The sequence below is a fragment of the Streptomyces sp. NPDC048718 genome, from assembly GCF_043198875.1.
Classification (GTDB): domain Bacteria; phylum Actinomycetota; class Actinomycetes; order Streptomycetales; family Streptomycetaceae; genus Streptomyces.
The window spans coordinates 485,150-539,779 of the sequence record NZ_JBICVG010000001.1 but is presented as its reverse complement, the minus strand read 5'-3'; the positions used below and the strand labels follow the sequence as shown (position 1 = coordinate 539,779).

The window sequence follows — 54,630 nt, the reverse complement described above, 5'->3', positions numbered from 1 at the left end:
CGCCGCCCGGGTCGCGGCCCGGGAGCAGGATCTTGGCGATGAGGCCGGCCAGCAGGCCGAGGACGATCCATCCGATGATGCTCATGCCTGGGAAGACGCCCTCAAGTGCTGGGACGGTTGCCCCGGGAATAGTGTTCGGCACATGACACAGGAGTTGCGCCGCACCCTCGGGGTGTTCGACGCCGTCGTCATCGGGCTCGGCTCGATGCTCGGCGCTGGGATCTTCGTGGCGCTCGCCCCCGCCGCCGGCGCGGCCGGCCCGGGGCTGCTCCCGGCGCTCGGGGTCGCCGCCGTGGTGGCGTACTGCAACGCGACGGCCTCGGCCCGGCTCGCGGCCCGCTATCCATCCTCGGGCGGCACCTATGTCTACGGGCGCGAACGGCTCGGCCCCTTCTGGGGCTATCTGGCGGGCTGGGCCTTCGTCGTCGGGAAGACGGCGTCCTGCGCGGCGATGGCCCTGACCGTCGGGGCATATGCCTGGCCGGCGCACTCGCGCGAGGTGGCCGTGGCGGCAGTCGTGGCACTGACCGCCGCCAACTACCGCGGGGTGCGGAAGTCGGCGTGGCTGACGCGGGTGATCGTGGCGGTGGTGCTCGCCGTCCTGGCCGCCGTCGTGGTGGCCGCCGCCGGGGCGGGGCGGGTGGAACGGCTCGCGCTCGCCGACGACCTTCCGGCGGGCGGGGTGCTCCAGGCGGCCGGGCTGTTGTTCTTCGCGTTCGCCGGGTACGCGCGGATCGCGACGCTCGGCGAGGAGGTCCGCGACCCGGAGCGAACCATTCCGCTCGCGGTGCCGATCGCGCTCGGCCTCACCCTTCTCGTGTACGCGGCCGTCGCCGTGACCGTGCTCGCCGTCCTCGGGCCGGACGCCCTGGCCGGCTCCGGCGCTCCGCTCGCGGACGCGGCGCGCGCGGCGGGAGCGTCCTGGCTGGTCCCGTTCGTCACCCTCGGCGCGGCGGCCGGGGCCCTCGGGTCGCTGCTGTCGCTGCTCCTCGGGGTCTCGCGGACGACGCTCGCCATGGCCCGGGACGGGCATATGCCGGCTCGGCTGGCCGCCGTCCACCCCCGTTTCCGGGTCCCGCACCAGGCGGAACTCGCCGTCGGCGCGGTCGTGGCCGTGCTCGCGGCGACGGTGGACGTACGGGGCGCGATCGGCTTCTCGTCGTTCGGCGTCCTCGTCTACTACGGCATCGCCAACGCCTCCGTCTGGACCCTGGACCGCCGCGACCGGCCGCTCGCCGCCCTCGGCCTCGTCGGCTGCGCGGCCCTCGCCTTCGCTCTGCCGCCGGGCTCGGTCCTCGCGGGCATCGGGGTGCTGGCGGTCGGCGTGGTGGCGTACGCGGTCAGGCGGGGACGCGCGGCGTCCCCCCGGCTCTGAGGGCCGTTAGGCCGTGTGGCTGTAGCCGCCGAAGAACTGGTCGGTGGGAACGATCTCCTTGCCCAGCGGCAGCAGCGAGACCGGGATCATCTTGAAGTTCGCGAGGCCCAGCGGGATGCCGATGATCGTCAGGCACAGCGCGATGCCGGTGGTGATGTGACCGAGGGCCAGCCACCAGCCGGCGAGGATCACCCACAGCACGTTGCCGACGAGGGACGGCGCGCCCGCGTCACGGCGGTCGACGACCATGCGGCCGAAGGGCCACAGGGCGTAAACGCCGATGCGGAAGGAGGCAAGGCCGAAGGGGATGCCGATGATCGTGACGCAGAGCAGGAGCCCGGCCAGTACGTAGCCGAGGAACATCCAGAATCCGCACAGAATCAGCCAGATAACGTTCAGAATCGTTTTCACGGGCGTCGACCTGCCATCTGTTCGAGCCGGGCGATGCGCTCGGCCATCGGCGGGTGGGTGGAGAACATCTTCGACAGTCCCTGTCCCGGGCGGAAGGGATTGGCGATCATCATGTGGCTCGCCGTCTCGATCCTCGGCTCGGGCGGCAGCGGCAGTTGCCTGGTGCCCGCGTCGAGCTTGCGCAGGGCGCTGGCGAGGGCGAGCGGGTCGCCGGTGAGATGGGCGCCGGAGGCGTCCGCCTCGTACTCCCGGGAGCGGGAGATGGCGAGCTGGATGACGGACGCGGCGATCGGGCCGAGGAGCATGATCATCAGCATGCCGAGCAGCCCGGGGCCCTCGTCGTCACTGGAGCGGCCGATCGGGATCAGCCAGGCGAAGTTGACCAGGAACATGATCACGGAGGCGAGCGCGCCCGCGACCGAGGAGATGAGGATGTCCCGGTTGTAGACATGGCTCAGCTCGTGGCCGATGACGCCGCGCAGCTCGCGCTCGTCGAGGATGGCGAGGATGCCCTCGGTGCAGCACACGGCCGCGTTGCGCGGGTTGCGGCCGGTGGCGAAGGCGTTGGGTGCCTGGGTGGGCGAGATGTAGAGCCGGGGCATGGGCTGGCGTGCCTGGGTGGAGAGCTCGCGGACCATCCGGTAGAGCGCGGGGGCCTCGAACTCGCTCACGGGGCGGGCGCGCATCGCGCGCAGGGCCAGCTTGTCGCTGTTCCAGTACGCGTAGGCGTTGGTCCCGAGGGCGACGACAAGGGCGACGATCAGTCCCGTACGCCCGAAGAAGCTGCCGATGAGGATGATGAGGGCGGAGAGCCCTCCGAGGAGGACCGCGGTCCTCAGCCCGTTGTGCCGGCGGTGCACGGTACGCCCTCCAAATGGTGCGGCAGGGGAACCCTTGTTCTGCGGATCCACCCTCCAGTGGACCCTTCTCTCCTGGTCAACGCCAGGCGGAGACCCCGGGTTCCCCGGCGCGCGCGGGGCGCCGTGCGGTCCGTACGGGTGAGAGGGGGCGGGGGCGTACGAAAAGCGGCGCCCCCTGCGGGCAGGGGACGCCGGGTCCCGTACGGATACGGGCGGGGGTACGGGTACGGGCCGGGGTCAGCGGGCCGCCGGGACCGGGGTCTTCTCCAGGCCCGCCTTCCGCAGGGCGGCCGCGACCGGTTCGACCTCGCTCGTGCAGTGGGCGCAGCGGGAGGCGATGGCCGGGATCTCGGCGAAGCAGCGCGGGCAGTCGCGCTTCTCCGCCTTCGGGTCGGCCGCCTCCTCCCTGGCGAACTTCTCCTGGATCTTCGCCATGGGCACGACGAAGAGGAAGTAGAGGACGGCGGCGGTCACGACGAAGGCGATGGTGGCGGCGATGGCCAGGCCGTAGGGGAAGACGGTCTTGCCGAGGGTGAAGCTGGCCTCGCTGAAGTCGCCGACGGAGCCGGTGGCGAGACCGATGAGCGGGGTGATGAACGCCTTGCTGAAGCCGGTGACGACGGCGGTGAACGCCGATCCGACGGCCAGACCGATCGCCATCGAGACGACGTTGCCGCGGAGGATGAAGTCCTTGAAGCCGGTCAGCACGGTGGTCCGCTCCTAGAGATGAAGTGCGTGGGGGGACAGAGGGGGGGAGGGTCAGAACAGGCTGTTCGCCGCGTAGCGGAGGGCGAGCTGCGGGTATCCCGACAGCGCGACGCCCGCGACGGCGGTCAGCGCGAGGGCCAGGGTGACCGGGGTGGGGACCCGGCGCGGCGCCACCACCGGGGTCGGCCGCGGGGCGCCTTCCGGGGTGCGGAAGAGCAGCGCGGTCCACCGAAGGTAGTAAGCGAGGGCGATCACGACGTTGACGCCCATGATCACGGCCAGCCAGCCGAGGCCGGCGTCGACGGCCGCCGAGAAGACGGTCACCTTGGCGAAGAGACCGATGATACCCGGGGGCAGCCCGGCCAGGTTGAGAAGAAAGAAACCGAGCGCGAGGGCGGCGGCGGGGCGGGTGGCGAAGAGGCCCCGGTAGTCGGTGATCCGGTTCTTCGGGTGGGTCCGGCCGACCAGGACGGCGACGGCGAAGGCGCCGAGGTTCACGGCGGCGTACATCAAGGCATATGCCACGGTCGCGCCGATCTGGTCGTCGCCGGAGTACGCGGCGGCGGCGATCGGCACCAGGAGGTAGCCGGCCTGCCCGACGGAGGACCAGGCGAGCAGCCGGACCGCGCTCCACGCGCGCGTGGGGTTCTGGCGCAGGGCGGCGACGTTGCCGACGGTCATGGTGAGCGCGGCGAGGACCGCGAGCGCGGGACCCCAGACGTGCGCGTATGTGGGGAACGCCACGACGGTCACCAGGATGAGGCCGGTGAAGCCGACGGCCTTGCCGACGACGGAGAGGTACCCGGCCACGGGCAGCGGGGCGCCGACGTAGGTGTCGGGGACCCAGAAGTGGAAGGGGACGGCGGCCGTCTTGAAGGCGAAGCCGACGAGGGTGAGGACGACTCCGGCCTGGGCGAGGGTGTGCAGCTGGCCGGGGACGTCGTCGAGGCGCTGGGCGATCTCGGTGAGGTGGAGGGTGCCGGTGGCCGCGTAGACGAAGCTCGCGCCGAGCAGGGTGACGGCGGTGGCGGTGACGGACGACAGGAAGAACTTCAGCGCGGACTCGCTGGACATCCGGTCGCCGCGGCGCATGCCGACGAGCGCGAAGGCGGGCAGCGAGGCCACTTCCAGGGCGACGACCAGGGTGGCCAGGTCGCGGGCGGCGGGCAGCAGGGCCGCACCGGCGGCGGACGAGAGCAGCAGGAACCAGTACTCGCCGGCCGGCAGCTTCCGGCGGGTGTCGGCATGCGAGAGCAGCGCGGTGACGAGGGCTCCGGCGAGCACCAGGAACTGGATGACCAGGGTGAAGGTGTCGGCGGTGTAGCTGCACGCGGGCGCGTGCGTGCCAGCGGCCCGCGCGGCGGCGTCGGTGAGACAGAAGGTCTGGTGGTCGCCGGCGCGCAGCGGCAGCAGCAGCGCGAGCGCGGCGGCGAGACCGGCGGTCGCGGTCCAGCCGAGGAGGTGCTTGCGGGCCGCCGGGAGGAAGAGGTCGGCGACCAGGATCGCGACGGCGACGACGGCGGTGAGCAGGGGCGGTGCGATGGCCGCCCAGTCCACGCTCTGGACGAGGCTGGGGACGGCCGGGGCGGCGGCGGTGCCGCCGGCGGCACCGCCGCCGGGCCCCGACGCCAGGACGGTGGTCGCATCGGTGATCACGGCGGTGGCCGTCGTCACGTCGGGGATCACTGCTTTCCTCCCGCGAGGAGCTGCTGGACGGCCGGGTCGGTGAGGCCGAGGAGGACGGCGGGCCACAGCCCGGCGAGGACGGTGAGGGCGGCGAGGGGGGTCCAGGCCGCGAACTCGTACCCCTGGACGTCGGCGAGCGCCCGCTCCCCGGCGGGACGCGGGCCGCCCATGCAGACGCGGCGCACGACGACGAGGAGATAGGCCGCGGTGAGCAGGGTGCCGAAGGCGCCGACCGCCATGCAGGTGAGGAAGGCGGGGCGGCTGAGTCCGGCGGCCGGGTCGAAGGCACCGAACAGGGCGAGCATCTCGCCCCAGAACCCGGCGAGACCGGGCAGGCCGAGGGAGGCGACGGCGGCGAACGCGAGGAGCGCGCCGAGGCGCGGGGCGCGGCCGTAGAGGGCGGCGCCGGTGGCCCCGGCGAGGGTGTCGAGGTCAGCGGTGCCGTAGCGGTCCTTGACGGCCCCGGCGAGGAAGAACAGCAGGCCGGTGATGAGGCCGTGGGCGATGTTCGCGAACAGCGCGCCGTTGACGCCGGTGGGGGTCAGGGTGGCGATGCCGAGCAGGACGAAGCCCATGTGGCCGACGGAGCTGTACGCGATGAGGCGCTTCAGGTCGCCCTTGTTGCCGGGCCGCGCGAGGGCGAGGCAGGCGAGGGACCCGTAGACGATGCCCGCGACCGCGAAGGCGGCGAGGTACGGGGCGAAGGTGTGCATGCCCTCGGGGGCGATCGGCAGCGCGATGCGGACGAACCCGTACGTGCCCATCTTCAGGAGCACGCCGGCGAGGAGGACGGAGCCGACGGTCGGGGCGGCGGTGTGCGCGTCCGGGAGCCAGCTGTGCAGCGGCCACATCGGGGTCTTCACGGCGAGCCCGAGACCGATCGCGAGAACGGCGATGACCTGCACGGACGTGGTCAGTGACCGGCCGTTGTCAGTGGCGAGTGCCACCATGTCGAACGTGCCCGCCTTCAGACCGACGAGGAGCAGGCCGAGCAGCATGATCACGGAGCCGAGCACCGTGTAGAGGATGAATTTCAGGGCGGCGGCCTGGCGGCCCGCGCCGCCCCAGCGGGCGATGAGGAAGTACATCGGGACGAGGACCGTCTCGAAGGCCAGGAAGAACAGCACGAGATCGAGGACGGCGAAGGTCGCCAGGGTGCCGGTCTCCAGCAGCAGGAGCAGGGCGACGAAGGCCCGGGGGGACGGGCCGGCCGGGGGCTTGAAGTAGGAGTAGAGCGCGCAGAGGAAGGTCAGCAGCGCGGTCAGGAGCAGGAGGGGGAGGGAAATGCCGTCGACACCGAGGTGGATCCGCACGTCGAGTGCCTTGATCCAGGTGATGTCGGTGGTGGCCTGCATCGCCTGGGGGTGGGCGTGGTCGAAGCCGAGGGCGAGGACGATCGCGGCCAGCAGGATCACGCCGGTGACGGTGACGCCGTGGCGGAGCACGGCCTGCTCGGGTGAGCTGCCCTTCAGTCCGGGCGGGGCCGGCAGGAGCGCGGCGACGGCGCCGAGGAGCGGGCCGGCGACGATCAACGCCAGAAGGAACTGCATCACGGATTCGCTGATATCGATCACGGGTCACGCTCCGGCGGCGGCGTTGGCGAGGGCGACGGCGACGACCGCCAGGACGACGGAGCCGGCGAGCAGGGCGCCGAGGTAGGTCTGCACGTTGCCGGTCTGGGCACGGCGGACGAGCCGGCCGAGGCCCCCCGCTCCGCTGCCCGCGCCGCGTACGTACGTGTCGACGACCTCCCGGTCCAGGAAGCGGACCAGCGAGGCGGCGGCGAGGACGGGGCGGACGAACAGCGTCCGGTAGGCCGCGTCCAGGCGGAAGCCCTCGGCGGCGGGCCGGTGCAGCGGGCCGAGCAGGGCGCGGCCGGGGTCCGGATCGTGGTCGGGGGCCGGGTGCGGCAGGTCCAGCGCCTCCGCCTCGACCTGGCCGGCGTCGGCACTGGGGTGGGCGACGTGCGGGACGATCCGGACGGGGCGGGCCACCGCCTTGGCGACGAGCGTGTGCCAGACCGCGTAGGTGACGGCTCCGCCGACGACGGCGAGGCCGGTACCGAGCACGGCCGTGGTGACGGTCGGGGTCAGCGCGTGGCCGCCGAACCAGTCGCCGAGGGCGGGCGCGGCGAGCCCGAGCGCGAGGGAGGGGACGGCGAGCACCCACAGCACGGTGGTCATGGCGACCGGCTGGCGTCCGTGGTCGGGCGCCTCGGCGCCCCGGCCGCGGAAGGCGAGGAGCCACAGCCGGGTCGCGTACGCGGCGGTGAGCAGGGCCGTCAGGAGTCCGGCGACGAGCACGATCCAGCCGGCCGCGGCGGGGGCGGCGGTCGCCTCCCCGGCCTGGGCGGTTGCGGTGTGTTCTGCGGCGACGAGGACGGCTTCCTTGGAGAAGAAGCCGGCGAACGGCGGGATCGCGGCGAGCGCGAGCAGGCCGATGCTCATCGTCCAGTACGCGTCCGGGACCCGCCGGGTCAGTCCGCTCATCCGGGACATGGCCGTGAGCGAGTTGGTGCCGGCGGCGTGGATGACCGTACCGGCGGCGAGGAACAGCAGCGCCTTGAAGGCGCCGTGCGTGAGGAGGTGGAAGACGGCGGAGGCGCGGTCGCCGACGGCGAGGGCGCCGGCCATGTAGCCGAGCTGCCCGATCGTCGAGTAGGCGAGGACCCGCTTGATGTCGTCCTGCGCGAGCGCGGCGAGCGCCGAGCCCGTCATGGTGAGCGCGGCCATCACGGCGAGCACGGTCAGCGCGGCGGCGGAGGCGGCGAAGACGGGCAGCAGCCGGGCGGTGAAGTAGATGCCGGCGGCCACCATGGTGGCCGCGTGGATGAGCGCGGAGACGGGGGTGGGGCCGGCCATCGCGTCGGGCAGCCAGGTGTGCAGCGGGAACTGCGCGGACTTGCCCGCCACGCCCGCGAGGAGCAGCAGCGCCACGAGGGTGGGGTGGTCGAGACCGCCGCTCGCGACGGCGCCAAGCACCCCGGTGATCCGGAAGGTGCCCGCGTCGGCGGCGAGCGCGAACAGGCCGATCAGGAACGGCACGTCGCCGAGCTTGGTGACCAGGAAAGCCTTGAGGGAGGCCGCGCGGGCCTCGGGGGTCTCCCAGTAGTGCCCGACGAGGAAGTACGAGCAGATGCCCATGATCTCCCAGCCGACCAGGAGCACCATCAGGTCGCCGGAGTAGACGACGAGCAGCATCGCGGAGGTGAAGAGGGAGACGAGCGCGGCGTACGAGGGGTAGCGCGGGTCGTGCCGGAGGTAGCCGGTCGAGTAGATCTGCACGCAGGTGGCGACCACGCCGACCAGGATGGCGACGAGCGCGGCGAAGGCGTCGATGTGCAGGGCCAGGTCGATGGGGACCGAGCCGGTCGGGGTGAGCCGGGTCGCGGCGTCGATCGCCGTACCGCCGCCCTGCCGTACGGCGACCAGGACGGCGAGCACGGCGGCGGCGAGGGCCGGCAGGACGGCGAGCGGGCGGACGAATCCGGGCGCGGTGCGACCGAGGAGCAGACCGGCGACGGCGCCGAGGAAGGGCAGGAGGGGGACGAGGACGGCGAGGGTCGTGGTGGTCACGCGGTGGCCTCGGCCTTCTCGCCGGTGGACGGCTTGGTGGTGTCGGTGGACGGCTTGCCGTCGGGTCCCTGGTCGTCGGACCACGGGTCGTCGGGGCCGGAGCCGGGGCCGGGGTCGTCGGGGCCGGGGCGCTCGGCGGTGTCGCGGAGCCGGTCCACGTCCGCGGTGCCCCGGTTGCGGTAGACCATCAGGACGATCGCGAGGCCGATGCCGATCTCGGCGGCGGCGATGGCGATGACGAAGAGGGTGAGTGCCTGACCGGCGTGCAGGGTGTCGCGGAGCCAGACGTCGAAGGCGACCAGGTTGAGGTTGACGGCGTTGAGCATCAGCTCGACGGACATCAGGACGAGGATCGCGTTGCGGCGGGCGAGGACGCCGTACAGCCCGACGCAGAAGAGGAGGGCGGCGAGGACGGCCGGGTAGACGAGATGCATCAGTGGGTCTCCTCGGCCGGGTGCGCAGCCGTGTCCACGGGGGCTTCGCGGCCGGCGCCGTCGGCTGGGTCGTCACCGTCGTCGCCGTCGTCACCGTCCTCCGGGGACTTCTTCCGGGACAGGACGATCGCCCCGACGAGGGCGGCGAGCAGCAGGACGGACAGGGCCTCGAAGGGCAGCACCCAGTTCCGGAAGAGGAACCGGCCCGTCACCTCGGTGGAGCCCTGCGCGGGTCCGCCGAGGCCGATCCACGTCGTACGGAACGCGTCCACGACCACCCACACGAGCGCCGCCGCAGCGGCGACCGCCACGGCGAGGGCCACGGGCCGGTTGCCCGAGTCGGCGTCCAGGGAGCGGCCGATGGGGGCCCGGGTGAGCATGAGCCCGAAGAGGAGGAGGACGACGACCGAGCCCACGTAGATCAGCACCTGCACCCAGGCGATGAACTCGGCGGTCAGCAGCAGGTACTCGACGGCGAGCCCGCCGAGCGCCACGACCAGCCAGAGCGCGGCGTGCACGAGCTGCTTGGTGGTGACGGTGACCAGGGCCGCGCCGAGGGTGGCGAGGCCGACGAGGAGGAAGACGACCTCGACGCCAGTGGGCGAGAGGAAGCCGCGGGTGGCCGGGGCGGCCTCGGCCGCCGTCTGGGCGGCGTGGGCGGCCTGGGCGAGAGGGGTGAGGATCACTGTCCGTCCTCCCCGCGCTGCTCGGGCCCGGTCTGCCCAGTCTGCTCGGTCTGCTCGGTCTCGGCTGCCGCCTGAGCCGCCGCCTGGGCCTGAGCCTGGGCTTGGGCGGCCTTCTCGGCGGCCTTGCGCGCGGCGGCGATCTCCTTCGGCTCCTCCGCGCACGGGTCGAGCGCGGGCGGTTCCGGAACCGTCCACATCCACTCGCGCAGCTTGTCGCGCTCGTGCGTCAGCTCCTGGATGTCGGTCTCCGCGTACTCGAACTCGGGCGACCAGAACAGCGCGTCGAACGGGCACACCTCGACGCAGATACCGCAGTACATGCAGAGCGAGAAGTCGATCGCGAAGCGGTCGAGGACGTTGCGGCTGCGCTCGCGCCCGCCGGGGGCGGCGGCCGGCACGGTCTCCTTGTGGGAGTCGATGTAGATGCACCAGTCGGGGCACTCGCGGGCGCACAGCATGCAGACCGTGCAGTTCTCCTCGAACAGCGCGATCACCCCGCGCGTGCGGGGCGGCAGCTCGGGCTGCGCGTCCGGGTACCGCAGGGTGATGTTCCGGCGCGTCATCGTGCGCAGGGTGACGGCGAGGCCCTTGGCCAGGCCGGATCCGAACGGGGGTGCCATCAGCTGATCGCCACCTTCACGATGCCGGTGAGCGCGATCTGCGCGAGCGCGAGCGGGACGAGAGTCGTCCAGGCGAACTTCTGGAGCTGGTCCTCGCGCAGCCGGGGGTAGGAGACCCGCAGCCAGATCACGACGAACGCCAGGACGGCGGTCTTGAGCAGGGTCCAGAGCCAGCCGAGACCGTCGGCGCCGAACGGGCCGTGCCAGCCGCCGAGGAAGAGGACGGTGGTCAGCCCGCACAGGACCACGATGCCGGCGTACTCGGCGAGCAGGAACAGCGCGAAGCGCAGACCGGTGTACTCGGTGTACGCGCCGAAAATGATCTCCGAGTCGGCGACGGGCATGTCGAACGGCGGGCGCTGGAGCTCCGCGAGCCCGGCGACGAAGAAGACCAGCGCGCCCACGATCTGCCAGGGCACCCACCACCACGCGAACGCGTCGAGGATGCCGGGCAGCGAGACGGTGCCGGCCGCCATCGCGACGGAGGCGGCGGCGAGCAGCATGGGCAGCTCGTACGCGAGGAGCTGGGCGGCGCTGCGGACGGCGCCGAGCAGCGAGTACTTGTTCGCCGAGGCCCAGCCGGCCATCAGACTGCCGAGCACGCCGACGCCCATGACGGCGAGCACGAAGAAGATCCCCGCGTCGACCACCTGCCCGACCGCGCCCTCGCCGGGGCCGATCGGGATCGCGACGAGGACGAGGAGGTACGGGAGGAGGGCGACGGCCGGCGCGATCCGGAACACCCGCCGGTCGGCGTCGGCCGGGACGATGTCCTCCTTCTGCGCGAACTTCACCCCGTCCGCGACGAGCTGCGCCCAGCCGTGGAACCCGCCCGCGTACATGGGGCCGAGCCGGCCCTGCATATGGGCCATCACCTTGTGTTCCGTCTGTCCGACGACGAGCGGCAGGACGAGGAACGCGACGAAGACGGCGAGCAGGCGGAGGGCGACGTCGAGTACGTCGGTCACGCGCAATCGCCTCCTTCGGCGTGGGGGTCGGGGTTGGGTTCGGTGGTGGTTTCGGATTCGGGGGTGCTGTCGGGGTCCGGGGCGGACGGCTCTTCCCGGGCCCGGTCGGCGTCGCTGCCGGATGCTTCGGGTGTCCGGCCCGTGGCCTTCTCGCCGGGCTGGTCGGCGGGCCGCTCGGCGGGCTTGTCGCCGGGCCGCTCGGCGGACTTCTCGGGCGCCTTGGGCGCCTCGGGCGCCTTGGCCGCCTCGGTGCCGTCGTCGAACGCCGGCCGTGCGTGGTGCCACGGGGCGTCCGAGCTGCGGGTACGAGGTGCGGGCTCCGGTCGTGTCGCCGCCGCGTCCGTATCGGCCGCGCGCTGGCTGGCGGATCCGCCGCCGGCGCTCCGGTTGCGGCGCGGTCCCGCCGGAGGTGCAGGGGGCGCCGAGGGCTCGGTGCCGGTCGCCGCCTCGGAAGGCTCCGTCCGCCGGCTCGCCGAACCACCGCTCGCGCTGCGGTTACGGCGCGGACCGGCGGGCGGCGCGGGGGCGGGTTCGGGGGCGGGCTGCTCCGACGGCTGGGCCGCGTCGGCGGCCTCCGTCCGCTGGCTCGCCGACCCGCCGCTCACGCTGCGCGCGCGGCGCGGACCGGCCGCGGGAGCGGGAGCAGGCGCGACCTCAGGGGCCGCAGGAGCTGCGGGAGTCCCGGTGGCCCCAGGCGTCCCGGTAGCCCCAGGCGCCTCGGTGGCCCCGGGCGCCTCAGGAGTCTCGAGGGTCCCTGCGACCTCCGTCCGCTGACTCGTCGAACCCTGGCTCGCGCTGCGCGCGCGGCGCGGTGCCGCCGGAGCGGTGGCCTCCGCGGCCTCCGCCCCCGCGCCCTGCTGACTCGCCGATCCGGCGCTCGCGGTACGGGTACGACGGACCGGCCGTTCCCCGGCGACACCGGCGGCCCCGGCACCGGCAGCACCGGCAGCGGCCCGCGCACCACGCGCCGCGCGGGCCGGGGCGGGCGGGAGCTGGCCCTTCAGCGGGCCCCACTCGTTGGGGTCGGGGACGCCCGGCGGAAGCATCTGGCGGCGCTTCGGGGCGTTCGGGTCGTGGGCCTCGCCGGGCTCCTTCGCACCGGGCCAGGCCTTGGCGACGCGTGCGGCCAGGACGAAGTCCTTGCGCAGCGGATGGCCCTCGAAGGTGTCGGGGAGAAGCAGGTGGACGAGGTGCGGGTGGTCGATGAAGGTCACGCCGAACATCTCGTGCGTCTCGCGCTCGTGCCAGGCCGCACCCGCGTAGACCTCGACCGCCGACGGCAGCGACGCCGCCCCGTGCGGCACGGTCGTCCGCAGCAGCAGCCGCCGGACGCCACCCGGCCCCACCGAGGCGACGTGCGCGCAGACGCGGAAGCCGGTGCCCGGTTCGTCGACGGCGCTCAGCCAGTCGAAGAAGGTGAGGCCGAGCTTGTCACGGGCGATTTCGAGGGCCGCGATCCACGAGGCGGTCGGCACGTCGACGGTCAGCAGGTCGTACCCGCGCTCGGCGGTCGCCTCTTCCCCGAAGAGCTCGGTGACCGAGTCGGGGAGGGCGTCGAAGGCGTTCTCGTCGTAGCCGTTCACGCGCTGCCTCCCGGCGTCGGCGGGGTGCCACCCGGCACCGGCGGGTCCACCCGGGGGCTGGTCAGCTGGGCGACGGACGCGGCGCCCGCGCCCTCGCCGTACCGCGCGGCGAGGCTCTCCCGCGCGATCTTCTCCTGGAGTTTGAGGATGCCCTGGAGCAGCGCTTCGGGGCGCGGCGGGCAGCCCGGCACGTACACGTCGACCGGGATGATCTGGTCGACGCCCTTCGTGACGGAGTACGAGTCCCAGTACGGGCCGCCGCAGTTCGAGCAGGCGCCGAAGGAGATGACGTACTTGGGCTCCGGCATCTGCTCGTACAGCCGCTTCACCGCCGGGGCCATCTTGTCCGTCACCGTGCCGGAGACGATCATCAGGTCGGCCTGGCGCGGGCCCGGCGCGAAGGGGATCACGCCGAGGCGGATGAAGTCGTGACGGGCCATCGAGGCGGCGATGAACTCGATCGCGCAGCAGGCGAGGCCGAAGTTGAAGACCCAGAGGCTGTAGCGGCGGCCCCAGTTCAGGACCACCTTCATCGGCTCGGGGGCGAGGCGGGCGAGCGGCCCGAGCTTCGACACCACCGGCAGGACGGAGGTGTGTTCCGGACCCATGTTGTCCCGCCCCATGTCGCCCAGAGCCATGTCGCCCTGCCCCATGTTGTCCGAAGCCGTGTTGTCCGGCGTCACGTCCATGTCAGGACGCCCTTCTTGTACGCGTAGAGCAGTCCGACGGCGAGGAAGCCGAGGAACACGAACATCTCCACCAGGGTCGTCGCCCCGTATCCGGGCGCGGCGAAGACCGTCGCCCAGGGGAAGAGGAAGATCGAGTCGACGGCGAAGATCACGTAGAGGAAGGCGTACACGTAGTAGCGGACCTGCGTGTGGGCCCACCCCTCCCCCACCGGGTCGACGCCGCACTCGTAGGTGAGGAGCTTCTCGGGGGTCGGTACGACGGGCCGCAGAAGGCGGTTGGCGCCGAACGCGATCGCGACGAACAGCACGCCGACCACGGCCAGCAGTCCGACGACGGAGTACGTCTGAAAGTAGCCCGCCGCGGCGACGGTCGGTCCTGACACGTCCGCGTCCACCCCTCGATCTCGGTGTCTCGCCCTGTTTTCTACCCACGCGAGTCTAGGGCCTTTCGTTGGGGCCAGGCCGGATCAGGGAGCGGGCTCCGGTGCACTGCACTCGCTTCGCTCACTCCGTCTCGGCTCTTGATTTCCCCTTCGGATGCCGAGCAGCGATCGCAAGGCGGAGGAGGGAGACAACGCGGTGGGGGCACCTCCCGTGCCCGGAGGGCTACGGGGGAGTTGGCGACCGACGACAACGCGGCGTGGGGGCACCTCCCGTGCCCGAAGGGCCACGGGGGAGTGCGTGCCGGAGCCCGCGAGCCCGGCATGGCCCCAACGAAAGGCCCCAGGGGCTTTTGGGGGGGGGATAGCCCCCCGTCACGCCCGGCTACCTCCCCCATGGTGGGACGGGCGGGGCACCAGGCAGGCTTGGGTCTTATGACCGAGCAGATCGACACCGCCCCGCCCCCTGTGCGTCTCGCGTACGGCCGGCACACCTGGAAGGAGGTCGTGTACCTCCTTGGCAATCTCCCGTACGCGCTGGTCGGGTTCGTGTACGCCGTCACGACGATCTCGGTCGGCGCCGGCATGGCGGTGACCATCGTCGGCGTGCCGCTGATCACGTTCAGCCTCGCCGGGGCGCGGCTGCTGGGCCGCGCGGAGCGGGCGCGGGCGCGGGGGCTGCTCGGCGTGCAAGTGGCCGAACCGAGTCCGCTGCCGCGCGGGAAGGGTGTGTACGGGCGGGTGTGGGCGCAGCTGGCGGATCCGGTGGCGTGGCGCAGTCAGCTGTTCCTGTTCATCAGGCTGCCGTGGGGCGTCCTGACCTTCGCGGTGACGCTGGTGTCGCTGCTGGTGTTGTGGCCGCTGCTGCCGTTCCTGGCGCGCGGGATGGCGAACGTCGACCGTTCGATGGTGCGGGGGCTGCTGTCGCCGTCCGACGAGCTGGAGCGGCGGATCGCCGAGCTGGAGTCGGACCGGGGTGTGGTCGTGGACACGGCCGCCGCCGATCTGCGGCGCATCGAGCGCGACCTGCACGACGGCGCGCAGGCCCGGCTCGTGGCGCTCGCCATGGGGCTCGGGCTCGCGAAGGAGAAGCTGCTCGACGATCCGCAGGCCGCGGCCGTGATGGTGGACGAGGCGCACGGCGAGGTGAAGCTGGCGCTTCAGGAGCTGCGGGACCTGGCCCGCGGCATTCACCCTGCGGTCCTGACCGACCGCGGACTCGACGCGGCCCTGTCGGCGGTGGCCGCACGGTGCGTCGTCCCGGTGACGGTGGACGTGGAGCTGCCGGGCCGGCCGGCCGACGCGATCGAGGGCATCGCCTATTTCACGGTCTCGGAGCTGCTCCAGAACGTCTCGAAGCACGCGCGCGCCCGGCACGCCTGGGTGGACGTGTGGCGGACGGACGACCGGCTGATGCTCCAGGTCCGGGACGACGGGGTCGGCGGCGCGCGGCTCGACGGCGGTACGGGCATGGCGGGGCTGGCGGAGCGGCTGGGCGCGGTCGACGGGGTGTTCACCGTGAACTCGGCGGTGGGCGAGGGAACGACGGTGACCGCCGAACTTCCCTGGCGCGACCGCCCGCGCGCCTGACGTACGGGCACCCCGGCACCCGACGTACGAGGACCCTGACGTACGAGGGCGCCATGGCGTCCTGGCGTACGGACGCCCTCTCGTCCCCACCCTGTCGCTGCGGCCCCGCCCGGTCTTCCGGGCGGGGCCTCGCCGTTCCCCGAGCGAGCCCCCTGCGCGAACCCGCACACGGGCCGGCGGGCACGTGCATCACGGGTCCGAGCTGTGTAGCGCTTGAGCTCTCCCCCCGCCCCCGTCCCGCCCCAGGTGGGGATAACCCCCCACCCAAGACGCCCACCCGCCTCATGGTCCCGGCCCCCTCCTTCCCGGGATGGTGGAGTCACCATCCCGCAGCGAGAGAAACGGATCCCCGATGGCCGCCTCCCCCACCGTCCCCGCCGGCCTCAGCGCCCCGTTCGAGAGGCGTACGTGGCGCGCGGTCGGCTATGTCCTGACCGGCTTCCCGCTGAGCGTCGCCGCCTTCTGTCTGGCCATCACCTTCCTGTCGACCGGCGCCGGGCTGCTCGTCACCTTCCTCGGCATACCGGTGCTCGCCGCCGGGCTGGCCTTGTGCCGGGGCATCGGCGCGGTGGAGCGCGCGCGGGCGCGGGCGCTGCTCGGGGTGGACGTACGGGCGCCGGAGCCGGCCCGGGGCCGGACCGGTTCGCCGCTGGGGTGGATGATCGCCACGCTGAAGAGCGGGGCGTCGTGGCGGCACATGCTCTACTGCCTGCTGCACTTCCCGTGGGCGGTGGTCACCTTCGTGGTGACGGTGACGCTGTGGTCGGTCTCGTGGGCCCTGGCCACATATCCGCTGTGGCAGTGGGTGTTCCCGGCCTATGTGGGGCAGGACGGGATCCAGCTGTACGGGGACGGAACGCACGGCTTGTACGTCGACACGCCGTTCGAGGTCGGAGTGGCGTCGGGTCTGGGCTTCTGCCTCGTGTTCCTCTCGCCGTGGGTGCTGCGGGGCCTGGTCTCGGTCGACCGGGCGATGGTGTCGGTGCTGCTCGGCCCGTCGCCGCTGGCCTCACGGGTGACGGAGCTGGAGTCGGACCGGGGTGTGGTCGTGGACACCGCCGCCGCCGATCTGCGGCGGATCGAGCGCGACCTGCACGACGGCGCGCAGGCTCGGCTCACCGCTCTCGCCATGGATCTGGGTCTGGCGAAGGACCGGATCGCGGACGACCCGCTGACCGCCGCCGCGATGGTGGACGAGGCGCACGGCGAGGTGAAGCTGGCGCTTCAGGAACTGCGGGACCTGGCCCGCGGCATCCACCCGGCGGTCCTGACCGACCGCGGACTCGACGCGGCCCTGTCGTCGGTCGCCGCGCGGTGCGCCGTCCCCGTACAGGTGGACGTGGATCTGCCGGCCCGGCCGGCGCCCGCGATCGAGGGCATCGCGTACTTCGCGGTCTCGGAGCTGCTCCAGAACGTCTCGAAGCACGCGCGCGCCCGGCACGCCTGGGTGGACGTGTGGCGGACTGACGACCGGCTGATGCTCCAGGTCCGGGACGACGGGGTCGGCGGCGCGGCCCCGGTGGCCGGTCACGAGCTGGCGCGGCTGATGGCCCGGCTCGACGCGGTCGACGGCGTCCTCGCCGTCGACTCGCCGGCGGGCGGCCCGACCACGATCACCGCCGAGCTCCCCTGGCGCGACTGACCGACCGCCCCCCGCGCGGGCCCCGCCCCGGCCTGACCCCGGCCCGGCCCCCGACACACGACCCCTCAGGTGAAAGCCCTCCATGGGGCGCCCCCCTATGGCGGGTCGCCCCATGGAGGGAGCCCCTATATAGGGAGTCCCTATAGGCGGAGCCGACACCATCACCGAAGAACCGCCCCCGTCCCCGCCGCGTCCCTCCCCCTGCGATGCTGGACCCGCTCAGCACGCAGTGGTACAGACCGGAGGGGACGGACGACATGGGGCCGATGGGACCGGATCGGGCGCGAGGAACGAGCGGCGGCACGGGCGGGGACAGCGTGCGCGTCGTCATCGCCGAGGACTCGGTGCTGCTCCGGGAGGGCCTGACCCGCCTGCTCACCGACCTGGGCCACGAGGTGGTCGCGGGGGTCGGCGACGCCGAGGAGCTGCTGAAGACGGTGGCCGCGCTCGCGGAGCGGGGCGAGCTGCCGGATGTCGTCGTGGCCGACGTACGGATGCCGCCGACCCACACCGACGAGGGGGTGCGGGCCGCGGTGCGGCTGCGCCAGGACCACCCGGGGATCGGGGTGCTCGTCCTGTCGCAGTACGTGGAGGAGCGGTACGCGACCGAGCTGCTGGCCGGGTCCAGCACGGGCGTCGGTTATCTGCTGAAGGACCGGGTCGCCGAGGTCCGCGAGTTCGTGGACGCCGTGGTGCGGGTGGCGCGGGGCGGGACGGCGCTCGACCCGGAGGTCGTGGCGCAGTTGCTCGGCCGCAGCCGCCGGCAGGACGTCCTGGCCGTGCTGACCCCGCGCGAGCGCGAGGTGCTGGGGCTGATGGCGGAGGGCCGCACGAACTCGGCCATCGCGAAGCAGCTGGTGGTGAGCGATGGCGCGGTGGAGAAGCACATCGGCAACATCTTCCTGAAGCTGGGACTGTCGCCGAGTGACGGGGATCACCGTCGGGTCCTCGCCGTGTTGACGTACTTGAACTCCTGACGAGATCCGCCGAGATCCCTCGATCCCGCCCAGACGCGACACTTCCGGCTGTTCCCGCGCGTTCCCGGCCCGCGGGCTCCTGGCTCCCGGAGCTTTCCGGCCACCGCACCACTCCCGCTCACCCCGCCCCGCCCCTGACGTCCCGTCATCCACACCCCGTCGGACCTGGGGTGGGGCGGGATTCCCGCCCCACCGCCGACGCCCGGCACGGCACGGGCAGGGCTACGGGGCCGGGCCGGCCCCCGGATCCGGCGGGACGCGCCGCACACCACACCGATCGAACAAAAGACGCAAGACGGACGTCTCAAAACAAGGTCCATGATGCGGGAAGTCCCCGGCAGGACGCCCTCCCGGACGTACGCTGACCTCCGGGACGCCCGGCAGGCCGGTCGTCTCCCGAGCCTTCTCCGCGGGTGCGTCGAGGCGTGCCCGCGGAGACAACCCTTGCCGCCAGGGAGGTCCAGTCCAGTGACCAGCCAGGTCAGCAGCGAGGCCGGCGAGGCCCTGGTCGGGGAGCAACGCAGCGCCCCGGCGACGGCCGACCCCGGTTCCGCGAAGGAAGTACGCCGGCTCGACCGGGTGATCATCCGTTTCGCGGGTGACTCCGGCGACGGCATGCAGCTCACGGGTGACCGGTTCACCTCGGAGACGGCGTCCTTCGGGAACGACCTGTCCACGCTGCCGAACTTCCCTGCCGAGATCCGCGCGCCCGCCGGCACCCTGCCGGGTGTCTCGTCGTTCCAGCTGCACTTCGCCGACCACGACATCCTGACCCCGGGTGACGCGCCGGACGTGCTGGTCGCGATGAACCCGGCCGCCTTGAAGGCGAACATCGCCGATGTGCCGCACGGCGGCGAAATCATCGTCAACACCGACGAGTTCGCCAAGCGCGCGATGCAGAAGGTGGGCTACGCGGCCTCGCCACTGGAGGACGGCTCGCTCGACGCCTACCGGGTCCACCCGGTGCCGCTGACGACGTTGACGGTGGAGGCGCTGAAGGACTTCGACCTGTCACGAAAGGAGGCCGAGCGCAGCAAGAACATGTTCGCGCTCGGGCTGCTGTCCTGGATGTACCACCGACCGACACAGGGCACGGAGAGCTTCCTGCGGACGAAGTTCGCGAAGAAGCCCGAGATCGCCGAGGCCAACGTGGCCGCGTTCAGGGCCGGTTGGAACTTCGGTGAGACGACGGAGGACTTCGCCGTCTCGTACGAGGTGGCTCCGGCGACGTCGGCGTTCCCGACCGGCACATACCGCAACATCTCCGGGAACCTGGCCCTCGCCTACGGCCTGATCGCGGCCTCGCGCCAGGCCGATCTGCCGCTCTACCTCGGCTCGTACCCGATCACCCCGGCGTCCGACATCCTGCACGAGCTGAGCCGGCACAAGAACTTCGGCGTGCGCACGTTCCAGGCGGAGGACGAGATCGCGGGGATCGGGGCCGCGCTCGGCGCGGCCTTCGGCGGCTCGCTCGCGGTCACCACCACCTCCGGGCCCGGCGTGGCGCTGAAGTCCGAGACCATCGGACTCGCCGTCTCGCTCGAACTCCCTTTGCTGATCGTGGACATCCAGCGCGGCGGCCCCTCCACCGGCCTGCCGACCAAAACCGAGCAGGCCGACCTGCTCCAGGCCATGTTCGGGCGCAACGGTGAGGCGCCGGTGCCGATCGTGGCACCGAGGACGCCCGCCGACTGCTTCGACGCGGCACTGGACGCGGCGCGCATCGCACTCACGTACCGCACCCCCGTGATGCTCCTGTCGGACGGCTATCTCGCCAACGGCTCCGAGCCCTGGCGCATCCCGGAGACCACCGAACTCCCGGACCTCACCACGCGGTTCGCACAGGGCCCGAACCACGAACTGGCCGACGGAACCGAGGTGTTCTGGCCGTACAAGCGCGATCCGGAGACCCTCGCCCGGCCGTGGGCGATCCCCGGCACACCGGGCCTGGAGCACCGGATCGGCGGGATCGAGAAGCAGGACGGCACGGGCAACATCTCCTACGACCCGGCCAACCACGACTTCATGGTCCGCACCCGCCAGGCGAAGATCGACGGCATCACCGTCCCCGATCTCGACGTGGACGACCCGGACGGCGCGAACGTCCTTGTCCTGGGCTGGGGTTCGACGTACGGACCGATCACCGCGGCCGTACGCCGCCTGCGCACCGCCGGCACACCCATCGCCCAGGCCCATCTGCGCCACCTCAACCCCTTCCCGGCCAACCTCGGGGAGGCGCTGCGGCGTTACGACAAGGTCGTGATCCCCGAGATGAACCTCGGCCAGCTCGCCACCCTCGTCCGGGCGCGGTACCTCGTCGACGCCCACAGCCACAACCAGGTCAACGGCATGCCGTTCAAGGCCGAGCAGCTCGCCGCCGCCCTCCAGGAGGTCATCGATGCCTGAGCCGCTCCTCGACCTCGTGCCCAAGGCCGAGGCCGTGCAGTCGATGAAGGACTTCAAGTCCGACCAGGAGGTGCGGTGGTGCCCGGGGTGCGGCGACTACGCCGTCCTGGCCGCCGTCCAGGGCTTCATGCCCTCGCTGGGGCTGGCGAAGGAGAACATCGTCTTCGTCTCCGGCATCGGCTGCTCCTCCCGCTTCCCGTACTACATGAACACCTACGGGATGCACTCCATCCACGGCCGCGCCCCGGCCATCGCCACCGGCCTGGCGACCTCGCGGCGCGATCTGTCGGTATGGGTGGTCACGGGAGACGGCGACGCGCTGTCCATCGGCGGCAACCATCTGATCCACGCGCTGCGGCGGAACGTCAACCTCAAGATCCTGCTGTTCAACAACCGGATCTACGGCCTCACCAAGGGCCAGTACTCCCCCACCTCCGAGGTCGGCAAGATCACCAAGTCGACCCCGATGGGCTCGCTCGACGCGCCCTTCAACCCGGTGTCGCTGGCGCTCGGCGCGGAGGCGTCGTTCGTCGCCCGGACCGTGGACTCCGACCGCAAGCACCTCACGGAGGTGCTGCGGCAGGCCGCCGAGCACAACGGCACGGCGCTGGTGGAGATCTACCAGAACTGCAACATCTTCAACGACGGCGCCTTCGAGGTCCTCAAGGACCGCGAGCAGGCCCAGGAGGCGGTCATCCGCCTGGAGCACGGGCAGCCGATCCGCTTCGGCGCCGAGAACGACAAGGGCGTGGTCCGCGACCCGGCCACCGGCGACCTGGAGGTCGTCACGGTGACCCCGGAGAACGAGCACCGCATCCTCGTGCACGACGCCCACGCGGCCTCGCCGACGACCGCGTTCGCGCTGTCGCGCCTCGCCGACCCCGACACGCTGCACCGCACGCCCATCGGAGTCCTCCGGTCGGTCGAACGGCCGGTCTACGACACGCTGATGGCCGAGCAGTTGGACAAGGCGGTCGAGCGGCAGGGGAAGGGCGATCTGGGGCAGTTGCTCGCGGGGAAGGACACGTGGACGGTGGCGGGCTGAGCGGGTGAGGGGGGTTCGGTCGGACTTTCTTGGTACGTACGGGGTGACCGGACGTACCACCACCCCGATCGCCATGAGCCGAGGCGATCGGGGTGGACGATCAGGGTGGGTGCGGTCGGGGTAGTGGTGGACGCGGCCCAGTAGGCAGACCCCGCCCCCGCTCTCAGACCCGCGCGGTCGGTTCGGGCGCGTCCACCGCGGGTGGCGGCGCGTCCGGTGCCGGCTGGGCCGTACGGGCCGGGCGGCGGGCCCGTACCGCGCCCCACACCACGGCCGCCGACCCGACGACCCCGGCACCCGCCCAGGTCAGCGGGCTGGCCCAGACGCCGTGCGGAAGCTGCTGGCTGAGCACGAACACGCCCATGACGACCACGAACCAGCCGAACGCCTTCCTCAGCGTCTCCTGCGGGATCCGGCCCGCGAACCGGCTGCCGATCAGGCTGCCGACGATCGCGGCGCCCGTGACGGCCAGCGCGAGGTTCCAGTCGATCTGTACGCCCGCGAGGTGACCGGCCAGGCCGGAGAACGACTTCATCGAGATGACCAGCAGCGACGTACCGACCGCCACGCTCATCGGCAGTCCGCCGAGCAGCGCGAGCGCCGGGACGACGAGGAATCCGCCGCCCGAGCCCACCAGACCGGTGACCGCGCCGACGAGCAGGCCCTCGACGACCATGTGGGCCACGGGGAGTTCGGCGTGGGCCGGCTTGGCCGGGCGTTCCTTGCGCGACTTCCGGAGCATCGCCACGGCCGTCGCGAGCATCATCAGCGCGAACGCGATCAGCAGGACCGTGCCCGGGATGTACTCGGCGAGCCGGCCGCCGCCGTACGCGCCGACCATGCTGACGCTGCCGAAGATCAGACCGGTGCGCCAGCGCACCCGGCCCGCCTTCGCGTGGGTGACGAGCCCGACGAGGCTGGTGACGCCGACCACGAACAGCGAGGTCGCGATGGCTTCCTTGCTGTCCTGTCCGGCCAGGTAGACCAGGATCGGGACGGTCAGGATGGATCCGCCGCCGCCGAGGATGCCGAGGCTGACGCCGATGAGGACGGACGCGGCGAGTACGAACGTGATCATGAGAGGCCCGCCGAGGGGATGGGGCGGGCGTGGGGTGCGTGGAGGACGTGGGGGGTTGCGGTCGTCGGCATGGGGGGCTCCGTGGGGGGAGAGGCCGAGGGGCGTGGCGAGGGGGGCTATGAGGGGTGGCGGAGGCGGCGCGGGGAGGCGGGGCCGGAGCCGGAGCCGGGCGGGAGCGAAGGGGGATGACGCTCCCGCCGGGCGGAAGGTGGGGGTGCTCCCGCTGGTGGGGGATGCGGAGTGGGGTCCGCTCCCTCGCCCTACGCAGGGGGAGGGGGCGGCGTTCCCGCGAGAGGCCCCTGTCAGGGCCGGCGGGGCGCTCTCACGGGAACGCCGGGTTGGTGCGCCGGGTAAGGTCCGGCGGTGCCGGGTGGGGTCCGACGGTGCCGGGTGGGGTCCGACGGTGCCGGGTGGGGTCCGACGGTGCCGGGTGGGGTCCGGCGGCGGCTCAGACCTGAGCGGTCTCGGACGCTTCGAGCAGGGCCCAGGCCGCGTACCCGCCCAGAACATCGGACACATCCGTGAAGCCCTGATGGCGCAGGTAGCTGGCCGCGATGGAGGAACGGTGGCCTCCCGCGCAGTGCAGGACCAGCGGCCGGTCACGCGGGATCTCCTCCAGACGCGTCGGCAGCTCACCCAGCGAGATGTGCAGAGCCGAGTCGATGAACCCGACACTGCCCCGCTCACCACAGTTACGCACGTCCACAACCAGCGGCGGAGTGTCCCCGGCCAGCTCCTCACGCAGCTGGGCGGCGGTCAGCCGGCTCGCCGGGGTGACCTCGCCGGCCAGGGCGACCAGCGCGTCCTCGGGCGAACGCAGATAACCCGTCACCCGGTCGAACCCGATCCGCGCCAGACGCGTGACGATCTCCTCCTCACGATTCTGCGGCGCCAGGACCAGCAGCTCGTCCTTCGGCGCGAGGACCGTGCCCGCCTGCTCGGCGAAACGGCCGTCGGCCGGCACATTGACCGCACCCCGCAGATGCCCCGCCGCGAACTCGTGCGGATCACGCGCGTCGACCACCACCGCACCCGCCGCACGCCGCGCGGTGAACTCCTCCACCGTCAACGGCTTCGGCGCCGCCGCCGGATCGAACAGCTCACGCTCACGACGGTTCAGATCCGCGTCGTAGGCGAAGTAACCCGGCGCCGCCGGCTGACCGGCCGCCACGATCGCGACGAACTCTTCCTCGCTCATCGGCGCGCACGCGTAGTTCGTGGCCCGCTGCTGCCCGATCGTCGACTGCTTCTCCGTCGACAGGTTCTTCCCGCAGGCAGAGCCGGCGCCGTGCGCGGGGAACACGCGGACCTCGTCCGCCAGGCCCATCAGCTTGTTCTGGACACTGTCGTAGAGCATCCCGCCCAGCTCCTGGGCCGTCACTCCGGCCGAGGCCAGCAGGTCGGGGCGGCCGACGTCGCCGATGAACAGCGCGTCACCCGTCATCACCCCGTACGGGACCGCGTCCGTGGCGTGCTCGTACACCAGCACACTCACCGACTCCGGCGTGTGGCCCGGGGTCTCCATGATCTCCAGGACCACATCGCCCAGCACGATCCGCTCACCATCGGCGAGCTTGCGGATCGCGTACTCCGTCTCCGCGCGCTGCCCGTAACCGATCCAGGCACCCGTACGGGCCGCCATCTCCAGGTGACCGGCCACGAAGTCCGCGTGGAAGTGCGTGTTGATCACACCCACCACCGTGAAACCACGCGCCTCGGCGTCCGCGAGGTACTCCGACACATCACGACGAGGATCGACCACCACGGCCTGACCCGTCGACTCATCGGCGATCATGTACGACGCCTGCGAAAGGCAGTCGAGGTAGTACTGGGCGAAGAACACGGGAACAACCTCCACGATCAGGGGTGCCTATACCCAGAGGGGTATAGAGGGGGTAGGGGTCCGGAGCACCGGGGGCGGTCTCGGACCCGAGGGGTCGGCCGGGCGGGCCGGATGGGCCGGGCGGCTCAGGCGGCTCAGGCGGAGCCGGGTTCGGCACCGGTCACGACGGGGCGGCCCATGCGAATCCAGCCCCTGGTGCCGCCGGCGACGGAGTAGATCTCCGCGCCGCCGCCACCGCCGCCACCGTCGCCACCGCGGGCATGGACCGCGGCCAACAGGTCGGCGGCCGCCTTGCTGCGGTTGCCGCTGGCGCAGATCACGTACACCGGCTGCCCGGCGGGCAGCTTCGGCGGCGTGACGCCCAGGCTCGGGAGCGGGGCGAGGAGCGCGCCGGGGACGTGTCCGTCCCGGTACTCGTCGGGCTGGCGTACGTCGAGCACGAAGGCTCCGTCCGTCCACGCCGCGGCGAAAGCTTCCAGGTCCACTTCACGAGCCATGACGACCACCTTCCGGGATACCCCCCTGGGTATGAATACGACGTTAAACGGTCACCCCCGCACGCGTCAAATACCCCTAGGGGTATCCCGCGCCACATGCCTCACCCTGCCTCACCCCAGCCCGCTCCCGTCCCGCGAGCCCCTCCCGTGGTCATGACCGTATGGCGATACGGACATGACATCCGGCCCGGCGCGGCGCTACCTTCATCGGACAAACGACATGTGCGGCACAGGGCCGTCAGGGGCGGGAGGTCCGGTGAAGGAAACCAGCGAGACACGGTCAGGACTGCTCTACGGGATCGGCGCCTACAGCATGTGGGGACTGGTCCCGCTCTTCTGGCCGCTGGTCAAGCCGACCGGCGCGGTCGAGATCCTGGCCCACCGGATGGTCTGGTCCCTCGCCGTCGTCACGATCGCCCTGCTCGCGCTGCGCCGCTGGGGCTGGATACGGGAGCTGGTGAGCAGCCCGCGCAAGCTGGCGCTGATCACCGTCGCCGCGGCCGTCATCAGCGTGAACTGGGGTCTGTACATCTGGGCCGTCAACAACGGCCGGGTCGTCGAGGCGTCCCTCGGCTACTTCATCAACCCGCTCGTCACCATCGCCCTCGGCGTCCTCGTTCTCAAGGAGCGGCTGCGCCCGGCGCAGTGGGCGGCGGTCGGCGTCGGCTTCGCGGCCGTGGTCGTGCTCGCCGTGGGCGCGGGACGCCCGCCGTGGGTGTCGCTGACCCTGGCGTTCTCCTTCGCGGTCTACGGCCTGGTGAAGAAGAAGCTCAACCTCGGCGGCCTCGAATCGCTCGCCGCCGAGACCGCCGTCCTGTTCCTGCCCGCGCTCGCGTATCTGATCTGGCTGGCCACCCAGGGCACGATGTCCTTCGGCGCGCACGGCGTGGGCCACGCGTCGCTGCTCGCGTCGAGCGGGCTGATCACGGCGGTGCCGCTGATCTGCTTCGGCGCGGCCGCGATCCGCGTACCGCTGTCGACGCTCGGCCTGCTCCAGTACCTGGCGCCGGTCTTCCAGTTCCTGCTGGGCATCCTCTACTTCCACGAGGCGATGCCGGCGGAGCGGTGGGCGGGCTTCGCCCTGGTGTGGCTCGCGCTGTCGGCCCTCACCTGGGACGCGCTGCGTACGGCGCGGCGCAGCCGGACCCAGGTCGCCAAGGCCGAGGCCCAGGTGGCCACGGCCGAGGTCCAGGCCGCGGCGGCACGGGTGGTGGCGCGGGCGGCCGAGGCGGCGGCCCCGGCCGGCCCCGCCACACCCGCGGGCCCCACCGCCCCGACCGCCCCCTCGTCGGCGGGCTGACCTTCCGGCGAGCGGGGTTTCCGGCGGGCCGGACTTCCGACCTTCCGACGAGCCGGGTTTCCGGCCTTCCGGCCTTCTGACCTTCCGGCGAGCCGGATTTCCGGTCTTCCGGCCTTCTGACCTTCCGACCCGGCAGGCCGATGCCCCGGCAGGCCGACGCTCCGGTGGAGCGGCGGATTCGCCGCCGCTTTCCACCCCTTCGGCCGAGCCGGGCGGCCGTCCGCGCGCGGGGGTGGCGGGAGCGGTGCTACTCAGGGATTCCGGGGGCTCGCTCCCCGTGCGGGCCCGAAGCCTCTCCTGAGGAGAGTGAACGCGCCATGCCGCAGCCCCTCCCCCTCGCCTCCCTCTCCCCACTCGCCCTCTCGGTCGACTTCGGTCAGGGATTCACGAACGCCTGGTCGGCCATCGCCGCCTTCGTCCCGAAGTTCATCGGCTTCCTCGCCATCTTGCTCATCGGCTGGTTCATAGCGAAGATCCTCGCGCGGATCGCCGACCGCATCCTGCGGAAGGTGGGCTTCGAGCGGATGTCGGAACGCAGCGGCATCGCGAACGCGCTGAAGGGCTCGAAGTACGACGCCACCGGCATCATCGTCAAGATCTTCTACTACGCGATCCTGCTGATCGTCCTCCAGCTGGCCTTCGGGGTCTTCGGCCCGAACCCGATCAGCGTGATGATCCACGGCATCGTCGCCTGGCTGCCGCGCGCGCTGGTGGCCTGCGTCATCGTGGTCGTGGCCACGGCCATCGCCCGCGCCGTCCGGGACATCGTGACGGGTGCGCTCGGCGGTCTGTCGTACGGCAGGGTGCTCGGAACGGCGGCCTGGGCCTTCATCGTCGCGCTCGGCGTGATCGCGGCGCTCGGCCAGGCGGGGATCGCCACCGCGATCACCGGGCCGGTTCTCACGGCGGCCCTCGCGACGATCGCCGGTATCGCGATCGTCGGCGTCGGCGGCGGTCTGATCACCCCGATGCGGTCGCGCTGGGAGCGCTGGTTGTCGGTCGCCGAGTCGGAGTCGGGCAAGGCGAGGCAGCAGATCTCCGCGTACCAGAAGGGCCGAGGGGACGCGCAGCGCGCGATGCCGTCGGCGCAGGAGCGGACGACGCGGTACGGGGACCGGGGCGAGGGCGGCACCGGGGACGCGGGCGGGGAGCGGGGCGGCGGCGACGCTCCGAGGGTCTGACGTCCGTCGCTCGCGCGGTTCGCGCAGCAGCTCGTGCGCCTCGGGGCGCGAGCGGGTGATCCCGTCGAAGGACCGGTGGCCGGTGGCCGGCGGTCCCTTCGGCGGGATCGCCGCATATGCCGACCCGCACACAGGGCGGTTGGGCATATGCCGATCCCGCACGCCGAAGGAATGGCATATGCCGACCCGGCCCTGACCCCGACCCCGCCCCGACCCGACCCGACCCGACCCGCCGGAGACGCACTGACCGACTCCTAGACCAGCAGGTCGTGTTCCCTGATCAGCCAGCAGACGGCGGTCAGCCGCAGCGTGGCGAAGTCGTGCCCGACCGGCTCCACCCAGTCCACCTCGGAGAGGTAGTCGGTGAAGCCGAGCACGTAGTCGGAGAGTTCCTCGCGCCGCACGGTCCGGCCGGCGGGCGGGGCGGGCAACCGGTCCCCCGGGCCGCGCTGGGCGGGCACGAGGGCGTCGCACACGGCCGCCGCGTGCTGGTCGACGGCGGCCACGAGCCCCGGTTCGAAGGAGAACTCCGAGAGCCGGGGCATGTAGGTGGCGACGACCCCGACCAGGGGACAGTCGGGCGAATCGTTCATCCCTCCACATTAGGTGCGGTACGGGCCAGTTCGGCCGTGAGCTTCCTCGCACGCCCGCCGACCGCCGACCGCCGACCGCCGGCCGACCCGTACGCCCTGCCCCGTCGCCCGCCCCACCCCGTACGCCTGCCCGTACGCCTACCCCCGGCCGTCGATCTCGGCGATCAGCCCCTCGACGCGCGCCCGGATCGCGTCCCGGATCGGGCGGACCGCCTCGACGCCCTGGCCCGCCGGGTCGTCGAGCGCCCAGTCCAGGTAGTGCTTGCCGGGGAAGACGGGGCAGGCGTCGCCGCAGCCCATCGTGATGACGTAGTCCGACGCCTGGACGGCCTCGGTGGTGAGGACCTTGGGCCGCTGACCGGCGATGTCGATGCCGGTCTCGGCCATGGCCGCGACGGCGGCCGGGTTGACCCGGTCACCGGGGAGCGATCCGGCGGAACGGACCTCCACCCGGTCGCCGGCCAGGTGCCGCAGGAAACCGGCGGCCATCTGCGAGCGGCCCGCGTTGTGGACGCAGACGAAGAGGACGGAGGCGAGCGGAGGAGTCACGGCAGTCCCTAGAAGGAGAGGCCCGGAAGTCGGAGGGCGGAGGTTCTTTCCTGACGGACCGGGACCGGGACCGGGGCTGGAGCCGGGGCTGAGCCCGGGGCTGGAGCCGGCGTCAGGCGGTGTGAAAATATCAGTCCATGATGATGTCAGTCGACGCTGATCTCTTGCGGGTCCTGTCCGACCCCCTCAGGCTCCGGATCGTGACCCTGCTCGCCCGCGAGACGCTGTGCACCACGCACCTCGTGGAGGAGACGGGCGCCCGGCAGACCAATCTCTCCAACCATCTGCGCGTCCTGCGCGAGGCGGGGGTCGTGGACACCGAGCCCTGCGGCCGGTTCACGTACTACCGGCTGAAGCCCGACGTCCTCGACGCCCTGGCCGGCCAGTTCACCGCCCTCGCCGCGACCGCCCGTACCCACGCCGATTCCAAGAGGTCCTGTTGACTCCCGCCGCTCCCCCGGCCACCGCCGAGAACTCCTCGGTGGTGGCGAAGCTGTCGACGCTCGACCGTTTCCTCGCCGTCTGGATCCTGCTCGCCATGGCCCTCGGCCTGGGTCTCGGGCGACTGATCCCGGGCCTGAACGACGCGCTCGCCAAGGTCGAGATCGGCGGGATCTCGCTGCCGATCGCCGTCGGCCTGCTGATCATGATGTATCCGGTGCTCGCGAAGGTCCGCTACGACCGGCTCGACGCCGTCACCGGCGACCGCAAGCTCATGGTGTCCTCGCTGGTGATCAACTGGATCGTCGGTCCGGCGGTCATGTTCGCGCTGGCGTGGACCTTCCTGCCGGACCTGCCCGAGTACCGCACCGGCCTGATCATCGTCGGTCTCGCCCGCTGCATCGCCATGGTGATCATCTGGAACGATCTGGCCTGCGGCGACCGCGAGGCCGCCGCCGTCCTCGTCGCCCTCAACAGCGTCTTCCAGGTCCTCGCGTTCGGCCTGCTCGGCTGGTTCTACCTCGATCTGCTGCCCGGCTGGCTCGGCCTCGGCGAGGGCGAGTCGCTCGACATCTCGATGGGGAAGATCGCGCTGAACGTGGTCATCTTCCTCGGCGTCCCGCTCCTCGCGGGCTTCCTCACCCGTCGCCTCGGCGAGAAGAAGCTGGGCCGCGAGACGTACGAGTCGACCGTCCTGCCGAGGATCGGTCCCTGGGCGCTCTACGGGCTGCTGTTCACGATCGTCGTGCTCTTCGCCCTCCAGGGGAAGACGATCACCTCGCAGCCGCTCGACGTCGCGCGGATCGCGCTGCCGCTGCTGGCGTACTTCGCGGTGATGTGGTTCGGGACGTTCGCGCTCGGCAAGGCGATCGGTCTGGCATATGACCGCACCGCGACCCTCGCCTTCACCGCCGCCGGCAACAACTTCGAGCTGGCCATCGCCGTCGCCATCGCCACCTTCGGCGTCACCAGCGGCCAGGCGCTGTCCGGGGTCGTCGGCCCGCTGATCGAGGTGCCCGTCCTCATCGCGCTGGTCTACGTATCGCTGGCCTGGCGCAAGAGGTTCGGACCGGCCACCGCCGGCGGGCGACGGTGACCGCCGACCGCCGATACCCCTCCTCATGAACACCGAGGGCCCGACCGCGGGAGCGGTCGGGCCCTCGGTGTTCGCGCGGGGCCGGGGGTCCGGGTCAGGCGGTCGCGGCCCGGGTGAGCACCAGGCTCATGGCGGCGAGCACCGCGGGCTCGACGCGGTAGTAGACCCAGGTGCCGCGCCGCTCGGAGGACAGGAGCCCGGCTTCCTTCAGCTTCTTCAGGTGGTGGGAGACGGTCGGCTGGGAGACGCCGACATCGGAGATGTCGCACACGCACGCCTCGCCGCCCTCGTGCGAGGCGACCGCCGAGAACAGCCTCAGCCGGACCGGGTCACCGAGGGCCTTGAACATCTTCGCGGTCCGCTCGGCCTCCTCGGCCGTCAGCGGGCGTTCGTTCAGCGGAGGGCAGCACGGCTCCACCGCTTCGGCTTCCTCGGCCTGGATCAGCGGCAGCAGCGGATACGGAGCAGTCGACATCGCCATGCCTTCAATATTGACACATGTCTATGTTGACGTCCATCGAATCAGGTGTCACGCTGGCAAGCGAGAGATAGACGGATATCGAAGCAACAAGGGAGCCGAGCCGTCATGCCCCACCCCACCACCGCCACCGCCACCGCCTCTGCTGAGCACCTGCCCGTCGTGGTCGTCGGCGCCGGGCCCGTCGGCCTGGCCGCCGCCGTCCGCCTCGCCGAGCGGGACCTGGCGCCCCTGGTCCTGGAGGCCGGCGAGCGCGCGGGCACGGCGGTACGCGGGTGGGCGCACGTCCGCCTCTTCTCCACCTGGAACGAGATCACCGACCCGGCCGCCGAGAAGCTCCTGGCGCCGACCGGCTGGGTGAAGCCCGACGTCACGACGTACCCGACGGGCGGCGAATGGGCGCAGCGGTACCTCCAGCCGCTCGCGAACACCCTCGGCGACCGCGTCCGCTACGGCGCGACCGTCACCGGGATCTCCCGGGCCGGCCGGGACCGGGTCGTGGACGCCGACCGTGCGGAGCAGCCGTTCACCGTGCACGTCGCGTACGCCGACGGGCGCGAGGAGCGGATCCTCGCCCGTGCCGTCGTCGACGCCTCCGGGACCTGGACCCTGCCGAGCCCGGCGGGCGCCGACGGCCTGCCCGCCCTCGGCGAGCGCGGTGCGGCCGACCGGATCGCGTACCGCGTACCGGACCTCGCCGACCCGGCCGTACGGGCCCGCTACGCGGGCCGCCGCACCGCCGTCATCGGCTCCGGCGCCTCCGCCTTCACGGCGCTCGCCGCCCTGGCCTCCCTCGCGAAGGCACCGGACGGTGCCGGCACCCACGCGACCTGGATCCTGCGGCGTGGCCTGTCCGGCTCGACCTTCGGCGGCGGCTCCGCCGACCAGCTCCCCGCGCGCGGGGCGCTCGGCCTCGCCGCCAAGGCCGCCGTCGACGAGGGGCACGCGGACGCCGTCACCGGCTTCCGCATCCAGGCGATCGAACGCGACGGCGACGGCCGGCCGATCCTGGTGGCCGAGGACGGCCGCCGGCTGGACCCGGTCGACGAGGTCGTCGTCCTCACCGGTCTGCGCCCCGACCTGTCGTTCCTCGGCGAGCTGCGCCTCGGCCTCGACGAGCGCCTCCAGGCCCCCACCGGCCTCGCCCCGCTCATCGACCCCAACCAGCACTCCTGCGGCACGGTCTACCCGCACGGCGCCCAGGAGCTCGCCCACCCGGAGCCGGGGGTCTACCTGGTCGGCATGAAGTCGTACGGCCGCGCGCCGACCTTCCTCGCCCTGACCGGCTACGAGCAGGTCCGCTCGGTCGCCGCCGCCCTCGCGGGCGACCACGAGGCCGCCGCCCGTGTCGAACTCACCCTGCCCGAGACGGGAGTCTGCGGCGGCGCGGGCCTCTTCGACCAGCCGAACGCCGACCAGCAGGCGGAGGGCGGCGGCTGCTGCGCCCCGGCGCCGGCGGAGGCGGAGGCGGAGACCGAGCCTGCCGCAGAGCAGGAGCCGGAGGAGGGCGGTTGCTGCGCGCCGACGCCGGTGACGATCGAACCCGCCACCGACACCGTCACCACCGAGGGCGGCTGCTGCACGCAGGCGCCCGCGGTGGCAGAGCCCACCGTCGACCAGGAGGCGGGGGACGGCGGCTGCTGCACCCCGACCCCCTCGTCCGCCCCTCGGACGATCCAGCTCGGCGCGGCGCCGACTCCTCCGGCGTCCTCCTGCTGCTGACGGAATCCGAGCCGGGGAGCCGGAGCGAACCACCGCCCCCGTCCCGCCCGTTGGCAGTGCCGGCGCCCCCGCTCCACCTCCGAGGCCGGCCCCAACAGACGGCCCCCGCCCGGCACTTCGCCGAGCGGGGGCCTTCCGCTTCCAGGGCGCGCGTCGACGCGGCACGCGGCATCGGCCGCCACACCCGCCCAAGCTCGCCCGGTCAGATCGGCAGGCCCCACCCAGGGCCGTCCTCGTCATCGAGCCACACCCGCTGCCCGGCGGCCGAGACCGTGATGCCGAACCGCTCCTGGTGCGGTTCGCCGGCGGCCTGCCAGTCCCGCACGGCCTGCTCGACCCGGTCCCACAGGCGGACGGGCCCGCGCTGCACGACGGTCCACCCGCCCTTTCCATCGGGGGCCGTCCGGGCCTGCGAACCGGTGGACACGTCCCAGAGGATCTGTTCCGCCCCCGCCCCCATGCGTTCGGCCGAGGGCGCCGCGAGCTGCGCGATCCAGCGGCCGGTCCAGTCGTCGAGCTTCGTGGGGTCGATCAGGCTCGGACGCTCGTCCCCGGGCAGCAGGGCGAGCGCGGGGCGGGGCGGGCGGTCGTGCGGCCGGGCGATCATGAAGCTGGTGTAGCCGGGCAGGAAGCGGCCGGTGGCCTCCCCGGGGCCGGTCACCTCCAGCAAGGCGAGGGCGTGGGCGTAGCTCCAGCCGGAGAGGGTGACCAGGATCTTTCCGCCCGGCTTCTACCTGATGCAGCCAGGGCAGGGGGAGGTAACGGACCGAACAGGTGGCGATCAGCCGGTCGTACGGGCCCCCGTCCGGGTCGCCGCGCAGCCCGTCGCCGATGATCAGCCGGGGTGCGAGGCCGACCGCCTTGAGCGCCACGGCGGCGGCCCCGCCCACCACGGGGTCGTACTCGACGCTGGTCAGGTTCGCGTCCCCGAGGCGGTGCGCGCCGAGGGCGGTCGAGTACCCGGTTCCAGTGCCGATCTCCAGCACCCGGTGCCCGGTCTCGGCGCCGAGCTGCTGCCACATGCGCAACACCAGCGACGGCAGGGTGGACGACGACGAAAATGAGCCGGTCACGGTCCCCTCGGCCACGTCGTCGGGCCTTACCCGGCCGTCCAGTTGGGTGATCAGCGTCTCATCGGAGTAGACCCCCTCCAACCATCCGGGCTCGCCCTCCCGGACGACTCGGTAGGCGGTCGGAATGCTGCCCTCCACCGCCCTGAAATAGGCCCCCGTGAACAGCTCCCGGGGGACCGCCCTGGCGGCGGCCCGCCACGCGGGGTCCGCCAAGGTGCCGTCCTCGGTGAGCCTGTCTGTCAGGGCGTCGCGGAGCTGAGCCGATGTGCTCATGCGTCGGGGCCTTTCTCCAGCTGGTCGGTCAGAGCATGGGCGATGGCAGCCGTGGTCTCCTCGGGCTGCCACGCCCATTGACCGTTCGGGTTGCACTCAAGGAAGTACCAGTCACCGGCGACGGTGACAGCGAAGTCGAAGGCACCGGACCGGAATTCGCCTGCCGCTCCCACCCCGGGCGCGGGCCGGACAGGTCCGGGGCGAGGAGGGGGATCAGGGGGCCGGATCAGGGGCGGGGCAGGGTCGGATCAGGGGAAGGCCAGGGGGAGGTCAGGGTCAATGACCAGCCCATCCCTGCCTGTTCGTGGATATAAAGAGGCATGACCGCACTGCACTGGAAGCTCGTCATCGACGCCGCCGACCCGCACGCGCAGGCCGCGTTCTGGGCCGCCGCTCTCGACTATCACCGTGAGGACCACAGCGCCCTCGTCACCCGCCTCCTGGAGGCGGGTGCCGCTCCCGCCTCCGCCACGATCACGGTCGACGGGCGGCCCGCGTGGCGGGACCTGGCCGCCGTCCGGCACCCGGACGAGCCCTTCGATCCGGCCTCGGACACGGGGCTCGGCCGCCGCATTCTCTTCCAGCGCGTGCCGGAGCCGAAGCAGGACGGCAAGAACCGTCTCCACCTCGACCTCCATCCGGCCCCCGGCACCCGCAAGGCGGAGATCGCGCGCCTGGAGGCGCTGGGCGCCACCCTGCTCCAGGAGGTCACCCAGGCGGGCGGCTCGTGGGGGATCATGACGGATCCCGAAAACAACGAATTCTGTGTGCACTGACCCCGCCGGCTCCACCCTGACCAGTACGGGAAACCTCTGAGGATGATGGCGGGATGCCGGGACAGCGGAAGAGGAAACAGCGGCAGCGGGCCGGGGCGCGGCGGGCCGCCGAGCGGTACGACGCGCGGTTCGGGCCCGAGGCGGGCCGCTGGGAGGTGCGCTTCGGGACCTCCGACGAGGGGGAGTGGCGCTCCCATCTCGCCCAATTCCTGGCCACCGAACCGCAGTTGAACGCCGAGGACATACGTATCGACCGATACTGCGGGCGCCTGGTCACGCCGGACTACCACCAGTTGAGCGTGTTCGTACGTCACGACCGCCCCGCGGCGGCACCCTCCGCCGATGAGCACGAGGCAGGGGCCCCGGGTCGCGAGGTCCAGGAGTAGCGGGCGGCGCGCCGGGGCCCGTTGCCGGGCCACCCCCACCCCGCCATGTGACGTGCGTCACCTCACCCACCCGCGAACGGTCGAGGCGACGCGCCCCGATCACCCGCCTCTCGCCACCCCCACTCCCATTTCCCCAGGTGGGAGAACCCAGCCCTTGGCGCTCAAGCGGTCACAGCCCACAAGGGTCTACACCTTTGCGTAACCACATGATCACTATCGGTCGAAAGAAATGCGTTTCTCGATACGCGTTTGCCCATGCCGATTCGAAAAGCTGCGGTTGAGGGCACGAGCCCTCCGGTTCCCCTGGAAGGGGAGGGGTGCCGCGTCATGTGATCCCAAGGGAAAAGGACCTGTGACCGTTCACGATCTCCCACTCGCGCTGGTCGTCCTGACCGCCCTGCGCGTCTTCGCTCCCGACGCGCGCGCCCTGACACGGCGTCTGCTGCGCGCCGGAGTACGGATCGGCGCCACCGAGCTCTTCTCGGAGGCGCAAGAACCCCCCGTTCCCGCCACGGCGGTCCTGCCGCCCGCGTCCCCGCCGCGAGGAGGGGTGAATCCATGAACAGTGCGCCGCGACCCGAGGAGCCGGACCGGCGGAGCGACGACGCTCCGCCCGGGACCGGGCTCAGGGAAGAGGGTCATTTCCTGGAGAGGATCCAGCACATCGAGGGCATCGAGTACCGGATGACACCGGACCAGGAGGCGTTCTACGACCTCTACGCCCGCGCCCACCTGCGCTACGCCCACACCATGCTGGGCGACAAGGAGGCCGCCAAGGCGGTCGTACGCCGCTGCTACTCCCACCTCGCCCTGAACTGGGTGATGGTGCTCAAGGAGGAGAGCCCCGAGGCGTACGCGTGGAAGCTGCTCAAGCAGCGTGTGGAGACGCATCTGCGGCTGGCGAACCAGTCCCCGCAGATGGTGCAGACGGCCGCCTTCGAGCAGGCCGCCCGCGTCACCCTGGAGATGATGCGCAGCCAGTTCGCGGTGATGGAGTCGGCGCTCGGCCTCTACACCGTCATAGCGGGGCTGCCCGAACGGCAGTACGACGTCATCGTCATGCACTACGTCCTCGGCTACCCCTCGGCCAAGGTCGCCCGCATCATGGGCATCAAGCCCGACACCGTCCGCGCGCACCGGCGTCTGGCCCGCGAGCGCATCGCCATCAAGCTCGGTCTGTCCCTGGAACCGGCCGCCGCCGGCATCGACCTCGACATCGAGAACGAGAACGACATCGGCATCGAGAACGGGCCCGCGCCCGAGCCCGAGCACACGACCGAGAAAGAGAAGGAGTAACACCGTGCGCAGCATCCACGACGTCCTGGGCGGTGCCGGGTACCCCGACCCGTTCACCGACGAGGACCTCGCCGGCCTCAGACAGGAGATCGTCCGCGACGTGACGTCGACCCTGATGTTCGGCTCCTCGCCGGCCCCGGTCGGTCACTTCCCCACCCTCCACGACGAGGCCGCCCGGCAGCTCACCACCCTCTCCGGCCACCTCCTGCGCCACCGCGACGCCGCCGAGCACGTCGCCCAGCTCGCCCACGAGGGCATCGACGACGACGGCGCGCTGCGCTTCGGCTGCCTGCTCTTCCTCGTCGCCGAGGGCGAAGGGGCCCGGTTCTGGTGGGGGTTCGCGGCCGGGGCGGGCAACGCCACCGCCGCCCAGTGCCTGTACCTCTACCACCAGGCGCGCGGCGAGCTGCGCGACGCCGACCACTGGGCGCTGCAGGCGGTCACCGGCGACGACCCCGTCGGCTCGCGCACCTCCGCCTTCCGCGCACCCGCCCGCCCGGAGAACGGACCGGACAGCGGGGCGGACAGCGGGCCGGACCCCCGGCCGGGCGCCTCGCCGGCCCGGCACGAGGCCCTGCGTGCGGCGGTACGGAGCCTCAAGGTCGACGCCGTCGAGGAGTCGGGCTACAGCCGCGTCCTGCACCCCGAACAGCACCTGGCCGACCGGATCGGGGAACTCGCCCACGCCCTGTAGAGGGCGGAGAAGGGCGCGGGGAGAGGGAGGCCGGTCGCCCAGCCGGCGGCGGCCGGCCCCCCTCAGCCCAGCCCGTCAGCCCGTCGATCCAACCCGTCAGCCCAGCCCGTCAGTCCAACCCGTCGGTCCAACCCGTCAGCCCAGCCCGTCAGCCCAGCCCGTCGGTCCAACCCGTCAGCCCAGCCCGTCAGCCCAGCCCGTCGGTCCAGCCCGTCAGTCCAACCCGAGGAAGGCCAGCGGGTCTTCCTCGTCCTCGCCCGTCTCCGTGAGCGTCGTGAAGGTCAGGGGTACGTCGAGGTCGGCGAGGCCCGCGAGGGCGTCCGGCGGCAGGACGAGCGCGGTCCGGGACGCGGCGACGCCCGCGATGTCGATCTTCACCGACTCCCCCGCCTGCCGCAGCGCGTCGACCGCCGCCGTGTGCGGGCGGAGGAATCCGATGAGCGTCGCGGCCTGCTCGGCCGGGTCCGGGGAGTGCCGCTCGTCGATGGTGAGGGTGGCCCAGCCGGGTCCGGAGTAGACATCGATGCCGTCGGCCGAGACGAACTCCTCCAGGTCGGCGAGGCCCAGCCCGGCGAGGAGGGACGCGGGTTCCCCCTGCCGGCCCGACACGACGACCAAGGACGTGATCAGTCCGCCCCACGGCTTCGTCTTCACCACCGGGCCCCCCGCACTCTTCCGCCCCATCCCTTTTCTTCCCGTCCTGTTTCCCTCATACCGAAACCGAATCCCTCAGTGCTCACGGAATGCCTCAGCGCTCGTTCATATTGGCCGCGACCCTGAGCGGAAATCCCAGGTCCGCGATCCGTCGGACTTCCTGGGGTCGCAGAGCCAGCGTGCAGTCGTTCCCGGCGAATCCATAGATTTCCACGGAAACCCGCTGTCCCCGCTTCGCCAATCCCGCGAGTTCACCCCGCCGGCTTTCCGCGAGTTCGAGAACGCGGCCGAGCTGGTCGTGGAAGTCCTGGCCGGGGGCGGTGTCGCAGTCGATCCCCCAGTAGCCGTCGACGTCGTCCGGCTCCCGCCACGCGCCCGGTCCCGGCTCGCGGGTACTGGTGGGGACGACGCCGAGGAGGTCCGTGACCTCCTCGGGGCGGAGATCGGGCGCCGTGACGACGAGCGACACCGTCGTCTGGACCCAGTGGCGCTTTTCGTTCTCATCCACGCTGTTCATCCCGCGCTCCACCCACGCTCGCCATTTCCCTGGCTATCCGGATCCGGCCGGCCGCCCGGGCGCCCGGCCGACGGACCGGGCTAGAGGATCTCACGGCAGGCCGCCCAGTGGACATTGCCCATGCCGGGCTCCAGCAACTCCCCCAACCGGGTCTTCTGCCCCACGGTCGTCGAATTCTCGAACACGCTGAATCCGCCCCCGCCCGAGGAAGCGGGCGGCCCCAGCGTGTAGTCGGGAATGACCTCGCCGGGTTTGAACGTCTGCGAATAGCCGCCGGGATACACACCCCGTTCGACGGTCAGACCGTTGAGTCCGGGCAGCTTGTCGCCGTGCTCCACGTAGAAGGTGATGTTGGTGCCCTCCGGGACGGTGATCTCCCCGGCGCCGCGCTCGACGTACCCATGCCCGGCGAGCACCTTCTCCCCGTCGGGGCGGCCGCCCTCCAACACGCGGTCCGCGTAGTAGTGGCCGTCCGTGTCCGCGTACTTCTTGTTCACGATCTGCGGGTTGGACTCGCGCAGCGCCTGCATGACGTCGGCGCGCTCCGGCATGGGGTCGCCGACGCCGCGCGCGGCCTCGCGTTCGATGCCCTGCCGGGCGCCGCGGCGCGCCGCCACCTCCAGGCCCTCCATCCCCTCCCGCGTGGCGAGGCGCAGCCCGCCGCGCGCGAGGCCGGCGCCCTTGGTGCCGACGAGTTCGGGGATGAGCCGGCCGATGAACTCGGAGGGGTCCTTGGTGAAGCCGTCGACGGCGGCCTGGACGATCCGTTCGGGGTGGGCGGCGGTGGAGACCAGGCCGGCCAGCACCGTGTTGACGTTCTGGACGTAGGCGGCGGGGTGGGTGAGGTTGTACGGGTCGGTGGGGTTGAGGCCCCGGACGAAGTTGAGCAGTCCGCCGGTGCCCTTGAGCACGCCGCCGACGACGTGGGTCAGTTCGGTGTCGACGGCCTTGAAGCCGTCTTCGAGGTCGTGGCCGAGGCGGTCGAGCGGCGGCGGTTCGGCGGGGGCGTGCGCGAGGGCGGCCTTCACCTTGCCCTGCGCTTCGGCGGCGGCGGTGTTGCGCTGCCGCCGGGCCTCGGCGAGTTTCTCGACGGCGGCTTTGACGTCGGCCTTGCCGGGGTCCTTGAAGGGTTCGGGCCGGGGGCCCGGGTCCTCGTTCGCCTTGATCTTCGCGTTGTAGGCGTCGACCTTCTTGTTGTACGCGTCGGTCGCGTCCTTGGACGCCCGCACGCCCTTCTTGTAGAGCTCGACGGCTTCCTTGGCCTGCCCCTGGGCCCACTTCACGGTGCTCGCGTACGCCGTGAGCGCGCCGGCGGCCGTATCGCACGCCTCGGCGGCGTGGACCCACTTGGCGGGGTGGACACCGAAGGCCTTCCGGAAGGCGTCGCCGCCCTCGCCCTGCCAGCCCGTGGAGTCGATCTTCTTCAGACCGGCGCTCACCTTGTCGAATGCGCCGTGGAAGTCCTTCAGGTGCTTCGCGCTCTCGCGGATCTTGTCCGGGTTGCCGTGGACGAGTTCGTCGGCTTCCTCGGTCTGGCCGAGCTGCTGTTCGCCGGGGGTGGCGCCGAGATCGGAGGCGACCTCGTCGCCCCAGTCCTCGACGGCGTCGGCCCAGTCGTGCGCGCCGACCTTGTCGAGTCCCTCGCCGATCCGGTCCGTGGTCCAGTCGACGCCTTCGCCGAGCTTCTTCTTGCCCGCGTCGTAGACGTCCTCGACGCCGCCCAGGAACGAGTTGGCGAGGCTCCCGAGTCCCATCAGTCCTCGGCCCCCTGCGGCCGGGCTCCCTGCGACTCGGCCGCCTGCGGCCCGGCCGCCACCTGCTGCTGCTCGGCCGCCTTGGCCCGGGCCTCGGGCGAGGGGCCGAAGGTGTCGTCGAGGTACTGGTCGTACGCCTCGTCCGAGACGCCCAACGCCCCATGCAGATTGGCGGGGTTGAAGCCGGGCGGGCCGAGGCCGATCGTGCGGGAGGTCATCACGTCACGGCCGGCGTCCTTCCACGCCTGTCCGCTGTTGTCCAGCGCCTTCTCGAAGGACTCCCTGCTGTAGTCGACGTCCCCGCCGTACACGCCGGAGGTGGCGATGTCGCCCCAGCCCATCTTCTCCACCTCCTCCTCGGAGGCGTACGGGTTGCCGATGGCGGAGTTGACGACGACCTTAAAACTGCCCTTCACGTACTGGTCGGTCTCGTAGAGCGTGCCCGCCGCGAGGCCCGTCTTCCGCGCGAAGCCGTTGCCCTCGTTGATCAGCGACCGGACGCCCCATTCCCAGCGTTCACAGAACTCGTTGAAGCCGTCGGTCAGCCCCTCGTGGCCGAGTTCGAGGCCGGAGAGCGCGATGTCACCGAAGCCGCGCCCGGCGCCGGCCGTACCCGCCATGCCGAGTTCCTTCAACTCGCCCAGGGCTTCGGTAAGTCCCTTGGCGATCAGGGCGAGCCCTTCCGTCTTCAGGTCCTTGCCCGTGCCGTCGGTCATGCTCCGCCCCTCGCCGAGAAGTCCGTACCCGCGGCCACGTCCGCACCGGCCCCGAGCGCCGCGCCCACGCTCGCGCCCGCGCCGGGCTCGGCGTCCACCGCCGCCTCGTCGGGGACGATGCCCCGTACCGGCGGGAACACCATGCCGTCCGGCCCGTCCGCGCAGTCGAGAGCGACCCCGCAGGGCACTCCGGTGGCCGGGACCGCCACATCGAGGAGCCGCGCGCCGAGGATCCGCTGGTAGCGCCATTCCCTGCGGAACTCGCCGCGCGCCTGGGCGTATCGGGCCAGCGCGGGCGGGTCGGAGAAGGCGAGGATGAACCGCAGCCCGTTGAAGTCGGAGGTGAGCAACCCGCGTTCACTGTCCGGACCGTCGCCCTCGCCCAGCGGGACGAGGACGGGCGTCTGCCGGAACTCCTCCAGCAACTCCGCGAACCGCAGTCTGGCCGCAGCAACTTGATGATCCTCGCCCTCAGGCTCGGGCTCGGGCTCGGGCTCGGGCACCGACCCCGGCACGACCTCAGGCCCTGCCCCCGACTCCGGCCCCGGCCCCGGCCCCGCATCCCGTACCGCATCCTGCGCGGCGGGCCGAGCGCCGGGCTGCGGCGGGGCGATCGTGCCCACGAAGTCGGACAGGCGAGATCTCGGCTTGTTCGCGTCTTCCGTACGGTCTTCCCCGGCGTCGGTCACGATCGCCATCGTCACACCGCCGTGACGGACGGGACAAGAGGGTTTGGGCGATTCCGTCCCTCCCCACTACCCGGCACACGACATACAGCCCATGTGTTCGAAGTGGACTTTCAGGAAGAGCTCTTGACGACCGCCGTGTTCTGGCACGCGGTGAGCAGCCAGCGGCCGTCATCCTGCTTGCTCATCACGTACAGCGGAGCGCCTTCGCTCTCCTTACCCGGGGAGAGATAGCGCTGCCGCACCTTGACCGCCGCCCTCGCCCTCACCACCACCGGTAGGCCCGGTACCGGCAGCGCTCGGGCCGGCGCGTGCGCCGCCCGCAGCGTCGTCCTTCTCGCCGGTCCGGCCGCCACAGCGCGCGACGGCCGGAACTACAACTGAATCGGCACATACGTCGGAACCCGCGGAATTCGTGGAGCCCGCCGGATCAGCCGATGAGGAAACGCTGATTGAAGCCGCCCGTGCAGCTGTACTGAATGATCGGCGCGTTGTTCGCCGTGCTGCCGTCGCGCACGTCCAGGCACTTGTCCGCGAAGGTGTCGATCTCGTACGCGCCGTTGCTCAGGGACGTGAGGCGGAAGCGCTGGTTGTACGAGTTGGTGCAGGCGTACTGGATGATCTGGACGTTGTCGGCGGAGCTGCCGCCCCGGACGTCGAGACACTTGTTGGCGAAGGTGCGGATGCGCACCTCGCCGCCGCTGAGCTGCTCGACGCTGAACTTCTGGTTGACCTGGCTGCCGCAGGCGTACTGAACGATGCGGACGTCGTTCCCCGTGCTGCCGTTCTCGACGTCGAGGCACTTGTCCGCGAACGTCTTGATGCTGACGGACCCCTGCGCCGCCGCCTGGGTCCGTCCCCCGGCCTGCCCCTCGGCCTGCCCCTGGTTCTGCCCGTCGGCCTGCGCCTGGGCGGTGACGGCGCTCGCGCCCAGGGCGAGACCGACGACGGCCAGGACGCTGGTGGCCACGCGTACCGAACGGCCGGAAAGGCGAGTCTTCATGGATTGCTCCTCGACTGCGAAAGGAAGGTACGCGGGTCCACAGGCACCGCGCGGCGGCAGACAGCCGACACACGCGTATGACGATCCTGCGCCCCCGCTTGATCACCCGAAGAGATACCGCACCCCGAACGCGCCCCGCCCGGGCTCGCCGCCCGATTCACCCGGCCGTGGTCAGCGCGTTCGCAGGATGACGATCGGAACGGCATATGCGTACAGGGGACACATTTTCGCCCCGCCTGCCGGCGGGGGCACGATGACGAGTTCCGGGTGGATGGCCCAAGCCCTGGCCAGGCGTGGACGTTCGCCCCGGCCCCCATCCTGGCCTTCCGACTGCTCTTGCCTCAGGCCGGGCGCCTGACCTCGAAGAGGAAGCAGCCGTACTCGACGGCCCGTACGTGCACGAGCTTGACCTCCGGGTCCGCGAACGCCTCCGTGAACGCCTGGTCGAAGCCGTCCGCCACGTCCTCGGGGACCTCAAGGAGCCGCCCGCCGGCGATCCGCCCCCGCGCGTCGTAGCGGCGCACCGTCCGCAGGACGCCCGGCCGGCCGAAGGGGTACGCGTCGGGGCCGTCGCCCGGCCCGTCGCAGGGCTCGGTGTGGATGAAGACGGGCCCCTGCTCGTCGTACGCACCGGGGTCGACCCCCGCCGCCGCGGCCCACCGCCGCAGCGGGGCGTACGAGACGAGCGCGATCCGCTCCCCCGCCTCGGTCCGGCGCAGGCAGCAGCGCAGCGGATTCCCGGCCTCGCTCTCGGTCTCGGCGTACGGAACACAGGGGCGCCCGGCGTCGTCGACGTTCCGCAGCTCGTCGAGGACGGCGGGCGGGATGGGCCGGGCGGTGTAGATCTGGGTCTGCGTGCTCATGTGTCCAGCGTGGCGAGGCCGTGCCCCTGACGCTGGCAGCATTCGGACACGGTGCTGAGAGTGGAGATACGCGCCTGCGGCGAACGCGCCGCCCTCGTTCCGGCACCTGACACATCGGCGGCGCTCATCGCCGGGTGTCCGACCGGCGGGGATGGATACGCGAGGCCCCGCCCATTCCCCGGAGAGGCAAGGAACAGACGGGGGCGGTTCAGGCAGCCGCCGTTTACGCGGTCAAGCCGGGATCGAAGTACCCCGGGGTGCGAAACAGGCCCGCGAAGGTCCCCGGGCCGTGCCGCTCATCCAGCCACGACCCAAGCGTGCTCATGTCACCGCTGATCATGGCTCCGAGGAACAGGCTGTGGCATTCGTTCTCTTCCCCAGGGGCGAACTCTCCCAGGAAGTGCTCGTACCGGCGGTTCACGCCCCTCTCATAGCCCCTGAGGGCCGCCGCGTAGCTCGCCTGCTCCTCACCCTCCGGATCCTCCGGATCGCCCGCTTCGCGCGTATCACCGTCCGACAGCGCGCCCGTCACATCCCGGAACGCAAGCCCCCCGAGAACGTCCGAGGGCTCCGTCACGCCGAAGCGCTCCGCTGTCCGCAGGGCGATGAGGCGTGCCTCCCTGTCACATGCGCCCTCCATGACGATCCCGAGATTTCGCGTGTACCGACTTCCCCGCTTGTCGGCAGTCGAGTACGACCGCCCGTTGGTACGGCGGAAGTTGACCCCGTACTGCGTGCGAACCGGCAGGCCCGCCACGTCCACGTACCTCCGACGCGATCCGTAGTGAAGGCAGTCGTGCGCATAGGCGCGCAGCAGGTCGAGAAGGGCCAGCGACGGAGTCTCGGGGACGCGGCCCCCCATGGGCCCGTACATCGTGATCACAGCCACCATCTGGAAGTGCCTGTAGCCCTGATCCGGATGATGGAAGCCACCGAAGGCGCCTGCACGCGAGGAGCCACAGCCCACCAGCACGCGGTCGAGCGGCAGCATGCGCGTCAGTCCGTACCCCGCGTACCGACGGCCGGCGAGCTCGACACCGGCACGGAAGGGGGAGGCATCGACACCCAACCCATCCCAGACGGCAAGGAGTTCGCTCAGGCGGAAGAACACGTGATCCGGATGCCTATCGATGAGCGGAGAGGCGTCGGCGCGCATGGCTTCCAGCGCCGCCAGGGCCCGGGCTCCGGTCACCGTCTCGTTCGGGGCCAGCGCCGCTAACTCGGCGCGCCCGCCTTGATGAGCTGAATGTGGGACTCCTGAATCCCCTCCGGGAGCGCATCCGGGCTGAACCATTTCGCCTCCAGAATCTCGAAGCCGTCGAGCTTGAGAGTTCCCCCCACGTGAGACGCCTCGTAGGCGATCTCCACACGGAGTTTGTAGCCGCTGGTCACCTGAACCAGGCGCCCCGGATCAACGTCGAGGCCGGTTTCCTCCCGGACCTCCCGAACGATGGTCTTCGGGAATTCCTCGCCCTTGATCGCATAGCCGGTGGGAAGGCCCCAGGGCCGATCGGCAGGCCACATGCGATGTTTGAGCAGGAGCACGTCCCCCGCCTCGTTGCGCACCACGCCTGTCACACCGACCATGAATTTGGCATGCGCGAACCACAGCACACGCCATTGCAGGGGACCGCGGATGAGTTTCCATACGCGGGCGACAATTCGCTTCATACGCACCCTTTCGACAGGGCAAGCACGTCCGGTGCTTGCGACGATGACTCAACCTGCACCGCGAGGTACTGGTTACGCCGCAGGCTTCAGGGCCGCCCATGCCGGGATTCCGAATCAAGGACGGGGAGTCACGAATTCGAGCTACGCGCGGGAGGGTCGGGAGCTCAGGAGCCGGTCCCGGTCGTCGTTCTCGCCGTCGCCTCCGCCCCCTCGCATGGTCCGACACGACCAAGCTAGGGACAGCGGGGCACCAACGCACAGTCGATTGCACCGGATTGCACGCGAACTAGGCGAGGGCGTCCAGCGCCGATGTGATCAGCGTGCGAGCGGTGGCCCCGTAGAGGGCCAGCGCCGCCAGCTCGGCGAACGTCTCGGCGTACATGCCGACCTCACTGGGTTGCGTCAGCGTGAGATACCCCGAGACCAACTCGACGTTGACTTGCGCCGTGTCGTAGATCCAGAACCCCTCGGTCGGCCAGCGCTCCCGATCCGGCTTCATCGGCACGACTCCCAAGCTGACGTTGGGAAGTGAGGCGACCGAGATCAGATGCCCGAGCTGGCCGGACATGACCTCGGCGCCGCCGATTCCGGCCCGCAGCACGGACTCTTCGACGAGGAAGGCGAACCGGCGGTCGCCTTCGTACAGCACTCGCCGACGTTCCATGCGTGCGGCGACCGCCTCGGCCACGTCGTCCACCAGGCCGCGCCGTCGCTGGATCGATTGGAGTGCCGCCGTGGTGTAGGGCCGGGTCTGGATCAGGCCGGGCACGAGCCACGACGAGTAAGACCGGAAGCGGCGGGTCCGCTGGTACAGCGGTAGCCGTGCCTCCTGCGCCTGTTTGAGCCCGGCCCGCTCCATGCGCCGCCAGTCGACCCACATGCCTTCGGCGGTCCGCAGCGAGGCGATCAGATCCTCGGCCTGGTCCTCGACCCCGCACGCCCGGCACCACGCTCGAATGTCCTCGGCGGACGGCGGCGTCTTGGCGTTCATGATCCGGGACGACTTCGACCGGCTCCACCCGCAGCGCTCGGCCAGGTCGAGCCCGGACAGGCCGGCATCCCGGCAGAGTTCCGCGAGACGTTCCGCGAGGGCCTGCCGGGCCCGCTGGGCGCTGGAAGACGCGGAGACGGCCATGGGTGCGTGATCAGGCGGGCCGGTACTCCGCGTGCGGAATCGCCCGCTCCCACGCCGCTTCATACGCGCTCGCGTACTGCGCGGCCAAGGCCGGCTCGTGGACGACCTCCATGCGCGGACCGGTCCACTGACCCTCACCACTGAAGTGGTGGAGGATCACGGTGTCCTCGTCCATGACCCAGCCGTCCAGCGCGGGGAGGAGCAGGTCACGCGCCCGCGAACGGGGCAGCCAACGCACTTCCTCGCCCGCCGCGACGTTCGTGAAGGTGCCGTCGTACTCGTACCGCACGTAGTCGCTCAGCGGTTCGGAGACGACGCGCAGCCGCCGCATGTGGACCCCTCGGCTGGTCGTCTCGGCCACCACGTCCAGCCACGACCGCCACCACGACGCACGGTCGGCCGGGTCGTACCGGTGGCCTTCCTGCCAGCGGATGAACTCCGGGTCGTCCCGCATGTAGCTGTCCCGCATCTCCAGGTGCATCGCCGAGCGCTGCGCCTTGGCGAGACATTCACGTACCGCTGTTGCCACCGTGGTCCTCACTGTCCGGACGGGGGATGAACTGGAGCATGTTCGCGGGGAGCCGGATCATGGTCTCGTGCTCCGGAACGTCCGTCGAGTGGCCCGGCACCGAGCCGACCTCCTGGGCCTGCCGGATCGTCCCCTCGTCCGCCTTCCACGACTGGATGATCAGATCGCCGGTCGTATCGTCCAGCCAGATCGTGGGCGAGCCATCGTCTGGAGTGTGAGGCCAAATCCCCAGGAACTGTAAAGCCATTGGGCATTCTCCCAGCGAGTAGGTTGCGGACGTACACGAGCCTTACCCCCAGGAGTGACCAGCACAAGAGGGATTCCCGGCCGAGCCCCCGCGTCGGGGGCGCGAACACGACGAGACGACGGCCCGCGAAGGTGCGGACCGTCGTCCCGGTCTCGGGGTGGGTCGGCGACCCGGTGGGGGGTCAGCCCAGGTAGCGGGCGACGGCGAAGTTGAGCTGGCCGCTCACGGTCGCCCCGCCGGCCGCGAGGATCCTTCCGTTGCTCTGCAGGGCCACGGCGCGGGCTCCGTCGCCGCCGGAGGCGAAGGTGGTGCGGACCCAGCCGACGCCGGCGGCCCCGAAGGTGGTGTCGGGCGCGCCGCTGGAGGTGAGGCGGTAGACCCCGAAGCTGCCCGCGATGGGGTCGGCGAAGCTGGTCACGGCATTGGTCTCGCCGATGAACCCGGCCGAGACGATCCGGTCGCTGGTGTCGACGACGACACCCCGGACGCCGTCGGCGAACAGGGTGGGGCTGATCTGGGTCTTGCCGCTGGTACCGAAGGTGGTGTCGAGGACACCGCCGGTGGTGAGGCGGATCCAGCCGGCCTTGACGTCACCGCTGATCCCGATAGGGTCCGCCGAGTCGACGTCGCCACCGGCGACCAGCTTGCCGGTGCTCTGCAGGCCGAGGCCGAACGCGAGGTCGTTGAGGTTGTTGAAGTCGACGTCGGTGAAGCCGCCGCTGACACCGAAGGTCGTGTCCAGGGCGCCGGTGGAGGTGAACTGGGCGACAAGGAAGTCGTCCAGGGTCGGGACGGTCGCGTCGAATCCGGCGATGACGAACTTCCCCGAGGACAGCTGCGCGAGCGCGAACACGTGGCCCGCCGCGCCGATGGTGACGGCTTCCTTGCCCGCACCTCCGGCGAACGTGGTGTCGAGGGAGCCGTTGGAGGTCAGACGGATCAGTCCCGCGTCGGCTCCGGCGACGCCGACGCCGAGGATCTTGCCGGAGGAGTCGATGACCAGGGCCCGTACCGCGTTGCCGAGGAGGGGGTCGATGCGGTAGGTGACGGTGCCACCGGAGCCGAACGTCGTGTCGAGGGCGCCGCTGGGGAGCAGGCGGGCGAAGGCGATAGTGCCGGCCTGCTCCGAGCCCGCGAAGCCGCCGACGACGATGTTTCCGCTGGAGTCGATGGCCACCGCGCGAGCGGCGTCGTCAAGGGCGGTGAAGTTGATGGTGACCAGGCCGCTGCTGCCGAAGGCCGTGTCGAGGGTGCCATTGGGCTTGAGGCGGGCGATCGCCCAGTCGCCGGTGGCGGTGCTGCCGACGCGGCCGGCGAGGACGATCTTGCCATCGGTCGGCTGGATGGCCATGGCGTCCGCGATGGACGTCTGGCCGAAGTTGACGGTGGCCTTGCCGGACGTCCCGAAGGTGGTGTCGAGATCACCTGCGGTCATGTTTCACCTCACGTGGGGGAGTGTCCGAGCCGCACGACGAGCCATGTGGACCAACTAGCCTTTGCCTGGCGGCTGTTGCGGGTGAATATGCCCGTCGATTATCGGCTGAACCGCACGTTCGAAGACATATGGGCGCATTCGAACATTCCGCGCGCCCCCAACTCCCTGACGATTCCCCGGCCCTGCCGACCCTCTCGCGCGCGGCCACCGGCGAGACCGGTCAAGTCGTCAACCAGGGGCACGCGAGCACCTGTTCAGCCGGTCGACCGGTGCTGCGCCAAGGCCGACGCCGCGCCCCGCCGGCCGTCAGATCACCGGCGGCCGGCCCAGCGTCGTCATGCGCCGGGGTCGGCCCCCGTCTCGGCGGCCCACCGCCGCCGCGCCACACCCTGCCCCCTTTCTCCCTTCCTCCTGGAGCACCGCCGTGAGCACCCGTACCGTCGGCCGGACCACCGTCACCCTGCCCGAGATCGACCCCGCGTACCTGGCGCCCGTGGACTCCCTCGTCAGCTCGGACACCGTGCGCGACTTCATGGCCGACGGCCACGACCTGCGCGCGCTCGACCTGGTCGACGGGCATCTCCAGAGCGGCCGGATCAGCCGGCTCTCCACCCGCGGCTGGACCATGGAGGGGACCACGGTGTCCAACGTGGAAATCCTCGACTGCGACACCGCCTCGCTCGCCTGGACCGGGGCGAAGACCCGCCAGACGGTCTTCCGCAATTGCGCCCTCATGGGCGCCCGGATCAGCGAAGTCGCCTTTGACGACAGCCTGTTCGAGGACTGCCGTCTGACCTACGCGACGTTCGACCGGGTGCGTGCTCTGGGGCCCGTGGCCTTCGTCCGCTGCCAGCCGCAGGAGGCGACTCTTCCCCCACACCACCCACATACGGGAGTACGCGGAGAAGACCGGCCTCCGGCTCATCCGCATCCTGCTGCGGCCGGGCGAGGGGTACGTGGCTCCCACCGAACTGCTGCCGCACGACGGCTCCACCGAAGGCCTCGCGGAGCCGTCGGCCGGCGCTTTCTGGCTCGGCGACTGGCCGATCGGCGCCTTTCCCTGGGCGGGCTGACGGGGCCGGCGTCCGGGCGGGCCCCGGGCGGGAGAGGCTTTCGGGTCACTTGAGGCCCGGGAGCGCGCAAGGAGCGCAGGAGTCTCAGCCCTCCGCTACGGCTCGCGGAAGTCCACTTTCCCCCCGGTATACGCCTCTTGCGCGTTCGATTTGGGTGGGTGTGTCGTGGTGGGGCACTGCCTCTCTCCTGGAAGGTGAACGTCGATGAGAGGTGTTCTTCGCCGTACCCCCACCCCCGACCCCGCCGCCCCGCCGCCACCCGGAAGGGCGGGCGGCCAGAAGCGCGTCCTGGCCGCGCTGACCGCCCTCGTCCTGCTCGTCTCCGGATGGTGGACGTACGCGGTGGACCACGCACCACCCGCCCACGCGGCGACCGCCGCCGCCCCCGTCCCCGCCCCCCGCGCCACCGTCGCCGCGGCCACCACCGCCACCGCCGACATGGACGTCAGCGTCAACCCCAACAGCGTGACCCCGACCCTCGGCGGCATCTCCGCCGTCGCCACCTACACGTGCACCAAGTCGAACGAGCCCGACGGACGCGCCCAACTGCGCCTGGAGTTCAGGCAGGGCCTCACCGAAGCCAGCAACGAGGTCTCCGTCCCCTGCGGGCCCCGCCAGATCAACTCGACCCAGCGGGTGAGCGCCGTCGCGCTCGGCTTCACCACCCTCAAAGAGATCACCGTGACCGCCATCCTGAGCGACGGCGTCACCACGGTCACCAGCACCGCCCGCACCATCAGCGACGCCCTGTACGTGCACATCGACCCCACCGCGACCTACAACGGCGTCGGCTACGTCAGCCTGAGCGGCTACTACATCTGCTCCCCCGACGTGCCCACCCCCGGCACCGTGTTCGTCAACGGGCAACAGGTCTCCACCCAGAACCAGCCGGCCGCCGGATACGGCTCGGTTCCCATCACCACCTGCAACAACACCCTCCAGGCGTGGTCCGTCACCTTCAGCAACGTCGTGGTCGGCGGCGGCGGCTTCTCCAGCAACTACCCCCTCGACGCGACGGCCACGGGCACGTTCTCCTCCCCTGGAGTGGCGTTCTACTCCGACTCCAACGCATCGGCCTCGTTCCTGCCCGGCTCGTAAGCGGCCGGCCGGACAGCACGAGAGGGCGGTCCCGGCCGTCGTGGCCGGGCCGCCCTCTTCGGGGCCTCGGGGCCGGTCGCTGCGCCGACCGGCTGTCGGGTTCGGGTACGGGACTTCGAGATTTACGCGCCTGCGGCGAACTCGACGAAACCGTTCCACGCACCCTGACCGAACGCGAGGTGCGGTCGCGAGGTGTCCTTGGAGTCACGCACATGGACGGCGCCGCGTGTCGAGGCGACCTCGACGCAGTCGTTGCCGTTGGCGTTGCTGCTGTAGCTGCTCTTGAACCAGTCCAGCTCGGGGACGAACCCCGTCCAGGCACCGGCCCCGAACGCGAGGTGCGGTCGCGAGGTGTCCTTGGAGTCACGGACATGGACCGTGCCGGGGGTCGTGGCGACCTCGACGCAGTCATGGCCGTTGCTGTTGTCGCTGTAGCTGCTCTTGAACCAGTCCAGCTCGGGCATGTGCCCTCCCTTAGGCGCCTGCGGTGTACTCCACAAAGCCGTTCCAGGCGTCGGCGCCGAACGCGAGGCTCGTACGCTCGACGTCCTTCGAGTCGCGGACGTGCACGGTGCCGGGGACCGTGGCGACCTCGACACAGTCGTTGCCGTTGTTGTTGCTGCTGTAGCTGCTCTTGAACCAGGCCAGCTCGGTCTTGCCGATCATGTTTCTCCCAGCAGTTGCTCGATGTAGTCCCGCGACTCCGCCGGAGTCAGGGCCGTTGAGCGGATGATGCCATAGCGCAGCTCCAAGAGCCGGAGCCTCCGCAGGTCGGAGACCGGCTGGCCGTTGAAGTCGCCGTCGGTGCGCCCGGCGGCCGTGCCGTCACCGAACTTCAGCAGCTCGATTCGACCACCCGGCCCGGGGTGATCGGCGCGTTCGGTCGGCATCACCTGGATCTCGACGTGGGGCAACTGACTCACCTCCAGCAGGTGTTCGAGCTGGCGCCGCATCACCATTTTGCCCCCGAAGGGCCGTCGCAGGGTCACCTCTTCCTGGATGAAACTGAACTCCGGGGCCGGGTCCTTCTCCAGCACCGCCCGCCGCGCCACACGTGCCTTCACGAACCGCTCCAGCTCCTCCAGCCCGTACGCCGGGCGGTAGGTCCGCAGCAGCGCCCGCGAGGACTCCTCCGTCTGGAGCAGACCGTGGATCGTGTAGTTGCTGTACAGGCAGAACTCGACCGCGCGCGATTCGAGCTTCGCCAGTCCGCGCACCCGCTTCGGGTAGCGGACCTCCTCCAGGTCCTTCTTCAGCGCCTTGATGGCCCCGAGCGCCCCCAGCACCTCGTCGGCGCCGTCCAGGTACTCCGGGCGCGGGATGCGTTCACCGCGCTCGATCTTGCGGACCAGATCCTCTCCGTAACCGAGTTGGGTGCCGAGGTCCTGCGCCCGCACCCTCTTCAGCTCCCGCCAGAACTTGAGCTGACGGCCGACGGTGAGGACCACCGCCGCCCCCGATTCGTCCCCAGGTTCGACGCGCCAACCCTCTTCTTCCTCGGAGTTTGTCTCTTCCGAGTCGTTCACGCTGTCCACAGTCATGGACGCACCTCCTTGTGCGGCAGGCACTACCCCGATCAGTACGCGAGACAGTCGGGACACGACAGGACAGTCGCGAGACAATTACCGTACGTGAGGGCCTGTTCGATGGTCAGCGTAAGCACACGCCACCACGCTGGGTGCCATGAACGATGAAGTAAGCCAACTCTTGGCATCCGTACGCCAATTCGGTATTCAGCTTTCCGCCACGCCGCGCGGGGCGCGGCTGGCGCGACTGCTGGCGGTCGAGCAGTTGCGGACGTGGGGGCTGAACGCCGTCGCGGAGGAAGCGGCGCAGATCATCGCCGAGTTGGCGAACAACGCGGCCACGCACGGACAGGTGTCCGGGCGGGACTTCCAGGTGGAGATGTTCGCGCTGTCGGACGTCCTGCGGATCGAGGTCACGGACACCCGTGGGGATCGGATCCCGCACATGTGTCTGCCCGGCGGTGCGGCGGAGTCCGGGCGGGGGCTGCTCCTGGTCGACGCGCTCGCGCGGCAGTGGGGGGTCCGGCAGGGGCCGACGCCCCGCAAGACGGTGTGGGCGGAGGTGGATCTGCCCGCGTCCGGACGGGCCTCGAAGTGATACTCCGCGTCGCGACCGTTCGCGACGCGGCTCCCCTCGACGTAAGAGCTAAAGGACTTGGGCGAGAACCGTTCCCAACCCCTCCTGCCTCCCGTCGACTCCCATTCGTCCAACAGGGTGACTTATGGCAACTCGACTGGATTTTGGTCCGGTTGTGCGACATATGCTCGCCGCGACAACCCCCAGACATGCGTCGGCCCCCGGCGGGACTGCAATCCCGGCCGAGGGCCTGACCATCGAGGAAGGCTCCAACTTCCCGTGGCTTCCAGGAAGATTAGCGTGCCCGCGCACGCCATCGGGCTCGTTCACCGCGATGTCCGACTGCGGCAACGGTTCACCATCGTCTGCAATCGCCTCGCCCAGCACGAGGGGCTCTCGCTGACGGCCATCGGCCTCGCGGTTCACCTCCAGTCGCTGCCCGCCGGCGCGTCGGTCGGAATCAAGGCCATCGCCTCGAAGTTCCCGGAAAGCGAGATGCGTGTCGCCAACGCGATGCGCGAGCTGGAGAAGCACGGCTACCTGGAGCGGTTCCGCGAACGCCTGCCGGACGGCCGCATCCTGCCGCGCACGATCTCGTACAACTGCCCGAAGGATGAAGTAAAGGCGGAGGAAGCGGCGCACCGCGGCCCCGCCCGCGCCACCCCACCGCCCCCGGCCCCGCCCCCACCACCTCCACCGCCCGAGCCGGACCCCGAGCCGGACCCGGACCCGGACCCTGAGCCGCAGCCCGAGCCGGACCCTGAGCCTGACCCGGACCCTGAGCCGGAGCCCGAGCCGGACCCCGCAGCGGATGAGGAGCCGCCCCCGCCGCTCGCCCGCCGCTACCGGCAGGCCACCGAACTCCTCGTCCGCCTCCGCGTCCACGACCCCCGGCTGTTGCTCTCCGCCCGCGCCATCGAACGCCTCGCGCCCGGCCTCACCACCTGGCTCGAACGCGGCGCCCGCCCCGACGCCGTCCTCCGCACCCTCTCGGCGAGCCTCCCGCCCGACCTCCGCCACCCGGCGGCCCTGCTCGCCCACCGCCTCACGAACCTCATGCCACCGCCACTCCCGGCAGGCCCCCGCCGCCCGGACGTGATCCCCCTCCAGACCTGCGACGGCTGCGAACGCGCCTTCCGCGCCCCGGACCCGGGCCGCTGCCGCGACTGCCGCCCTCCTGAGAGCCAGGCCGCCTAGCATGAAGCTGATGACTCGGCCCCCAGGGCACAGACGAGAGCCAGCGCCATGACCACCGCATCTCCGCGCTACCGGACCATGCGCGAAGCACTGGCCCTCCTTGACGACACGGTTCCCGGCCGGTTCGAGATCACCAAAGAAGGAATCGTCCACGACCGGCCGGCTCCGAACCGTCCCCACGGACTGACCGTCGCGCTGATCCGGCGGCGACTGGAACGCGTCCTGCCGGACGACCTGCTCGCCCACGCGGGCGAACCCGATGTCGAGAGCGCGCCCGAGGGGATCCTGCGGCACCCCGACGTCATGGTGATCCCCTGGGCGGACATGGAAGGGGACGGCGCCTTCGACCCACGGACCCTCGTGGCCGCCGTCGAGGTCGTCTCGCGCTCCCACCCCGACAACGACTGGGTCGGCAAGCTGCGCGACTACCCGCTCCTCGGCATCCCCACCTACGCGGTCTTCGACCCCCGTACCGAGTCCGGTGCCGTCTTCTCCGACATCCATCCCACCCCCGACGGCTCGCGCTACGCCACCCGCGAGAACTTCTTCTACGGCGAGCCGGTCACGATCGGCGCGTGGACGATCTCCACGGAGGGCCTGCCCGCGTACCCGTGAGAGCAGGCTTCACAGGACTCCCTCCTGAGAACGCCAAGGCGCGGCTCCCGCCACGAGCCTTCAGCCTGAACAGCAGCTGAAGAGCTCGGCGGAAGCCGCGCCCGATGGGCACATCACGCCGGGCGGGTCGCCGGGTACGAGTAGCCGTTGGGGACCGTCTTGTAGCAGGCCTCGGCCCACGTCAGATTGTTCGGGTTGGTCGTGCACTGGTACAGCACACTGGCGTTGCTCGGGGAGTCGGTGCCGTCGACCGCCGGAATGGTGGCGGTGCCCGTGCCTTGCCAGGTCTCACCCTTGTCGTTGGTGATCTTCCACGTACCGGTCATCGACTTGAGCAGCTGCGCTCGGGCCACCCAGCCCACCTGGCCGGCGGCGATGTCGAACTGGACCTGACCCGACTGCGTCGTGGTGGTGTTCCACTGA

Annotated in this window: 57 protein-coding genes and 4 pseudogenes (2 of these 61 only partly in view); 21 read left to right on the top strand and 40 right to left on the bottom strand. The window is 71.4% G+C overall.

Annotated features, from left to right (window positions below; all coding sequences use genetic code 11):
• Positions 1 to 85 carry the start of a GlsB/YeaQ/YmgE family stress response membrane protein gene (locus tag ACGFRB_RS02555; protein WP_363009799.1) on the bottom strand. It extends 185 nt beyond the left edge of the window, so only the first 85 of its 270 coding nucleotides appear in the window; the start codon lies at positions 83 to 85; its stop codon lies off the left edge, out of view.
• 57 nt (positions 86 to 142) lie between these two features.
• Between ACGFRB_RS02555 and ACGFRB_RS02550 the strand changes: the two genes are divergently transcribed.
• Entirely contained in the window at positions 143 to 1,375 is a 1,233-nt protein-coding gene (locus tag ACGFRB_RS02550; RefSeq protein ID WP_393237993.1) for an APC family permease, read from the top strand.
• 6 nt (positions 1,376 to 1,381) lie between these two features.
• Here ACGFRB_RS02550 and ACGFRB_RS02545 read toward each other — a convergent pair whose 3' ends face one another.
• The 13 genes from ACGFRB_RS02545 to ACGFRB_RS02485 form a co-directional block, all read right to left on the bottom strand.
• Positions 1,382 to 1,786, bottom strand: a complete 405-nt coding sequence (locus ACGFRB_RS02545; RefSeq protein WP_393237990.1) for a YccF domain-containing protein — start codon at positions 1,784 to 1,786, stop codon at positions 1,382 to 1,384.
• On the bottom strand, positions 1,783 to 2,646 hold the full coding sequence (gene htpX / locus ACGFRB_RS02540; RefSeq protein WP_393237987.1) for a zinc metalloprotease HtpX: 864 nt from the start codon (positions 2,644 to 2,646) through the stop codon (positions 1,783 to 1,785). Before htpX ends, ACGFRB_RS02545 begins: the two co-directional genes overlap by 4 nt.
• Before the next feature lie 237 nt (positions 2,647 to 2,883).
• Entirely contained in the window at positions 2,884 to 3,354 is a 471-nt protein-coding gene (gene mscL, locus ACGFRB_RS02535) for a large conductance mechanosensitive channel protein MscL (protein ID WP_363009806.1), read from the bottom strand.
• Positions 3,355 to 3,405: 51 nt separating this feature from the next.
• Complete coding sequence (locus tag ACGFRB_RS02530; protein WP_393238230.1) at positions 3,406 to 4,986, bottom strand: NADH-quinone oxidoreductase subunit N; 1,581 nt, start codon at positions 4,984 to 4,986, stop codon at positions 3,406 to 3,408.
• A 50-nt stretch (positions 4,987 to 5,036) separates the two neighbouring features.
• On the bottom strand, positions 5,037 to 6,590 hold the full coding sequence (locus ACGFRB_RS02525) for a NuoM family protein (protein WP_393238227.1): 1,554 nt from the start codon (positions 6,588 to 6,590) through the stop codon (positions 5,037 to 5,039).
• A 27-nt stretch (positions 6,591 to 6,617) separates the two neighbouring features.
• Entirely contained in the window at positions 6,618 to 8,615 is a 1,998-nt protein-coding gene (locus ACGFRB_RS02520) for an NADH-quinone oxidoreductase subunit L (protein WP_393237984.1), read from the bottom strand.
• Positions 8,612 to 9,049, bottom strand: a complete 438-nt coding sequence (gene nuoK, locus ACGFRB_RS02515) for an NADH-quinone oxidoreductase subunit NuoK (RefSeq protein ID WP_363009810.1) — start codon at positions 9,047 to 9,049, stop codon at positions 8,612 to 8,614. Before nuoK ends, ACGFRB_RS02520 begins: the two co-directional genes overlap by 4 nt.
• Positions 9,049 to 9,735, bottom strand: a complete 687-nt coding sequence (locus ACGFRB_RS02510) for an NADH-quinone oxidoreductase subunit J (RefSeq protein WP_393237981.1) — start codon at positions 9,733 to 9,735, stop codon at positions 9,049 to 9,051. Before ACGFRB_RS02510 ends, nuoK begins: the two co-directional genes overlap by 1 nt.
• Complete coding sequence (locus ACGFRB_RS02505) at positions 9,732 to 10,355, bottom strand: NuoI/complex I 23 kDa subunit family protein (RefSeq protein ID WP_393237978.1); 624 nt, start codon at positions 10,353 to 10,355, stop codon at positions 9,732 to 9,734. The genes ACGFRB_RS02510 and ACGFRB_RS02505 overlap by 4 nt, the downstream gene beginning before the upstream one ends.
• Positions 10,355 to 11,323 (bottom strand): complex I subunit 1 family protein, encoded by a 969-nt coding sequence (locus ACGFRB_RS02500; protein WP_361237152.1) that lies wholly within the window; start codon positions 11,321 to 11,323, stop codon positions 10,355 to 10,357. The genes ACGFRB_RS02505 and ACGFRB_RS02500 overlap by 1 nt, the downstream gene beginning before the upstream one ends.
• Positions 11,320 to 12,906, bottom strand: a complete 1,587-nt coding sequence (locus ACGFRB_RS02495) for an NADH-quinone oxidoreductase subunit C (protein ID WP_393237975.1) — start codon at positions 12,904 to 12,906, stop codon at positions 11,320 to 11,322. Before ACGFRB_RS02495 ends, ACGFRB_RS02500 begins: the two co-directional genes overlap by 4 nt.
• Entirely contained in the window at positions 12,903 to 13,595 is a 693-nt protein-coding gene (locus tag ACGFRB_RS02490; RefSeq protein WP_393237972.1) for an NADH-quinone oxidoreductase subunit B, read from the bottom strand. Before ACGFRB_RS02490 ends, ACGFRB_RS02495 begins: the two co-directional genes overlap by 4 nt.
• On the bottom strand, positions 13,586 to 13,978 hold the full coding sequence (locus ACGFRB_RS02485) for an NADH-quinone oxidoreductase subunit A (protein WP_361235351.1): 393 nt from the start codon (positions 13,976 to 13,978) through the stop codon (positions 13,586 to 13,588). Before ACGFRB_RS02485 ends, ACGFRB_RS02490 begins: the two co-directional genes overlap by 10 nt.
• A 432-nt stretch (positions 13,979 to 14,410) precedes the next feature.
• Here ACGFRB_RS02485 and ACGFRB_RS02480 point away from each other — a divergent pair, with 432 nt between their 5' ends.
• From ACGFRB_RS02480 to ACGFRB_RS02460, 5 genes are all read left to right on the top strand, one after another.
• Complete coding sequence (locus tag ACGFRB_RS02480; protein ID WP_393237968.1) at positions 14,411 to 15,565, top strand: sensor histidine kinase; 1,155 nt, start codon at positions 14,411 to 14,413, stop codon at positions 15,563 to 15,565.
• 352 nt (positions 15,566 to 15,917) lie between these two features.
• Complete coding sequence (locus ACGFRB_RS02475) at positions 15,918 to 17,207, top strand: sensor histidine kinase (protein WP_393237965.1); 1,290 nt, start codon at positions 15,918 to 15,920, stop codon at positions 17,205 to 17,207.
• A gap of 317 nt (positions 17,208 to 17,524) precedes the next feature.
• On the top strand, positions 17,525 to 18,184 hold the full coding sequence (locus ACGFRB_RS02470; protein WP_361235508.1) for a response regulator transcription factor: 660 nt from the start codon (positions 17,525 to 17,527) through the stop codon (positions 18,182 to 18,184).
• Between the two features lie 468 nt (positions 18,185 to 18,652).
• Positions 18,653 to 20,590, top strand: coding sequence for a 2-oxoacid:acceptor oxidoreductase subunit alpha (locus tag ACGFRB_RS02465; protein WP_393237962.1), 1,938 nt, complete (start codon positions 18,653 to 18,655; stop codon positions 20,588 to 20,590).
• On the top strand, positions 20,583 to 21,635 hold the full coding sequence (locus tag ACGFRB_RS02460; protein ID WP_393237959.1) for a 2-oxoacid:ferredoxin oxidoreductase subunit beta: 1,053 nt from the start codon (positions 20,583 to 20,585) through the stop codon (positions 21,633 to 21,635). The genes ACGFRB_RS02465 and ACGFRB_RS02460 overlap by 8 nt, the downstream gene beginning before the upstream one ends.
• A 163-nt stretch (positions 21,636 to 21,798) precedes the next feature.
• Here ACGFRB_RS02460 and ACGFRB_RS02455 read toward each other — a convergent pair whose 3' ends face one another.
• The 3 genes from ACGFRB_RS02455 to ACGFRB_RS02445 all read right to left on the bottom strand — a co-directional run bounded on the left by ACGFRB_RS02455 (position 21,799) and on the right by ACGFRB_RS02445 (position 25,053).
• Positions 21,799 to 22,713: a sulfite exporter TauE/SafE family protein gene (locus ACGFRB_RS02455; RefSeq protein ID WP_393237957.1), complete on the bottom strand. Its 915-nt coding sequence runs from the start codon at positions 22,711 to 22,713 to the stop codon at positions 21,799 to 21,801.
• 448 nt (positions 22,714 to 23,161) lie between these two features.
• Positions 23,162 to 24,556 carry a rhodanese-like domain-containing protein gene (locus ACGFRB_RS02450; protein ID WP_393237954.1) on the bottom strand — a complete coding sequence of 465 codons (1,395 nt, stop codon included), beginning with the start codon at positions 24,554 to 24,556 and terminating at the stop codon, positions 23,162 to 23,164.
• 134 nt (positions 24,557 to 24,690) lie between these two features.
• Entirely contained in the window at positions 24,691 to 25,053 is a 363-nt protein-coding gene (locus ACGFRB_RS02445; RefSeq protein WP_393237951.1) for a rhodanese-like domain-containing protein, read from the bottom strand.
• Positions 25,054 to 25,273: 220 nt separating this feature from the next.
• On the opposite strand from ACGFRB_RS02445, the gene rarD reads away from it, so the two are divergent.
• Both rarD and ACGFRB_RS02435 read left to right on the top strand, forming a co-directional pair.
• The gene (gene rarD, locus ACGFRB_RS02440; protein WP_393237948.1) at positions 25,274 to 26,353 is read left to right on the top strand and encodes an EamA family transporter RarD; all 1,080 of its coding nucleotides are present in this window, start codon (positions 25,274 to 25,276) and stop codon (positions 26,351 to 26,353) included.
• Between the two features lie 317 nt (positions 26,354 to 26,670).
• Positions 26,671 to 27,534 (top strand): hypothetical protein, encoded by an 864-nt coding sequence (locus ACGFRB_RS02435; protein WP_361235377.1) that lies wholly within the window; start codon positions 26,671 to 26,673, stop codon positions 27,532 to 27,534.
• Positions 27,535 to 27,788: 254 nt separating this feature from the next.
• Here the strand turns inward: ACGFRB_RS02435 and ACGFRB_RS02430 are convergent, their stop codons facing one another.
• Positions 27,789 to 28,127, bottom strand: a complete 339-nt coding sequence (locus ACGFRB_RS02430; RefSeq protein WP_363009836.1) for a DUF6401 family natural product biosynthesis protein — start codon at positions 28,125 to 28,127, stop codon at positions 27,789 to 27,791.
• Positions 28,128 to 28,265: 138 nt separating this feature from the next.
• A complete protein-coding gene (locus ACGFRB_RS02425; RefSeq protein WP_393237944.1) occupies positions 28,266 to 28,676 on the bottom strand; it encodes an arsenate reductase ArsC in 411 nt (136 codons plus the stop codon).
• A gap of 137 nt (positions 28,677 to 28,813) precedes the next feature.
• On the opposite strand from ACGFRB_RS02425, the gene ACGFRB_RS02420 reads away from it, so the two are divergent.
• Entirely contained in the window at positions 28,814 to 29,119 is a 306-nt protein-coding gene (locus ACGFRB_RS02420) for an ArsR/SmtB family transcription factor (RefSeq protein WP_393237942.1), read from the top strand.
• The gene (gene arsB / locus ACGFRB_RS02415; protein ID WP_393237939.1) at positions 29,116 to 30,213 is read left to right on the top strand and encodes an ACR3 family arsenite efflux transporter; all 1,098 of its coding nucleotides are present in this window, start codon (positions 29,116 to 29,118) and stop codon (positions 30,211 to 30,213) included. The genes ACGFRB_RS02420 and arsB overlap by 4 nt, the downstream gene beginning before the upstream one ends.
• Before the next feature lie 94 nt (positions 30,214 to 30,307).
• Here the strand turns inward: arsB and ACGFRB_RS02410 are convergent, their stop codons facing one another.
• A complete protein-coding gene (locus ACGFRB_RS02410; protein WP_393238224.1) occupies positions 30,308 to 30,688 on the bottom strand; it encodes an ArsR/SmtB family transcription factor in 381 nt (126 codons plus the stop codon).
• Positions 30,689 to 30,799: 111 nt separating this feature from the next.
• Between ACGFRB_RS02410 and ACGFRB_RS02405 the strand changes: the two genes are divergently transcribed.
• Complete coding sequence (locus ACGFRB_RS02405) at positions 30,800 to 32,413, top strand: NAD(P)-binding domain-containing protein (protein WP_393237937.1); 1,614 nt, start codon at positions 30,800 to 30,802, stop codon at positions 32,411 to 32,413.
• A 202-nt stretch (positions 32,414 to 32,615) separates the two neighbouring features.
• Here ACGFRB_RS02405 and tgmC read toward each other — a convergent pair.
• Positions 32,616 to 33,759 (bottom strand): annotated as a pseudogene (gene tgmC, locus ACGFRB_RS02400) (ATP-grasp peptide maturase system methyltransferase).
• A 320-nt stretch (positions 33,760 to 34,079) separates the two neighbouring features.
• Between tgmC and ACGFRB_RS02395 the strand changes: the two are divergent.
• The 5 genes from ACGFRB_RS02395 (at position 34,080) to ACGFRB_RS02375 (ending at position 36,911) form a co-directional block, all read left to right on the top strand.
• Positions 34,080 to 34,535: a VOC family protein gene (locus ACGFRB_RS02395; protein WP_393237934.1), complete on the top strand. Its 456-nt coding sequence runs from the start codon at positions 34,080 to 34,082 to the stop codon at positions 34,533 to 34,535.
• A 53-nt stretch (positions 34,536 to 34,588) separates the two neighbouring features.
• Positions 34,589 to 34,921, top strand: a complete 333-nt coding sequence (locus ACGFRB_RS02390) for a hypothetical protein (protein ID WP_393237932.1) — start codon at positions 34,589 to 34,591, stop codon at positions 34,919 to 34,921.
• Between the two features lie 352 nt (positions 34,922 to 35,273).
• Positions 35,274 to 35,483, top strand: coding sequence for a hypothetical protein (locus tag ACGFRB_RS02385; protein ID WP_393237929.1), 210 nt, complete (start codon positions 35,274 to 35,276; stop codon positions 35,481 to 35,483).
• Positions 35,480 to 36,217, top strand: coding sequence for a sigma-70 family RNA polymerase sigma factor (locus tag ACGFRB_RS02380; RefSeq protein ID WP_393237926.1), 738 nt, complete (start codon positions 35,480 to 35,482; stop codon positions 36,215 to 36,217). Before ACGFRB_RS02385 ends, ACGFRB_RS02380 begins: the two co-directional genes overlap by 4 nt.
• A 4-nt stretch (positions 36,218 to 36,221) precedes the next feature.
• Positions 36,222 to 36,911: a hypothetical protein gene (locus tag ACGFRB_RS02375; protein ID WP_363009854.1), complete on the top strand. Its 690-nt coding sequence runs from the start codon at positions 36,222 to 36,224 to the stop codon at positions 36,909 to 36,911.
• 213 nt (positions 36,912 to 37,124) lie between these two features.
• Here the strand turns inward: ACGFRB_RS02375 and ACGFRB_RS02370 are convergent, their stop codons facing one another.
• The 14 genes and pseudogenes from ACGFRB_RS02370 to ACGFRB_RS02305 all read right to left on the bottom strand — a co-directional run bounded on the left by ACGFRB_RS02370 (position 37,125) and on the right by ACGFRB_RS02305 (position 48,121).
• Positions 37,125 to 37,565 carry a hypothetical protein gene (locus tag ACGFRB_RS02370; RefSeq protein ID WP_363009856.1) on the bottom strand — a complete coding sequence of 147 codons (441 nt, stop codon included), beginning with the start codon at positions 37,563 to 37,565 and terminating at the stop codon, positions 37,125 to 37,127.
• A gap of 94 nt (positions 37,566 to 37,659) precedes the next feature.
• On the bottom strand, positions 37,660 to 38,082 hold the full coding sequence (locus ACGFRB_RS02365) for a DUF4279 domain-containing protein (RefSeq protein ID WP_393237922.1): 423 nt from the start codon (positions 38,080 to 38,082) through the stop codon (positions 37,660 to 37,662).
• Between the two features lie 80 nt (positions 38,083 to 38,162).
• On the bottom strand, positions 38,163 to 39,836 hold the full coding sequence (locus ACGFRB_RS02360; RefSeq protein WP_393237919.1) for a putative T7SS-secreted protein: 1,674 nt from the start codon (positions 39,834 to 39,836) through the stop codon (positions 38,163 to 38,165).
• Positions 39,836 to 40,552, bottom strand: coding sequence for a hypothetical protein (locus tag ACGFRB_RS02355; RefSeq protein WP_393237916.1), 717 nt, complete (start codon positions 40,550 to 40,552; stop codon positions 39,836 to 39,838). The genes ACGFRB_RS02360 and ACGFRB_RS02355 overlap by 1 nt, the downstream gene beginning before the upstream one ends.
• Entirely contained in the window at positions 40,549 to 41,055 is a 507-nt protein-coding gene (locus ACGFRB_RS02350; protein WP_393237913.1) for a hypothetical protein, read from the bottom strand. Before ACGFRB_RS02350 ends, ACGFRB_RS02355 begins: the two co-directional genes overlap by 4 nt.
• Positions 41,056 to 41,351: 296 nt before the next feature.
• Positions 41,352 to 41,495, bottom strand: a pseudogene (locus ACGFRB_RS02345) (DUF4440 domain-containing protein); the annotation flags it as partial.
• Between the two features lie 173 nt (positions 41,496 to 41,668).
• Positions 41,669 to 42,241: an RICIN domain-containing protein gene (locus tag ACGFRB_RS02340; protein ID WP_393237910.1), complete on the bottom strand. Its 573-nt coding sequence runs from the start codon at positions 42,239 to 42,241 to the stop codon at positions 41,669 to 41,671.
• A gap of 341 nt (positions 42,242 to 42,582) precedes the next feature.
• The gene (locus tag ACGFRB_RS02335; RefSeq protein WP_393237907.1) at positions 42,583 to 43,104 is read right to left on the bottom strand and encodes a DUF1203 domain-containing protein; all 522 of its coding nucleotides are present in this window, start codon (positions 43,102 to 43,104) and stop codon (positions 42,583 to 42,585) included.
• Between the two features lie 223 nt (positions 43,105 to 43,327).
• A complete protein-coding gene (locus tag ACGFRB_RS02330; protein ID WP_393237904.1) occupies positions 43,328 to 44,296 on the bottom strand; it encodes a hypothetical protein in 969 nt (322 codons plus the stop codon).
• Positions 44,297 to 44,319: 23 nt separating this feature from the next.
• Entirely contained in the window at positions 44,320 to 44,775 is a 456-nt protein-coding gene (locus tag ACGFRB_RS02325; protein ID WP_393237901.1) for an NUDIX domain-containing protein, read from the bottom strand.
• A gap of 286 nt (positions 44,776 to 45,061) precedes the next feature.
• Positions 45,062 to 45,910 (bottom strand): helix-turn-helix domain-containing protein, encoded by an 849-nt coding sequence (locus tag ACGFRB_RS02320; protein ID WP_393237898.1) that lies wholly within the window; start codon positions 45,908 to 45,910, stop codon positions 45,062 to 45,064.
• Between the two features lie 10 nt (positions 45,911 to 45,920).
• A complete protein-coding gene (locus tag ACGFRB_RS02315; protein WP_393237895.1) occupies positions 45,921 to 46,439 on the bottom strand; it encodes a DUF6879 family protein in 519 nt (172 codons plus the stop codon).
• A complete protein-coding gene (locus ACGFRB_RS02310) occupies positions 46,420 to 46,686 on the bottom strand; it encodes a hypothetical protein (RefSeq protein WP_393237892.1) in 267 nt (88 codons plus the stop codon). The genes ACGFRB_RS02315 and ACGFRB_RS02310 overlap by 20 nt, the downstream gene beginning before the upstream one ends.
• Positions 46,687 to 46,867: 181 nt before the next feature.
• The gene (locus ACGFRB_RS02305) at positions 46,868 to 48,121 is read right to left on the bottom strand and encodes a hypothetical protein (RefSeq protein ID WP_393237889.1); all 1,254 of its coding nucleotides are present in this window, start codon (positions 48,119 to 48,121) and stop codon (positions 46,868 to 46,870) included.
• Between the two features lie 424 nt (positions 48,122 to 48,545).
• Between ACGFRB_RS02305 and ACGFRB_RS02300 the strand changes: the two genes are divergently transcribed.
• Entirely contained in the window at positions 48,546 to 49,247 is a 702-nt protein-coding gene (locus tag ACGFRB_RS02300; protein ID WP_393237886.1) for a hypothetical protein, read from the top strand.
• Between the two features lie 151 nt (positions 49,248 to 49,398).
• Positions 49,399 to 50,292 carry a hypothetical protein gene (locus ACGFRB_RS02295; protein WP_393237883.1) on the top strand — a complete coding sequence of 298 codons (894 nt, stop codon included), beginning with the start codon at positions 49,399 to 49,401 and terminating at the stop codon, positions 50,290 to 50,292.
• Between the two features lie 122 nt (positions 50,293 to 50,414).
• Here ACGFRB_RS02295 and ACGFRB_RS02290 read toward each other — a convergent pair.
• The 4 genes and pseudogenes from ACGFRB_RS02290 to ACGFRB_RS02275 form a co-directional block, all read right to left on the bottom strand.
• Positions 50,415 to 50,573, bottom strand: a pseudogene (locus ACGFRB_RS02290) (DUF397 domain-containing protein); the annotation flags it as partial.
• Between the two features lie 21 nt (positions 50,574 to 50,594).
• Positions 50,595 to 50,756, bottom strand: a pseudogene (locus ACGFRB_RS02285) (DUF397 domain-containing protein); the annotation flags it as partial.
• 10 nt (positions 50,757 to 50,766) lie between these two features.
• A complete protein-coding gene (locus ACGFRB_RS02280; RefSeq protein WP_393237880.1) occupies positions 50,767 to 50,958 on the bottom strand; it encodes a DUF397 domain-containing protein in 192 nt (63 codons plus the stop codon).
• Positions 50,955 to 51,833 (bottom strand): helix-turn-helix domain-containing protein, encoded by an 879-nt coding sequence (locus tag ACGFRB_RS02275; protein ID WP_393237877.1) that lies wholly within the window; start codon positions 51,831 to 51,833, stop codon positions 50,955 to 50,957. The genes ACGFRB_RS02280 and ACGFRB_RS02275 overlap by 4 nt, the downstream gene beginning before the upstream one ends.
• Before the next feature lie 142 nt (positions 51,834 to 51,975).
• Here ACGFRB_RS02275 and ACGFRB_RS02270 point away from each other — a divergent pair, with 142 nt between their 5' ends.
• The 3 genes from ACGFRB_RS02270 (at position 51,976) to ACGFRB_RS02260 (ending at position 54,207) form a co-directional block, all read left to right on the top strand.
• Complete coding sequence (locus ACGFRB_RS02270) at positions 51,976 to 52,416, top strand: ATP-binding protein (RefSeq protein WP_393237874.1); 441 nt, start codon at positions 51,976 to 51,978, stop codon at positions 52,414 to 52,416.
• Between the two features lie 279 nt (positions 52,417 to 52,695).
• The gene (locus ACGFRB_RS02265; protein WP_393237871.1) at positions 52,696 to 53,592 is read left to right on the top strand and encodes a helix-turn-helix domain-containing protein; all 897 of its coding nucleotides are present in this window, start codon (positions 52,696 to 52,698) and stop codon (positions 53,590 to 53,592) included.
• Positions 53,593 to 53,640: 48 nt separating this feature from the next.
• Positions 53,641 to 54,207: a Uma2 family endonuclease gene (locus tag ACGFRB_RS02260; protein ID WP_393237868.1), complete on the top strand. Its 567-nt coding sequence runs from the start codon at positions 53,641 to 53,643 to the stop codon at positions 54,205 to 54,207.
• A gap of 113 nt (positions 54,208 to 54,320) precedes the next feature.
• Here the strand turns inward: ACGFRB_RS02260 and ACGFRB_RS02255 are convergent, their stop codons facing one another.
• Positions 54,321 to 54,630, bottom strand: the 3' portion of a protein-coding gene (locus tag ACGFRB_RS02255; protein ID WP_393237865.1) for an RICIN domain-containing protein. Its footprint extends 878 nt past the window's final position; the window shows 310 of its 1,188 coding nt (coding positions 879–1,188); the start codon falls outside the window, past its right edge; its stop codon occupies positions 54,321 to 54,323.

What these genes read in the sequence shown, in the direction of transcription:
- ACGFRB_RS02550 (WP_393237993.1), top strand. Translation starts at nt 143, where the DNA reads ATGACACAGGAGTTGCGCCGCACCCTCGGGGTGTTCGACGCCGTCGTC.
- ACGFRB_RS02525 (WP_393238227.1), bottom strand. Translation starts at nt 6,590, where the DNA reads ATGCAGTTCCTTCTGGCGTTGATCGTCGCCGGCCCGCTCCTCGGCGCC.
- nuoK (WP_363009810.1), bottom strand. Translation starts at nt 9,049, where the DNA reads ATGCATCTCGTCTACCCGGCCGTCCTCGCCGCCCTCCTCTTCTGCGTC.
- ACGFRB_RS02505 (WP_393237978.1), bottom strand. Translation starts at nt 10,355, where the DNA reads ATGGCACCCCCGTTCGGATCCGGCCTGGCCAAGGGCCTCGCCGTCACC.
- ACGFRB_RS02490 (WP_393237972.1), bottom strand. Translation starts at nt 13,595, where the DNA reads ATGGACGTGACGCCGGACAACACGGCTTCGGACAACATGGGGCAGGGC.
- ACGFRB_RS02480 (WP_393237968.1), top strand. Translation starts at nt 14,411, where the DNA reads ATGACCGAGCAGATCGACACCGCCCCGCCCCCTGTGCGTCTCGCGTAC.
- ACGFRB_RS02475 (WP_393237965.1), top strand. Translation starts at nt 15,918, where the DNA reads ATGGCCGCCTCCCCCACCGTCCCCGCCGGCCTCAGCGCCCCGTTCGAG.
- ACGFRB_RS02460 (WP_393237959.1), top strand. Translation starts at nt 20,583, where the DNA reads ATGCCTGAGCCGCTCCTCGACCTCGTGCCCAAGGCCGAGGCCGTGCAG.
- ACGFRB_RS02455 (WP_393237957.1), bottom strand. Translation starts at nt 22,713, where the DNA reads ATGATCACGTTCGTACTCGCCGCGTCCGTCCTCATCGGCGTCAGCCTC.
- ACGFRB_RS02445 (WP_393237951.1), bottom strand. Translation starts at nt 25,053, where the DNA reads ATGGCTCGTGAAGTGGACCTGGAAGCTTTCGCCGCGGCGTGGACGGAC.
- rarD (WP_393237948.1), top strand. Translation starts at nt 25,274, where the DNA reads ATGTGCGGCACAGGGCCGTCAGGGGCGGGAGGTCCGGTGAAGGAAACC.
- ACGFRB_RS02435 (WP_361235377.1), top strand. Translation starts at nt 26,671, where the DNA reads ATGCCGCAGCCCCTCCCCCTCGCCTCCCTCTCCCCACTCGCCCTCTCG.
- ACGFRB_RS02430 (WP_363009836.1), bottom strand. Translation starts at nt 28,127, where the DNA reads ATGAACGATTCGCCCGACTGTCCCCTGGTCGGGGTCGTCGCCACCTAC.
- ACGFRB_RS02420 (WP_393237942.1), top strand. Translation starts at nt 28,814, where the DNA reads ATGATGATGTCAGTCGACGCTGATCTCTTGCGGGTCCTGTCCGACCCC.
- ACGFRB_RS02410 (WP_393238224.1), bottom strand. Translation starts at nt 30,688, where the DNA reads ATGTCGACTGCTCCGTATCCGCTGCTGCCGCTGATCCAGGCCGAGGAA.
- ACGFRB_RS02405 (WP_393237937.1), top strand. Translation starts at nt 30,800, where the DNA reads ATGCCCCACCCCACCACCGCCACCGCCACCGCCTCTGCTGAGCACCTG.
- ACGFRB_RS02395 (WP_393237934.1), top strand. Translation starts at nt 34,080, where the DNA reads ATGACCGCACTGCACTGGAAGCTCGTCATCGACGCCGCCGACCCGCAC.
- ACGFRB_RS02390 (WP_393237932.1), top strand. Translation starts at nt 34,589, where the DNA reads ATGCCGGGACAGCGGAAGAGGAAACAGCGGCAGCGGGCCGGGGCGCGG.
- ACGFRB_RS02380 (WP_393237926.1), top strand. Translation starts at nt 35,480, where the DNA reads ATGAACAGTGCGCCGCGACCCGAGGAGCCGGACCGGCGGAGCGACGAC.
- ACGFRB_RS02365 (WP_393237922.1), bottom strand. Translation starts at nt 38,082, where the DNA reads ATGAACAGCGTGGATGAGAACGAAAAGCGCCACTGGGTCCAGACGACG.
- ACGFRB_RS02360 (WP_393237919.1), bottom strand. Translation starts at nt 39,836, where the DNA reads ATGGGACTCGGGAGCCTCGCCAACTCGTTCCTGGGCGGCGTCGAGGAC.
- ACGFRB_RS02355 (WP_393237916.1), bottom strand. Translation starts at nt 40,552, where the DNA reads ATGACCGACGGCACGGGCAAGGACCTGAAGACGGAAGGGCTCGCCCTG.
- ACGFRB_RS02340 (WP_393237910.1), bottom strand. Translation starts at nt 42,241, where the DNA reads ATGAAGACTCGCCTTTCCGGCCGTTCGGTACGCGTGGCCACCAGCGTC.
- ACGFRB_RS02335 (WP_393237907.1), bottom strand. Translation starts at nt 43,104, where the DNA reads ATGAGCACGCAGACCCAGATCTACACCGCCCGGCCCATCCCGCCCGCC.
- ACGFRB_RS02325 (WP_393237901.1), bottom strand. Translation starts at nt 44,775, where the DNA reads ATGAAGCGAATTGTCGCCCGCGTATGGAAACTCATCCGCGGTCCCCTG.
- ACGFRB_RS02320 (WP_393237898.1), bottom strand. Translation starts at nt 45,910, where the DNA reads ATGGCCGTCTCCGCGTCTTCCAGCGCCCAGCGGGCCCGGCAGGCCCTC.
- ACGFRB_RS02310 (WP_393237892.1), bottom strand. Translation starts at nt 46,686, where the DNA reads ATGGCTTTACAGTTCCTGGGGATTTGGCCTCACACTCCAGACGATGGC.
- ACGFRB_RS02305 (WP_393237889.1), bottom strand. Translation starts at nt 48,121, where the DNA reads ATGACCGCAGGTGATCTCGACACCACCTTCGGGACGTCCGGCAAGGCC.
- ACGFRB_RS02295 (WP_393237883.1), top strand. Translation starts at nt 49,399, where the DNA reads ATGAGAGGTGTTCTTCGCCGTACCCCCACCCCCGACCCCGCCGCCCCG.
- ACGFRB_RS02280 (WP_393237880.1), bottom strand. Translation starts at nt 50,958, where the DNA reads ATGATCGGCAAGACCGAGCTGGCCTGGTTCAAGAGCAGCTACAGCAGC.
- ACGFRB_RS02275 (WP_393237877.1), bottom strand. Translation starts at nt 51,833, where the DNA reads ATGACTGTGGACAGCGTGAACGACTCGGAAGAGACAAACTCCGAGGAA.
- ACGFRB_RS02270 (WP_393237874.1), top strand. Translation starts at nt 51,976, where the DNA reads ATGAACGATGAAGTAAGCCAACTCTTGGCATCCGTACGCCAATTCGGT.
- ACGFRB_RS02260 (WP_393237868.1), top strand. Translation starts at nt 53,641, where the DNA reads ATGACCACCGCATCTCCGCGCTACCGGACCATGCGCGAAGCACTGGCC.